Origin of the sequence: Rhodococcus sp. 05-2255-3B1, from assembly GCF_002258545.1 — a bacterium.
In the GTDB taxonomy this organism is placed as follows: domain Bacteria; phylum Actinomycetota; class Actinomycetes; order Mycobacteriales; family Mycobacteriaceae; genus Rhodococcoides.
The window spans coordinates 456,947-513,362 of record NZ_NOZC01000007.1 but is presented as its reverse complement, the minus strand read 5'-3'; the positions used below and the strand labels follow the sequence as shown (position 1 = coordinate 513,362).

Annotated in this window: 59 protein-coding genes and 1 riboswitch (2 of these 60 cut by a window edge); of the genes, 33 read left to right on the top strand and 26 right to left on the bottom strand. The window is 66.0% G+C overall.

Annotated features, from left to right (window positions below):
* The 9 genes from CH249_RS06755 to cobM all read right to left on the bottom strand — a co-directional run.
* Positions 1-101 carry the 5' end (the start) of an alpha/beta hydrolase family protein gene (locus CH249_RS06755; RefSeq protein WP_045197995.1) on the bottom strand. Its footprint begins 913 nt before the window's first position, so only the first 101 of its 1,014 coding nucleotides appear in the window; it begins with the start codon at positions 99-101; its stop codon lies beyond the left edge, outside the window.
* Positions 102-430: 329 nt separating this feature from the next.
* Positions 431-1,441 (bottom strand): alpha/beta hydrolase family protein, encoded by a 1,011-nt coding sequence (locus CH249_RS06750; protein ID WP_176459410.1) that lies wholly within the window; start codon positions 1,439-1,441, stop codon positions 431-433.
* 218 nt (positions 1,442-1,659) lie between these two features.
* Complete coding sequence (zomB, locus tag CH249_RS06745; protein ID WP_094681599.1) at positions 1,660-3,525, bottom strand: flagellar motor control protein ZomB; 1,866 nt, start codon at positions 3,523-3,525, stop codon at positions 1,660-1,662.
* Complete coding sequence (locus tag CH249_RS06740; RefSeq protein WP_045197991.1) at positions 3,503-4,408, bottom strand: decaprenyl-phosphate phosphoribosyltransferase; 906 nt, start codon at positions 4,406-4,408, stop codon at positions 3,503-3,505. Before CH249_RS06740 ends, zomB begins: the two co-directional genes overlap by 23 nt.
* Positions 4,405-4,941 (bottom strand): phosphatase PAP2 family protein, encoded by a 537-nt coding sequence (locus CH249_RS06735; protein WP_052049813.1) that lies wholly within the window; start codon positions 4,939-4,941, stop codon positions 4,405-4,407. Before CH249_RS06735 ends, CH249_RS06740 begins: the two co-directional genes overlap by 4 nt.
* Complete coding sequence (locus CH249_RS06730; RefSeq protein WP_094659102.1) at positions 4,919-6,826, bottom strand: glycosyltransferase; 1,908 nt, start codon at positions 6,824-6,826, stop codon at positions 4,919-4,921. Before CH249_RS06730 ends, CH249_RS06735 begins: the two co-directional genes overlap by 23 nt.
* A complete protein-coding gene (gene glf, locus CH249_RS06725) occupies positions 6,823-8,052 on the bottom strand; it encodes a UDP-galactopyranose mutase (RefSeq protein WP_179273157.1) in 1,230 nt (409 codons plus the stop codon). The genes CH249_RS06730 and glf overlap by 4 nt, the downstream gene beginning before the upstream one ends.
* 67 nt (positions 8,053-8,119) lie before the next feature.
* Positions 8,120-8,872, bottom strand: coding sequence for a precorrin-6A synthase (deacetylating) (cobF, locus tag CH249_RS06720; RefSeq protein ID WP_218828387.1), 753 nt, complete (start codon positions 8,870-8,872; stop codon positions 8,120-8,122).
* The gene (cobM, locus tag CH249_RS06715; RefSeq protein ID WP_094631869.1) at positions 8,866-9,609 is read right to left on the bottom strand and encodes a precorrin-4 C(11)-methyltransferase; all 744 of its coding nucleotides are present in this window, start codon (positions 9,607-9,609) and stop codon (positions 8,866-8,868) included. The genes cobF and cobM overlap by 7 nt, the downstream gene beginning before the upstream one ends.
* A gap of 182 nt (positions 9,610-9,791) precedes the next feature.
* On the opposite strand from cobM, the gene CH249_RS06710 reads away from it, so the two are divergent.
* Positions 9,792-11,963 (top strand): N-acetylmuramoyl-L-alanine amidase, encoded by a 2,172-nt coding sequence (locus CH249_RS06710; RefSeq protein ID WP_094681597.1) that lies wholly within the window; start codon positions 9,792-9,794, stop codon positions 11,961-11,963.
* An 88-nt stretch (positions 11,964-12,051) separates the two neighbouring features.
* On the opposite strand, the gene CH249_RS06705 is transcribed toward CH249_RS06710, so the two are convergent.
* A complete protein-coding gene (locus tag CH249_RS06705; RefSeq protein ID WP_045197985.1) occupies positions 12,052-12,888 on the bottom strand; it encodes a Cof-type HAD-IIB family hydrolase in 837 nt (278 codons plus the stop codon).
* 60 nt (positions 12,889-12,948) lie between these two features.
* Here CH249_RS06705 and CH249_RS06700 point away from each other — a divergent pair, with 60 nt between their 5' ends.
* The 6 genes from CH249_RS06700 to CH249_RS06675 all read left to right on the top strand — a co-directional run bounded on the left by CH249_RS06700 (position 12,949) and on the right by CH249_RS06675 (position 18,926).
* On the top strand, positions 12,949-13,980 hold the full coding sequence (locus CH249_RS06700; protein ID WP_094681596.1) for an NADP-dependent oxidoreductase: 1,032 nt from the start codon (positions 12,949-12,951) through the stop codon (positions 13,978-13,980).
* Between the two features lie 57 nt (positions 13,981-14,037).
* Entirely contained in the window at positions 14,038-14,550 is a 513-nt protein-coding gene (msrA, locus tag CH249_RS06695; protein WP_032396445.1) for a peptide-methionine (S)-S-oxide reductase MsrA, read from the top strand.
* Positions 14,551-14,685: 135 nt separating this feature from the next.
* On the top strand, positions 14,686-15,957 hold the full coding sequence (locus CH249_RS06690; protein WP_094681595.1) for a YhgE/Pip domain-containing protein: 1,272 nt from the start codon (positions 14,686-14,688) through the stop codon (positions 15,955-15,957).
* A gap of 19 nt (positions 15,958-15,976) precedes the next feature.
* Entirely contained in the window at positions 15,977-16,720 is a 744-nt protein-coding gene (locus tag CH249_RS06685; protein WP_094681594.1) for a CPBP family intramembrane glutamic endopeptidase, read from the top strand.
* A gap of 5 nt (positions 16,721-16,725) precedes the next feature.
* Positions 16,726-17,322, top strand: coding sequence for a DinB family protein (locus CH249_RS06680; RefSeq protein ID WP_256988153.1), 597 nt, complete (start codon positions 16,726-16,728; stop codon positions 17,320-17,322).
* A 182-nt stretch (positions 17,323-17,504) separates the two neighbouring features.
* The gene (locus tag CH249_RS06675; RefSeq protein ID WP_094681593.1) at positions 17,505-18,926 is read left to right on the top strand and encodes an HNH endonuclease signature motif containing protein; all 1,422 of its coding nucleotides are present in this window, start codon (positions 17,505-17,507) and stop codon (positions 18,924-18,926) included.
* Positions 18,927-18,999: 73 nt separating this feature from the next.
* On the opposite strand, the gene CH249_RS28615 is transcribed toward CH249_RS06675, so the two are convergent.
* Positions 19,000-19,677: a hypothetical protein gene (locus CH249_RS28615; protein WP_143544366.1), complete on the bottom strand. Its 678-nt coding sequence runs from the start codon at positions 19,675-19,677 to the stop codon at positions 19,000-19,002.
* 128 nt (positions 19,678-19,805) lie between these two features.
* Between CH249_RS28615 and CH249_RS06665 the strand changes: the two genes are divergently transcribed.
* Complete coding sequence (locus CH249_RS06665; RefSeq protein WP_235386961.1) at positions 19,806-20,489, top strand: response regulator transcription factor; 684 nt, start codon at positions 19,806-19,808, stop codon at positions 20,487-20,489.
* Positions 20,486-21,937 (top strand): cell wall metabolism sensor histidine kinase WalK, encoded by a 1,452-nt coding sequence (locus CH249_RS06660; RefSeq protein WP_094681592.1) that lies wholly within the window; start codon positions 20,486-20,488, stop codon positions 21,935-21,937. The genes CH249_RS06665 and CH249_RS06660 overlap by 4 nt, the downstream gene beginning before the upstream one ends.
* On the opposite strand, the gene CH249_RS06655 is transcribed toward CH249_RS06660, so the two are convergent.
* Together CH249_RS06655 and CH249_RS06650 are read right to left on the bottom strand one after the other, a co-directional pair.
* Positions 21,938-22,423, bottom strand: a complete 486-nt coding sequence (locus CH249_RS06655) for a GNAT family N-acetyltransferase (protein WP_094681591.1) — start codon at positions 22,421-22,423, stop codon at positions 21,938-21,940. It lies immediately after the preceding gene.
* A 9-nt stretch (positions 22,424-22,432) separates the two neighbouring features.
* Positions 22,433-23,173, bottom strand: a complete 741-nt coding sequence (locus CH249_RS06650) for a 1-acyl-sn-glycerol-3-phosphate acyltransferase (protein WP_032396453.1) — start codon at positions 23,171-23,173, stop codon at positions 22,433-22,435.
* 86 nt (positions 23,174-23,259) lie between these two features.
* Here CH249_RS06650 and CH249_RS06645 point away from each other — a divergent pair, with 86 nt between their 5' ends.
* Positions 23,260-24,129, top strand: a complete 870-nt coding sequence (locus CH249_RS06645) for a hypothetical protein (RefSeq protein ID WP_256988149.1) — start codon at positions 23,260-23,262, stop codon at positions 24,127-24,129.
* A 112-nt stretch (positions 24,130-24,241) separates the two neighbouring features.
* Here the strand turns inward: CH249_RS06645 and serS are convergent, their stop codons facing one another.
* Both serS and CH249_RS06635 read right to left on the bottom strand, forming a co-directional pair.
* Positions 24,242-25,495, bottom strand: coding sequence for a serine--tRNA ligase (gene serS, locus CH249_RS06640; RefSeq protein ID WP_032396455.1), 1,254 nt, complete (start codon positions 25,493-25,495; stop codon positions 24,242-24,244).
* A gap of 11 nt (positions 25,496-25,506) precedes the next feature.
* The gene (locus tag CH249_RS06635) at positions 25,507-25,899 is read right to left on the bottom strand and encodes an ankyrin repeat domain-containing protein (RefSeq protein ID WP_094682364.1); all 393 of its coding nucleotides are present in this window, start codon (positions 25,897-25,899) and stop codon (positions 25,507-25,509) included.
* A 34-nt stretch (positions 25,900-25,933) separates the two neighbouring features.
* Between CH249_RS06635 and CH249_RS06630 the strand changes: the two genes are divergently transcribed.
* Both CH249_RS06630 and CH249_RS06625 read left to right on the top strand, forming a co-directional pair.
* Positions 25,934-27,019 carry a septum formation family protein gene (locus CH249_RS06630; protein WP_045197966.1) on the top strand — a complete coding sequence of 362 codons (1,086 nt, stop codon included), beginning with the start codon at positions 25,934-25,936 and terminating at the stop codon, positions 27,017-27,019.
* Positions 27,020-27,032: 13 nt separating this feature from the next.
* Positions 27,033-27,365: a metallopeptidase family protein gene (locus CH249_RS06625; RefSeq protein ID WP_082073870.1), complete on the top strand. Its 333-nt coding sequence runs from the start codon at positions 27,033-27,035 to the stop codon at positions 27,363-27,365.
* A 210-nt stretch (positions 27,366-27,575) separates the two neighbouring features.
* On the opposite strand, the gene CH249_RS06620 is transcribed toward CH249_RS06625, so the two are convergent.
* Positions 27,576-28,385: a CbtA family protein gene (locus tag CH249_RS06620; RefSeq protein ID WP_094682365.1), complete on the bottom strand. Its 810-nt coding sequence runs from the start codon at positions 28,383-28,385 to the stop codon at positions 27,576-27,578.
* Positions 28,376-28,570 (bottom strand): CbtB domain-containing protein, encoded by a 195-nt coding sequence (locus CH249_RS06615; protein ID WP_032396459.1) that lies wholly within the window; start codon positions 28,568-28,570, stop codon positions 28,376-28,378. Before CH249_RS06615 ends, CH249_RS06620 begins: the two co-directional genes overlap by 10 nt.
* Positions 28,571-28,640: 70 nt before the next feature.
* A riboswitch (cobalamin riboswitch) is annotated at positions 28,641-28,716 on the bottom strand.
* Between the two features lie 144 nt (positions 28,717-28,860).
* Here CH249_RS06615 and CH249_RS06610 point away from each other — a divergent pair.
* From CH249_RS06610 to CH249_RS06595, 4 genes are all read left to right on the top strand, one after another.
* Complete coding sequence (locus CH249_RS06610; protein ID WP_094682366.1) at positions 28,861-29,427, top strand: histidine phosphatase family protein; 567 nt, start codon at positions 28,861-28,863, stop codon at positions 29,425-29,427.
* Between the two features lie 88 nt (positions 29,428-29,515).
* Positions 29,516-29,827 carry a PE family protein gene (locus tag CH249_RS06605; RefSeq protein WP_094629298.1) on the top strand — a complete coding sequence of 104 codons (312 nt, stop codon included), beginning with the start codon at positions 29,516-29,518 and terminating at the stop codon, positions 29,825-29,827.
* A gap of 53 nt (positions 29,828-29,880) precedes the next feature.
* Positions 29,881-31,050, top strand: coding sequence for a PPE family protein (locus CH249_RS06600; RefSeq protein WP_256981110.1), 1,170 nt, complete (start codon positions 29,881-29,883; stop codon positions 31,048-31,050).
* A complete protein-coding gene (locus CH249_RS06595) occupies positions 31,047-31,874 on the top strand; it encodes an ESX secretion-associated protein EspG (RefSeq protein ID WP_094646364.1) in 828 nt (275 codons plus the stop codon). The genes CH249_RS06600 and CH249_RS06595 overlap by 4 nt, the downstream gene beginning before the upstream one ends.
* Here CH249_RS06595 and CH249_RS06590 read toward each other — a convergent pair.
* Genes CH249_RS06590 through CH249_RS06580 form a run of 3 tightly spaced genes read right to left on the bottom strand, consistent with a single transcriptional unit; the run spans position 31,867 to position 34,193 of the window.
* Positions 31,867-32,532 carry a histidine phosphatase family protein gene (locus tag CH249_RS06590; RefSeq protein ID WP_094646363.1) on the bottom strand — a complete coding sequence of 222 codons (666 nt, stop codon included), beginning with the start codon at positions 32,530-32,532 and terminating at the stop codon, positions 31,867-31,869. The two genes, CH249_RS06595 and CH249_RS06590, sit on opposite strands and share 8 nt — an antisense overlap.
* Positions 32,529-33,461, bottom strand: coding sequence for a prephenate dehydratase (pheA, locus tag CH249_RS06585; protein ID WP_045197959.1), 933 nt, complete (start codon positions 33,459-33,461; stop codon positions 32,529-32,531). The genes CH249_RS06590 and pheA overlap by 4 nt, the downstream gene beginning before the upstream one ends.
* A gap of 9 nt (positions 33,462-33,470) precedes the next feature.
* On the bottom strand, positions 33,471-34,193 hold the full coding sequence (locus tag CH249_RS06580) for a hypothetical protein (RefSeq protein ID WP_094646362.1): 723 nt from the start codon (positions 34,191-34,193) through the stop codon (positions 33,471-33,473).
* Between the two features lie 199 nt (positions 34,194-34,392).
* Between CH249_RS06580 and CH249_RS06575 the strand changes: the two genes are divergently transcribed.
* The 5 genes from CH249_RS06575 to CH249_RS06555 all read left to right on the top strand — a co-directional run bounded on the left by CH249_RS06575 (position 34,393) and on the right by CH249_RS06555 (position 38,949).
* Entirely contained in the window at positions 34,393-35,160 is a 768-nt protein-coding gene (locus CH249_RS06575) for a DUF2470 domain-containing protein (protein ID WP_032396466.1), read from the top strand.
* 34 nt (positions 35,161-35,194) lie between these two features.
* Positions 35,195-36,004 (top strand): CPBP family intramembrane glutamic endopeptidase, encoded by an 810-nt coding sequence (locus tag CH249_RS06570; RefSeq protein WP_032396467.1) that lies wholly within the window; start codon positions 35,195-35,197, stop codon positions 36,002-36,004.
* A 358-nt stretch (positions 36,005-36,362) separates the two neighbouring features.
* Entirely contained in the window at positions 36,363-37,658 is a 1,296-nt protein-coding gene (locus CH249_RS06565) for an LCP family protein (protein ID WP_373453508.1), read from the top strand.
* Between the two features lie 67 nt (positions 37,659-37,725).
* Positions 37,726-38,283 (top strand): ferritin, encoded by a 558-nt coding sequence (locus tag CH249_RS06560; RefSeq protein WP_094646361.1) that lies wholly within the window; start codon positions 37,726-37,728, stop codon positions 38,281-38,283.
* A gap of 111 nt (positions 38,284-38,394) precedes the next feature.
* A complete protein-coding gene (locus CH249_RS06555; protein ID WP_032396487.1) occupies positions 38,395-38,949 on the top strand; it encodes a ferritin in 555 nt (184 codons plus the stop codon).
* A gap of 130 nt (positions 38,950-39,079) precedes the next feature.
* Here the strand turns inward: CH249_RS06555 and CH249_RS06550 are convergent, their stop codons facing one another.
* From CH249_RS06550 to CH249_RS06535, 4 genes are read right to left on the bottom strand one after another with little or no spacing between them, the layout of a single operon-like run.
* Positions 39,080-39,991, bottom strand: a complete 912-nt coding sequence (locus CH249_RS06550) for a DUF5926 family protein (RefSeq protein ID WP_094646360.1) — start codon at positions 39,989-39,991, stop codon at positions 39,080-39,082.
* A gap of 10 nt (positions 39,992-40,001) precedes the next feature.
* Positions 40,002-40,775 carry a glycerophosphodiester phosphodiesterase gene (locus tag CH249_RS06545; protein WP_032396470.1) on the bottom strand — a complete coding sequence of 258 codons (774 nt, stop codon included), beginning with the start codon at positions 40,773-40,775 and terminating at the stop codon, positions 40,002-40,004.
* Positions 40,772-41,845, bottom strand: coding sequence for a DUF4328 domain-containing protein (locus tag CH249_RS06540; protein ID WP_094646359.1), 1,074 nt, complete (start codon positions 41,843-41,845; stop codon positions 40,772-40,774). The genes CH249_RS06545 and CH249_RS06540 overlap by 4 nt, the downstream gene beginning before the upstream one ends.
* Positions 41,846-42,193, bottom strand: a complete 348-nt coding sequence (locus tag CH249_RS06535) for a rhodanese-like domain-containing protein (RefSeq protein WP_032396471.1) — start codon at positions 42,191-42,193, stop codon at positions 41,846-41,848.
* A 277-nt stretch (positions 42,194-42,470) separates the two neighbouring features.
* On the opposite strand from CH249_RS06535, the gene CH249_RS06530 reads away from it, so the two are divergent.
* Positions 42,471-43,406 carry an LLM class F420-dependent oxidoreductase gene (locus CH249_RS06530; protein WP_032396472.1) on the top strand — a complete coding sequence of 312 codons (936 nt, stop codon included), beginning with the start codon at positions 42,471-42,473 and terminating at the stop codon, positions 43,404-43,406.
* 95 nt (positions 43,407-43,501) lie between these two features.
* Here the strand turns inward: CH249_RS06530 and CH249_RS06525 are convergent, their stop codons facing one another.
* Positions 43,502-44,641, bottom strand: a complete 1,140-nt coding sequence (locus tag CH249_RS06525) for an acyltransferase (RefSeq protein ID WP_254923918.1) — start codon at positions 44,639-44,641, stop codon at positions 43,502-43,504.
* Between the two features lie 260 nt (positions 44,642-44,901).
* Here CH249_RS06525 and CH249_RS06520 point away from each other — a divergent pair, with 260 nt between their 5' ends.
* From CH249_RS06520 to CH249_RS06480, 9 genes are all read left to right on the top strand, one after another.
* Positions 44,902-45,525 carry a superoxide dismutase gene (locus CH249_RS06520; protein WP_045197953.1) on the top strand — a complete coding sequence of 208 codons (624 nt, stop codon included), beginning with the start codon at positions 44,902-44,904 and terminating at the stop codon, positions 45,523-45,525.
* A 283-nt stretch (positions 45,526-45,808) separates the two neighbouring features.
* Positions 45,809-46,336: a peptidase gene (locus tag CH249_RS06515; RefSeq protein ID WP_094646358.1), complete on the top strand. Its 528-nt coding sequence runs from the start codon at positions 45,809-45,811 to the stop codon at positions 46,334-46,336.
* Positions 46,337-46,543: 207 nt separating this feature from the next.
* Positions 46,544-47,248, top strand: coding sequence for a TMEM165/GDT1 family protein (locus tag CH249_RS06510; RefSeq protein ID WP_094682367.1), 705 nt, complete (start codon positions 46,544-46,546; stop codon positions 47,246-47,248).
* A 33-nt stretch (positions 47,249-47,281) separates the two neighbouring features.
* The gene (locus CH249_RS06505) at positions 47,282-48,466 is read left to right on the top strand and encodes an ATP-binding protein (RefSeq protein WP_094682368.1); all 1,185 of its coding nucleotides are present in this window, start codon (positions 47,282-47,284) and stop codon (positions 48,464-48,466) included.
* Positions 48,463-49,479, top strand: a complete 1,017-nt coding sequence (locus CH249_RS06500; RefSeq protein ID WP_094646356.1) for a hypothetical protein — start codon at positions 48,463-48,465, stop codon at positions 49,477-49,479. Before CH249_RS06505 ends, CH249_RS06500 begins: the two co-directional genes overlap by 4 nt.
* Positions 49,480-49,567: 88 nt before the next feature.
* Positions 49,568-50,863 (top strand): ABC transporter substrate-binding protein, encoded by a 1,296-nt coding sequence (locus tag CH249_RS06495; RefSeq protein ID WP_094682369.1) that lies wholly within the window; start codon positions 49,568-49,570, stop codon positions 50,861-50,863.
* On the top strand, positions 50,860-51,801 hold the full coding sequence (locus CH249_RS06490; protein ID WP_094682370.1) for a carbohydrate ABC transporter permease: 942 nt from the start codon (positions 50,860-50,862) through the stop codon (positions 51,799-51,801). The genes CH249_RS06495 and CH249_RS06490 overlap by 4 nt, the downstream gene beginning before the upstream one ends.
* On the top strand, positions 51,798-52,637 hold the full coding sequence (locus CH249_RS06485; RefSeq protein WP_032397117.1) for a carbohydrate ABC transporter permease: 840 nt from the start codon (positions 51,798-51,800) through the stop codon (positions 52,635-52,637). Before CH249_RS06490 ends, CH249_RS06485 begins: the two co-directional genes overlap by 4 nt.
* A 116-nt stretch (positions 52,638-52,753) precedes the next feature.
* Positions 52,754-53,521 (top strand): SDR family NAD(P)-dependent oxidoreductase, encoded by a 768-nt coding sequence (locus CH249_RS06480; protein WP_032397116.1) that lies wholly within the window; start codon positions 52,754-52,756, stop codon positions 53,519-53,521.
* Positions 53,522-53,561: 40 nt separating this feature from the next.
* Here CH249_RS06480 and CH249_RS06475 read toward each other — a convergent pair whose 3' ends face one another.
* Positions 53,562-55,130 carry a TM0106 family RecB-like putative nuclease gene (locus CH249_RS06475; RefSeq protein WP_094646467.1) on the bottom strand — a complete coding sequence of 523 codons (1,569 nt, stop codon included), beginning with the start codon at positions 55,128-55,130 and terminating at the stop codon, positions 53,562-53,564.
* Between the two features lie 162 nt (positions 55,131-55,292).
* Here CH249_RS06475 and CH249_RS06470 point away from each other — a divergent pair, with 162 nt between their 5' ends.
* Together CH249_RS06470 and CH249_RS06465 are read left to right on the top strand one after the other, a co-directional pair.
* Positions 55,293-55,943, top strand: coding sequence for a DUF6474 family protein (locus CH249_RS06470; RefSeq protein WP_094646466.1), 651 nt, complete (start codon positions 55,293-55,295; stop codon positions 55,941-55,943).
* A gap of 15 nt (positions 55,944-55,958) precedes the next feature.
* Positions 55,959-56,416 carry the 5' portion of a hypothetical protein gene (locus CH249_RS06465; RefSeq protein ID WP_094646352.1) on the top strand. Its footprint extends 64 nt past the window's final position, so the window shows 458 of its 522 coding nt (coding positions 1-458); it begins with the start codon at positions 55,959-55,961; its stop codon lies off the right edge, out of view.

The following is a 56,416-nucleotide window of genomic DNA, read 5'->3' as shown; positions in this document are numbered from 1 at the left end:
GCTGCGAGGGGAAGGACGAGCGCTGCAGCACCGACGCCGAGCAGGCGCTGACGCCAGCGTGAAGACGCCTTCGGTGTTCTGCTGAGGCCGGCAAATCGCATGAATCGTGCTCTCTCTCATCTACGCGGTCTCCGCGACGTGCGGCCCCCGGCAATCGAACAGGGCTTTCCTGGTGGCCCCTCCGGGCCGAAGGACGACGTGGTCCTGAAAAATCGGAGGTTCTGCTGTGAAACAGGCGAACCGCTCGATGGAGGTTATTCCATCGAGCGGTTCCAAGGCAAAACTGTGATCAGCGTCCCAGTTTCACCTCGACGTTTCCCCGAAACAGGAGACTATCCTGCTCGGTCCCCGCTGAACAGCCCTGAAAAGTCGTGAAGTTTCACGAAGGGCCGAGAAGCGGGCGAAACGACCGAAATGATCCGTGAGCGGCTCAGTTACCGATGTTGGCGCTCAGGTCCGGTGCCATGATGCGGATCTGCTCGCCCCAGTAACCCCACTGGTGGGTACCGACGGCCGGGAACGCGTAGGTGACGTTGTTGGCACCGATGCTGGCCATCCGGATCTGGAACGCCCGACTGTTCGCCAGTGCGATGGCCTCGAGGCCCATGCCGTTGGCGGTGTTGTAGTAGTCGATGAAGCTCCGCGGGCGATCGAGTCCGCCGGGCAGGCCGCTACCTGCGAACACCCACACGCGGGTTCCGTTGTCGCGCAGACGAGGGGCGAAGACGAACGGGTCGTTGCGCAGCCACGCCGGATCCCACGGCGGTCCCCACATCGCGTCGATGTTGTAGCGACCGGAGTCGAGCAATGCCAGACGCATGGCTTCGCGCATGCCGGGAGCGGAGATGTTCAGGTAGCCGGACAGCGAGCCCGCGTAGCTGAACTGGTCCGGGTGGTAGGCCGCGAGAGTCAGAGCAGCCGAGCCACCCATCGAGATACCGATGACGCCGTTGCGGTTGGGGTTGAAGCCCCAGTTCGCGCGCAGGTTCTCACGCAGGTTCTGCGTCAGGAAGGTCTCCCACTTGTACGTGGTCTGCTGGCCGTTGAAGTTCGACGGTGCGTACCAGTCGGAGTAGAAGCTCGACTGTCCACCCACCGGCTCGACGACGTTGATGTTCCAGGAGGCCAACACGGCACCGGCGTCCGTCTCGTGCTCCCAACCGGAGATGTCGTTGGTGGCCCGAAGACCGTCGAGGAGGTAGACGACGCGATTGGTGTTGCCGTCCGCGGCGCGCCAGACGCGGCTCTTGATCGGACCCATGCTCGAGTCCGTCCAGACGTCGATGGCATTGCCGTCGAAGGCTGCGTTGGCAGTTGCGCCACCGCCGGCTACAGCCAATCCCAGTGGGAGGACCACCGCCATCAGCATGGACGTGGCGGCGCGGCGGCCCCAGGACCCACCCCGCTTGTCCTCGGACCGGCTCTTCCTTCTACCCAGCATGCACTCGACCTCTCAGCTGCTTCATCGTCACATCGGTTACGCAATCAACGCTTGATCTCGCAAGTTCACCATGTCTGCCGTCCGACCCTCGGGTCGGTCGCACACACATCCTCAGCGCTTATCGCACCAAGGGCGGCCACCGTTACAGGATCGAGATAGCTCATCTTGGCGTCGAGACCACTTCGGCGCAACCCGGTGACCTTTTCGTGTTCGGACAACTAATTGTCCGCCTTCAATATCGGGGCCGGAAGATCACATCGTTGTATTTCGTATTTCGGCACCCGATCGAAGCGATATCCGGCATAGAAGAGCGAACGCTTGAAATTGCGAACGAACAGATCCTTCGTCAGCGGGGCCCGATACGAGGTGAGCAGCTCCTGGGTGTCGGGGCAGGTCAACGCCACCTGAGCCTCGGTGACCCAGTCCTCGTCCATGTACCAGGGCAGGTACGGATGGACGGCGACGAGTCCGAGATCGGCCACCACCCAGTCCGGATACAGGTTCTTGTCGTGCCCGATCCGGCCGTTCTCGAGCCGCTCGGTGTGCGACGCCAACGGGTATGCCAGCCCCATCTGGTCGATGACCCGCACGTCGAGGCCGACGTTCATGCTGGTCATTCCGAGGTTGAGGAAGAAGACGGTGTGACCGAATCCACCCTCGGGGATCGGCAGCGGCGGTGGAACGACATCCCAGTACGTGAACTGGGCCGAGGGCAACAGCAATCCGCCGTCGGGAGTGTCCTCGATCGCCTCGACCATTCCTCGCATCCGCGGGTAGTCGAGGTAGTCCGAGGCCAGAATCGGATGAGCGTGCCCGGTGTTGAGCGAGTAGAACGCCCGCTCGTCGACGATGCCACTGCGGCCGACGATCGAGCCCTGCGGCATTCCAGTCGTGTTGGCCGCCACGACGGCCCAGATCACGATGCCGGCCCAGACGAACAGATCGGCGACGAAAACCGCTGTGGCGCGGTCTGCAGCCCAGCGTTTCGGGAGAGCGACCGGCAGCACGGAAATCGGCATCAAAAGCGTGAACAATGCCGGCAACAATGTCCGACCGTGCATGAAATCGCCGCCGACGCGAATCGAATACAAAGCCAACAGAAGGCCACTGATCAACACGAAGACGACCACGGCGGTCGGCGTCCGCAGCGCGGCGAGCCAGCCGCCGACGGTACGGGGCAGGGACAACCGCACTCGCGAGGCCGACAGCACGGCACCGACGACGAGCAGTATCAGTGGCAACCACAGCAGATACGGGCCGACGAGGTTGGACAGGTACTCGAACCCCTGCGACCACTTGGCTCCGCCTGCATCCTTCGACACCGCGGTGTTGGGGTACGGCAGGCCGTAGTAGCCCATGCGCCAGATCTGATAGAGCACCGGCACCGCACCGGCGAAAGCGAACACTCGCAGCCTGGACAACCAACTCTGCGGAGCCAGGAAGATCATCGCCAACGCCAGCACCGCGACGATGGACAGTTCCGGACGCACCAGCGGGCCGAGCCCGGCGAAGAAGGCCAGCAGCAGCAGCTCGACGCCACCCGACCGTCGTTGACCCCACCGGACCATCAGCAGCCACAGCATCGCCAACCAGAAGATGACCAGGCAGGTCTCGAGGCCGGACGTCGCGAAGTCGCGGGCGGGCGGAACCGCGATGTAGACCAGGACTCCGGCAGGCAGGAACAGAGTCTGCGACGCGGTGCGACCACGCAACGCGAACGTGCCCATCATCGCCAGAACGACGGCCGCCGTGGACAGGATCAGTGCGATCGTCAGGACGACGTACTCGAGTCGACCCTCGCTGAGCCAACTGCCCGCGTACACGAGGTAGGTCCAGATGGTGCTGGTGTTGGTTTCCACGCGCTCGCCCGCGTTGAACACCGGTCCGTTGCCTGCCAGCAGGTTGCGGACGGTACGCAGAACGATCAGGCCGTCGTCGGCGATCCAGCGGCGCTCCCACGCACCCCAGAGGAACAACGCCCCGGTGACCACGGTCCCGATCCAGAAGACCGGCCTGGTGATCGATGCCCGAGCGGAGTTCTCTTCTCGCGCGTCTCGCTGGTCAGGCGAGGTAGACAGCGACACCAACCACTCCGATCCACGCTATGGCGAGTAGCTGCAGAACCCTGTCTCCCAACGCGATCTCTTCGGGTTCGCCTGCCTCGCCGCCATCGACATCCACTGCGTATCGCAGGATTGCGATAGTAAACGGAATCATCGAGATGGCGAACCAGTTGGCACCCGTGCCCGCGTCTTCCTGGAACGCCCACAGGCCGTAACAGATGACGACGGCGGTCGCGGACAGTGTCCAGACGAATCGCAGGTACGTGGTGGTGTAGTTCTCGAGCGATTTGCGGATCTTCGCGCCGGTGCGTTCGGCCAACTGCAGCTCCGCGTAGCGCTTGCCTGCCGCCATGAACAGCGAGCCGAACGCCATGATCAGCAGGAACCACTGCGACAGCGGGATCGAGGCGGCGACGCCACCGGCGATCGCACGGAGCAGGAAGCCCGAGGAGACGATGCAGATGTCGAGCACGGCCTGGTGCTTGAGACCGAAGCAGTACGCGAGCTGAATCGCGATGTAGACGCCGATGACCAGCGCCAGTTTCCAGTTCGCGATGAACGAGAGGCCGATGGCGAGACCGAGCGAGACAACGGCCATCGCGTAGGCGATGTTGACCGGCAGTACGCCCGCGGCGATCGGCCGGAATCGCTTGGTGGGGTGGGCGCGGTCGGCTTCGACGTCCATGGCGTCGTTGACCAGGTAGACCCCGGACGCGGCGAAGCAGAACACGACGAACGCGAGCGCGACGGACAGCAGAACGTCGGGGTCGGTGACCGAGCCCGCCGCCAGCGGTGCGGCCAGCACCAGTACGTTCTTGACCCACTGACGCGGACGAAGCGCCTTGACGATGCCGTCCGCCAGGTTCTTCGGCGGTGCGCCTACGGGTGCGGCATCCTCGCTCATTTGTCTCCTTCGAACTTCACGACGGCCGCAGCCGTCAACGCGCCGAGTGCCGATCCTGCCAGCACGTCGGTGGGGTAATGGACTCCGAGCACCAAGCGCGAGAGCAGCATGGGTGGGACGAGGACCGCCGGTAACGGTAGCCCGGTCACCCGGCCGAGGAGAACCGCGGCGGCTGTGGTCGATGTCGCATGCGAGGACGGAAAGCTCAGCTTGCTGGGGGTCGAGACGTTGATGCGGACGGCCGGGTCGTGTGGACGTGGCCGGCGCACGATGCGTTTGATGACGATCGACGCGGCGTGGGAACCCACTGCCCCTACCGCCACCGAGGCCCACTGACGCCGACGCGGCCGGTCCAGTGCAGCTCCGATACCGGCGATCGCGACCCAGCCGAGTGCGTGTTCGCCGAAGTGCGACATGCCGCGGGCGACGGTGATCGCGCCGGGGGCACTGCCGACGGTGCTTTGCACCTTCTCGAGGATCCTGACTTCCGTCGGAGCCTCGGTCTGTCCCTTACGCCTGGTAACGAAAGACACGTTCCCACGTTTCCTTACTGGTCAGGTGCGGCACGGCATCGCGGTACCGGGCCTTGAGGGCGGGGAATTCGGCTGCCAACTGCTTGCGTAGCGACAGGGCTTCCTTGAGCAGCGCCGCAGCCTGCTGACGATCCCGCTTGCGGTACACGACGCCACGGCCGTCGGCGGTGGTGACGGTGACGCCGTCGACCTGGGACAGCAGGAACCAGCGCGCGTCGAGAGTCGGGACGTTGAGCTGCGGGCGGTCGTGATGCTGGGTGTGCGCAGGCTTTGCGTTGTGCAGCAGCCCTTTTGCCAATCGGCCGATCTTGGCCAGTGGGTTGGTCGGCAGCCCGACGGCTCCCACCTCCTCACCGGACGCGAGCGGCAGTTCGGTGGAGCTGCCGACGACGACCGCGTCGGGGAACTCCTTGCGCAGTGCGTGCACGGTCGGCAGCGCGGTGGGCAGGATCTCGAGGATGTGCTCGGGGCCGGCGAGGAAGTCGCGGATCGCCAGGTTCTGAATCGCGACGGTCGAGTACTCGAGGCACAGCAGATGCTTGACCGTGGCCTTGATCGTGTCGAGCACCAGCCCCTTGCCGTCGCCCGGCATGTGCAGCGATGCGACCACCAGGCGGTTGCGCAGATGGAAGTACGCCTGCCAGTCGATGGCGTCGTCCTTGTCGCTCCACGCCATGTGCCAGATCGCCGCGCCCGGCAGCGTCACCGTCGGATAGCCGGCTTCGCGTGCGCGCAAGCCGTATTCGGCGTCGTCCCACTTGATGAACAGCGGGAGCGGCTGCCCGAGTTCCTCGGCGACGACCCGCGGAATCATGCACATCCACCAGCCGTTGTAGTCGACGTCGATGCGGCGGTGCAGCAGTTTGCTGGTGCGCAGTGGATCCTCGGAGAAGTCGTGGTCGTACTCCACGTTCTGTGCGCCGGTCCACATGAAGTTGCTGCGATCGATCACTTCGCCCATGACGTGCAGGTGACTGCGCGCCTGCAGGTTGAGCATCTGGCCGCCGACGAGTGTGGGGACCTTGGCGAACCGAGACATGGCCAGCGCCCGCAGAATCGAGTCGGGCTCGATCTCGATGTCGTCGTCCATGAACAGGATGTGTTGGCAGGCAGTGTTGTTCAGCGCCTCGTACATGATGCGGCTGTATCCGCCGGACCCGCCGAGGTTGGCCTGATCGTGGATGGCGAGCCTGCCGCCCAGGGCCGCGGCGGCCTCGTCGAATCCGGGCTCGTCCTTCGCCTTGCGGGTGCCCTGATCGGGCATGATCACGGCCTGGATCACGTCCAGCACCAGGGGGTCCGACCCAAGTGCGACAAGGGCTTTGACGGCGTCGGTCGGGCGATTGAAGGTGGGGATGCCGACGGCGACGGTCGCTTCCCCCGGAGCCTCGATCGGGGCGTACCAGCCCGCACTCTCGAGCACCACCTCGGAGTCGGAGGTGATGTCGAACCAGATCCAACCGCCGTCCTCGAACGGACCGAGATCGATCAGAAATTCCTGCGCCGCATCTCCGTCGACCGCCTCGCGGCCCTCGACGTGGATGCGCGACGCGTCGGCCTTGGACCGGTAGACGTCGATTCGGCAGTGGCCGGAGACCTCGACGCGGAGCACCACCGACTTCAGGACGCTGTAGCGCCGCCAGTAGCTCGCCGGGAATGCGTTGAAGTAGGTGCAGAACGACACCTCGGACTCGGAACCGATGGTGACCGAGGTTCGCGAGAGCGAGTGTGCCCGTTTGGCATTGGTGAGCGCTTCTTCGAGGTACAGCGTGCGCACGTCGAGCGGTTCACCGGAACGCGGCAGCAGTACGCGCTGCAACAACGACTTACCCAGAACCGGCGCGGCGTCGGTGATGCCGTCCTCGAGCAGGTGCTTGGCGGTCACTTGTCGCCTGCCAGAGGAGCACCGGTCTCGAAGTACGGAACCAGGGTGTTCTCGTACATGTTCAGTGCGCTCGCGATGGCCATGTGCATGTCCAGGTACTGGTACGTGCCGAGGCGTCCACCGAACAGCACTTTGCTGGACGCTGCTTCGGCCTTGGCGCGATCGCGGTAGGCCTCGAGCTTCTGCCGGTCGTCGGGGGTGTTGATCGGGTAGTACGGCTCGTCGCCGCTCTTGGCGAAGCGGGAGAACTCACGCATGATGACCGTCTTGTCGGTCGGGTACTGGCGCTCGGGGTGGAAGTGCCGGAACTCGTGGATCCGAATGAACGGCACGTCGCCGTCGTTGTAGTTCATCACCGGGGTGCCCTGGAAGTCACCCGTCGGGAGTACTTCGGTCTCGAAATCGATTGTGCGCCAGCCGAGTTCGCCCTCGGCGTAGTCGAAGTAGCGGTCCAGTGGGCCGGTGTAGACGATGGGAGCGTCGGGGCTCTCGGCCACGAGCTCGGCTTTGACGTCGAACCAGTCCGTGTTCAACCGGACCTCGATCTTCTCGTCGGCGGCCATCTTCTCGAGCCACGCTGTGTAGCCGTCGACCGGCAGGCCCTCGTAGGTGTCGTTGAAGTAGCGATTGTCGAACGTGTACCGCACCGGCAATCGGGTGATGTTGCCCGCGGGAAGATTCTTCGGATCGGTCTGCCACTGCTTGGCGGTGTAGTCCTTGATGAAAGCCTCGTAGAGCGGGCGTCCGATCAGCGAGATCGCCTTCTCCTCGAAGTTCTGCGCGTCCTTGGAGTCGAACTCGCTGGACTGCTCTTCGATGAGGGCGCGCGCCTCGGCGGGCGAGAAGTACTTGCCGAAGAACTGCGAGATCAGGCCGAGGCCCATCGGGAACTGATACGACTGGCCCTTGTGCAGAGCGAAGACACGGTGCTGGTAGCCGGTGAAGTCGGTGAACTTGTTGACGTACTCCCAGACCCGCTTGTTCGAAGTGTGGAACAGATGGGCACCGTACTTGTGAATCTCGATGCCCGTCTCGGGCTCGGCCTCGGAGTACGCGTTGCCGCCCAGGTGATGCCGCCGATCCAGCACGAGGACACGCTTACCCAACTGGGATGCCGCCCGCTCCGCCACGGTCAGTCCGAAGAACCCGGATCCGACGACGATGAGGTCGTATCGGCCGGTCACGGAGGCGTCGGAAGAGGTGGTCTCGGGGCTTACAGCAGTCACGGGCAACCAGGGTATCCGACGATCGTGACCGCTCTGCCCCGCCAGGTGCCCATCGGCGGGCCCGGTGTCATCGAACGGAACGTCGGAGCAGGTAGGTGTCCATGACCCAGCCGTGCTGGGACTTGACCTGCTCGCGGGCGCTGCGGATCTCACCGAGCACGTCGTCGAGCGGACCTGCCACCAGCTTCTCGTCCACCGTTCCCAGATTGGCACCCCAGTGGATGCCCCATCCTGCGCCGGTCAGCGCGCTGCAGGCCAGGTTGCCGTCGAGCATGACCACGAGGTTGTCGAGGCCGGCGGCGACGTCGCCCGCCAAGTTTCTGCCGGTGGTGATGACGATCGGTCCGCCGATGCGGTTGAGAACGAGGCGATGACTCGCCGCCAGCATCGACACGCTGGAGACACCGGGTGTGACATCGAACTCGATGTCGCCGCGCAACGCGGCCAGCCGCTCGACGACGCGGATGGTGCTGTCGTAGAGCGCGGGGTCGCCCCAGACGAGAAACCCCACGACGGTGCCTCGGTCGAGGCCGTCGAGCACATCGGCGTAGGCGCGGGCGCGGGCGTCGTGCCAATCGAGGACCGCGGTCTCGTATCGCCGGGGTGATCGGTCCCGCGGCGGATCGGGTACCTCGATCACCCGGTAGCTGCCGCCGTGGTGACGCTCGAGTATTTCCTGCCTGGCCGCCCCGAGATCGCCGACCGATGCGCCCTTGTCGGCCACGACGAACACATCCACCGCCCGCAGCTTCTGGATCGCCTGGACGGTGATCTGATCGGGGTGGCCACCGCCGATGCCGATCAGGTGAATCCTCACGATCGGTCCCGGCACGCGTCGTAGAGGTGAGATTCGGTGACGACGCGTCGAGCCAGGGCAGGCCCCACCAGAATCACCGCTGCCTGCCGCAGGTCGGCGGCCTCGACCTGGTCGGCGATATCGGCCAGAGTGCCGCGCAGGATCAGCTCGTCCGGCTTGCTGGCGTGGAAAACGACGGTGGCCGGGCACTCCGGACCGTAGAACTCCGTCAGTTCCTCGGTCAGGATGCGCGTGCGGGTGATCGCGAGGTGCAGCGCCAGGGTCGCGCGGGTGGCGGCGAAGTTCTTCAGCGCCTCGGTATCGGGCATCGCCGTCGAGCGGGCCTGCGCGCGAGTGAGCACCACCGACTGCGTCACTTCGGGAACCGTCAGCTCGACGCCCAGTGCGGCGGCTGCGGCCGCGTAGGCCGGAACGCCGGGGGTGACGTCCCAGGGCACGCCTGCCGCGTCGAGTCGAGCGGACTGTTCGGCCAGGGCGGAATAGAGGGACGGATCCCCCGAGCACAGGCGAGCGACGTCCTCGCCGCGTTCGTGGGCGGCGACCAGCTCACCGGTGATGGCGTCGAGATCGAGCTTCGCGGTGTCGACCAGGCGGGTGCCTGCCGAGCAGTGGTCGAGGATCGCGTCGTCGATGTAGGTACCGGCGTAGACGCAGACCGGGCTCGATCGCAGGAACTCGACGGCCCGCAGCGTGAGCAGGTCGGCAGCGCCCGGTCCGGCTCCGATGAAGTGCACAGTCACAGCTCGAAAGCGTAGGTGACGCGCCCGACGCGCCGCGCCACCGGAACTTCCCGGGGATGGCTAACTGTCAAGCTAAGGTTTAGCCTTGTGTCTGATGGGACTCATGTTGCTGATGTGATTCATGTTGTTCAGCAATCAGAGATCCTACGACGCGTACCTACCAACAACCAGGGAGTACCGCCTTGCCGAACCGTCGAACGAAGCCGTCGATCGTTCTCGGTGCTGTCGCACTACTGGCCGTCGCGACCCCCTTCGCGGTCGCAGGCCTCACCGACAGCACGACAACCGGAGTTCGACCGGCCAACGAGACAACCCCCGTCACTGTGCCGACCAAGATCGTCGAGACCGCGCTGAGCGCTGCACCGGACATCGTGATTCCGCTGCAGGAGCTCACCGGACTGCCGTTGCCCGATCTGCGGCTCTCCGATCTGAAGTACCTGCCGCTGCCGGATTCCATCGTGATCCCGCCGATCGAGATCCCCGACATCCCGGGTCTCACCACCCCGGCCCCGGGCAACGCGACCGCACAGGCCCCGATTCCTCGGGTGGACGCCTCTGCACCGGTGAACCCCGAAGCCGCCGATCCGACCGGTCCGCCACTCGGTGCCGCGGTCAAGGAGATCACGCAGGACACCCCGTTCAGCATGGTGGCCCTGACCTCCGAGCAGCTCGACGGTGCTTCCGCTCAGATCCGCCGGCAACTGGAGGACGGCTCCTGGGGCCCGTGGCTGCAAACCGCGCCGGTCGATACCACTGCGAGCGACGCCGTTCCCGCTGCGGAAAAGCAGGGCACCGAACCGATCTTCGTCGGACTGACCAAGGCCGTGCAGGTATTGCTGACGCCGATGACGAGCAGTGCAGCTCCCGAAAGCTTCGCAACTGCACCGGTTCCCGAGGTTCCGGTCGTCGAACTGCCTGCTCCCGGCGCTCCGGCCGAGGTTCCCGCTACCGCGGAACAGCCCTTGGGCTACACCCCGGCGTCATCGAGCAAGCCACTGCGCCAACAGGATCCGGCTCCGGCCGATCCCGCGGCCCCGGCACCCGAGTCCGACAGCTCGGCCGAACAGCTGGCCGCGGCCGTGAACGACATCAACGCGGTACTCATCACCCCCGGCACGTCGCCCGCCGACTCGGCACTGAGCGACCTCGCCACGCCCGTCGCCGGTGACGCAGGCCCGAACGTGATCACCCGCGCTCAGTGGGGTGCCGACGAGTCGATCCGTTGCGCCACACCGACGATCGACGACTTCATCGGTGGTGCCACCGTGCACCACACCGCAGGCAGCAACGACTACTCCAAGTCCGAATCGGCCGAAATCGTCCGAGCCATCTACGCGTACCACGCGCAGACGCTCGGCTGGTGCGACATCGGGTACAACGCCATCGTCGACAAGTACGGTCAGATCTTCGAGGGCCGCGCGGGCGGTCTGGACAAGCCGGTTCAGGGTGCCCATGCGGGCGGGTTCAACGAGAACACCGTCGGTGTGGCCATGATGGGCGACTACTCCAACGAGGATCCCTCGCAGGAGACCATCGATTCGGTCGGCAAGTTCCTCGGATGGCGGCTGGGCAAGGCCGGTCTCGACCCCAAGGGCACCACCACGATGACCTCGGAGGGAACGAATTTCACGTTCGTCGGCAAGGGCAAGAGCATCGACCTGCCGGTGATCTTCGGTCACCGCGACGTCGGCAACACCGAATGCCCGGGTGACGCCGGATACGCGCGGCTCGGAGAGATCCGCGACATCGCTGCGGCGAACCTCGGCGGCGGCGGAGATGCCACTCCGGTCTCGCCCGACGTGACCGACACAGCTCCCGATACCGCAGTGACCGACGCGGCACCGTCCCGTCCGGGCACCGACGTCAGTTCCACTCTGGGCGAGAACATCCCGGCCCTGGTCGCCGAGTTGCAGCGTCTGGCGTCGACCAGTCCCGTCGCTCAGAAGTGGTTGTCCTCGGGTGGCGAAACCGGTGCGCTGGGCGTACCGGTGAGCGGTCTGGTGCAGGTCAGCGGTGGCCGCGAGAAGGCGCAGTTCGCCAACGGTGAGATCATCACCAACATGGCAGGCCAGGCCGTGGCCGTCATCGGCAAGATCTTCCAGCAGTACGTGCAGCAGGGTGGCGTCGACGGCGTGCTCGGTCTGCCGCTCACCGACGAGTTCCGGGTGCCGGAGGGGCTCCGGACCGACTTCGAGAACGGCTCGTTGATCTTCAACGAGCTCACCGGAATCGTGACCACGGTGATCAAGACGTACAACGACACCTACAACGCGGAGATGCAGAACCCCGTTGCAGCACCGGTGGAACCGGCTCCTGTGCCCGCTCCCGCACCGGAGCCCGCACCCGCAGGCTGAGATTCACCAGCGAAAGGGCCGAGTCACCGTGGTGACTCGGCCCTTTCGCGTTCCGGTACTACACCTTCGTGCCCAGCGTGGCGACGCGTCACCACCAACGTTCGAGGACGTGCGCCACTCCGTCTTCTGCGTTGGTGACGGTCACCTCGTTCGCCGCCGCGACGGCAGCCGGATGCGCGTTACCCATCGCGACACCCAGTCCCACCATCGTCAACATCGGGACGTCGTTGGGCATGTCGCCGAAGGCCACGATGTCCTTCACGTCCACCGACAGGGTCTCGGCGACCTTGGCCAGACCCGACGCCTTGGTGATTCCCGGTGCCGAGAGCTCGATCAGTCCGTTGTCGGTGGAGAACGTCAGGTCGGCGCGACCGGAGATCAGCGGGGACAGGATGTCTGCCATGTGTCCGCTGGTGGAGCCGGAAAGACGAATCAGCAGCTTGACGGCCGGAACGTCGACCACATCGTCCTCGGTCATCTCGACGTTGTCCGGGTTCAGCCAGGCGTGCTCGTAGCCCGGGGAGCTGACGAACTGCGGGGTGGCCGAGTCGTGTGCCGTCCGGCCCACCCGCTCCGCGGCCAGCCCGCAGCCCGGCAGTGCGCGATAGGCGACGTCGGCCAACCACTGCAGTGTCTGCACCGAGAGCGTCTCGGCGCTGAGCACGCGATCGTTGGCGGCGTCGTAGATGACCGCTCCGTTGGCGCACACCGACATCGGCGCGTATCCCAACTGATCGACGACAGGGTGGATCCACCGCGGCGGGCGGCCGGTGGACAGCACGAACGGCACGCCGTCGGCGACGACGGCCGACACAGCACGCCTGGTGCGTTCGGTGACACGCTCGTGCTGGTCGAGCAGAGTGCCGTCGACGTCGCTGGCGACGAGACGGGGGGCGAGGCGGGTGGTGTTCGGCGCGTTGGTCATCGTGACGTCATTCTGCCCTAGTGTCGAGGTGACCTGTCTTCGACGTGGAAGGAACGGTAGATGACATCTGTGAACCGTCAGATCCGATTGGCTCAGCGCCCGGTGGGACGTCCCGACGAGTCGACGTGGAACCTCACCGAAGAACCGATTCCCACGCCGGGCGACGGCGAGTTCGTCGTCACCGTCGACTACGTCTCTCTCGACCCGGCGATGCGGGGATGGCTCAACGATGCGCGCTCGTACGTACCGCCCGTCGGGATCGGCGAGGTGATGCGGGCGCACGCCGTGGGACGGGTGCTGGAATCCCACCACCCCGATTATGCTGTCGGAGAGATCGTTTCGGGCTCGTTCGGCGTCACCGAGCACGCACTGTCGGACGGCACGGGGGTGCAGAAGGTCGACGAATCCATCGCACCGGCACCCACGTGGCTCGGAGCGCTCGGCTTCCCAGGACTGACGGCGCACTTCGGCCTGATGGACGTCGGCAAGCTCACCGAGGGCGACACCGTGGTGATCTCCGGAGCCGCGGGCGCCGTGGGCAGCATCGCGGGCCAGATCGCAAAAGCCAAGGGAGCCACTGTGATCGGCATTGCGGGTGGTCCCGAGAAGTGCGCGTGGCTCACCGAGGAACTGGGTTTCGACGCAGCGATCGACTACAAGAACGAATCGGTGTACAAGGGCCTGAAGGCAGCTGCACCCGAGGGCATCGACGTGTATTTCGACAACGTCGGCGGTGAGATCCTCGACGCGGCCCTCTCACGGCTGCGCAAGGGAGCGCGAGTGGTGTTGTGCGGAGCCATCTCCGGCTACAACGCCACCGATCCGCAACCCGGCCCGGCGCACTACCTGTCCCTGTTGATCAATCGGGCGTCGATGACGGGCTTCATCATCTTCGACTACCTCGATCGCTACCAGGAGGGCATCGACGCACTGTCCGAACTGCTCACCAGCGGCAAGATGACGGCGCGGGAGCAGATCGAGATCGGCGGCGTCCCCGCCTTCGGATCGACACTGAACCTGCTGTTCGACGGAGCCAACACCGGCAAACTGGTCCTCGAGGTCGGAGAACGCACCCACGATTCGGAATTATGAGGACGCCTCGTTCGTTGAACCCCACGTATCGATCGATAAAGAGCTAGGAGAGCAACGATGTCTGCAGCCACCGAAACCGCCATTCTCGCCGGAGGATGCTTCTGGGGAGCCGAAGAGCTCGTCCGCAAGCTCCCGGGCGTGATCTCCACCCGCGTCGGCTACACCGGCGGCGAGGTCCCCAACGCGACCTACCGCAACCACGGCAACCACGCCGAGGGACTGGAGGTCGTCTACGACCCCACCCAGACGACGTATCGCGATCTGCTCGAGTTCTTCTTCCAGATCCACGACCCCACCACCAAGAACCGTCAGGGCAACGACATCGGTGCCAGCTACCGCTCGGCCATCTTCTACCTCACCGACGAGCAGAAGCGCGTCGCCGAGGACACCATTGCCGACGTCGACGCGTCGGGACTGTGGCCGGGCAAGGTCGTCACCGAGGTGACCGCGGCCGGAGATTTCTGGGAAGCAGAGCCCGAGCACCAGGACTACCTGCAGAAGTACCCCGAGGGTTACACCTGCCACTGGGTGCGCCCGGAGTGGAAGCTGCCGCGTCGGGCCGACGCCTGACGGTCCAGCGGCTGGGGGGCCTGCGGTCGTTCCGCAGGCTCCGTCCCGGTCTCGTAGCAAGAGTCGAACTACCGCGCACACGGGAGCCGAACTTGCGACACTGATGCGGTGACCTCCGACAGAACCCCTCGGTCGATGGCCGACGTCCTTCGTTCGCCGCGTTTCTGGCTCGCGCCCATCCTGGTGGTCTCGGCCCTGATGTCGTTTCTCGCCGCGCTGTATCTGGGCGGCGTGCTCGACCCCAGGGGCAATCTGCACGACCTACCCATCGCAATCGTCAACCAGGACGAGGGCGACACCCTCGCGGGCGAGCAACGCAACATAGGCAACGACATCGTCGGGGGTCTGCTACAGAACGTCGATCCGGACAAGGTCGATTTCATGGAAGTCGGCCCGGCGCAGGCACAATCGCTGCTGTCGACGGCCGAGGCCTACGGTTCCATCGTCATTCCCAGCGATTTCACCAAGCGAATGGGAATCCTCGCTCAGGCGAGCGTGATTCCCGGGGACGTCGAGAAGCCGATCATTACGGTCTACACCAATCCACGCGCGGGCAGTTTCGGAATGTCACTCGTGACCGGTGTCGCAACACCTGCGTTCGAGTCGGTCAATGAAACTGTGGGACAGCAGATCACCGAACAGGTACGCCAACAGCTCGGCGAGACTCAGCTCGCCGGTGCAAGTGCTCTCACCCTCGCGCAGCCGATCGATGTGATCGTTGCCCAGTACGATCCTCTGCCCGACGGCACCGGCGGTGGCCTGTCCGCCTTCTACTACGCGCTCTTGCTCGTCCTGGCGGGGTTCACGGGTGCGACCATCGTCAGCGCACTCGTCGACGGCCTGCTCGGATTCACGCCGACGGAGATCGGCCCCAAGTACATCCATCGCGGACCGACCCAGATCAACCGCTTCCGGACGTTGCTCGTGAAATGGCTCGTGATGGTCGTCCTGGCCCTGCTCGTCTCTGCCCTCTACCTGCTGATCAGCCATCTGCTCGGTATGCCGATCACCCACGCCTGGACCCTGTGGATGTACGGCGCGTTCGCGATCACCGCGGTCGGCATCACGGCATTGGCGGTGATGTCCGCATTCGGCACGGCAGGACTGCTGATCAATCTGATCGTGTTCATCATCCTGGCGTTGCCGTCCTCGGGTGGCACCATTCCCCTCGAAGCCAGCCCGCGGCTCTTCACCTGGCTCGCGCAGTTCGAGCCGATGCATCAGATCTTCCTCGGCACCCGCTCGATCCTGTACTTCAACGCTTCACTCGACGCAGGCCTGCTGCACTCGGTGGGGATGACGTCGCTCGGACTGCTCATCGGGCTCGTGTTCGGCGTGGTGTTCACCCGCATCTACGACCGCAAAGGCCTCGACCGGAGCCTCGATTCACCGGGCGCTCTCAGCTGACGCCAGTACACTCGCTCCAATGCTTGCTGTGAACACGGCCGGGAGCGTGGCACCACGACGCGCCTTCCACGCTTACCTCGACGTCGCCGTCGTCGTCCTCGTACTCGTGGGCACCAACCTCATCGCGCACTTCACCACGGTGTGGGCCAGTATCGCGACGGTTCCGATCGCCGCTGTTCTGCTGGTCGTCCTGGCGAACCGTCGCGGTCTGGGGTGGGCCGAACTGGGACTGTCTCCCAAGCAGTGGAAGACCGGATCTCTGTACGCACTCGGAGCCGTCGGGATCGTCCTCACCGTCGTCGCGGTCGGTGCGTTGCTGCCGCTGACTCGGCCGTTCTTCATGGCCGACCGATACGCAACCGTATCCGCCGCCATCGTCGCGTCGATGATCGTCATTCCGCTGCAGACCGTCATCCCGGAGGAACTCGCATTCCGCGGGGTGCTGCACGGCACGCTCGGGCGCATCTACGGAGCTCGCGGCGTGTTCGCTGCAGGATCTCTACTGTTCGGTCTGTGGCACATCGCGTCGTCGCTCGGGCTGACGGCGGGCAACGTGGGACTGAGCGGGTTTCTCGGCGGCGGGCTGTTCGGGCAGATAGTCGGTATAGCGCTGGCCGTGGTCGCCACTGCGGCGGCGGGTGTGGTGTTCACGTGGCTGCGCAGCCGTAGCGGGAGTTTGATCGCCCCTATCGCCCTGCACTGGTCGTTGAACGGACTCGGCGCGCTGGCTGCCGCTCTGGTCTGGCACGCGTCGGTGAGCTGACGAGCATGGGCGAGCCGACCAGCATGAAAGACGAGCTGCACCAGTACCTGCGGATCGCCCGCGAGAACATGCTGTGGAAGCTCGACGGCCTCACCGAGTACCAGAAACGACGGCCGATGACGCCGACTGGGACGAATCTCCTGGGGCTGATCAAGCACCTGGCGATCGTCGAATACGGCTACTTCGGCCTCACCTTCGGCCGAGAATTCCCGGCCCGATTCACCGAACTGGAAAAATCAGCTGTCGCGCAAGCGAACTCCGATATGTGGGCCGCCGCCGATGAACCCTCAGAGCTCATCGTCGACCTGTACCGCGAGGCCTGGCTTCACGCCGACAAGACCATCGAATCGAACGACCTCGATACCGTCGGACGCGTACTGCACTGGCCCGTCGAGAAGCAGGAAGTCACGTTGCACCGCGTACTGGTGCATGTGTGCATCGAAACGAATCGACATGCCGGACACGCAGACATCGTGCGCGAGCTCATCGACGATTCCGTCGGGCTGCGACTGGGGAACGAAAACATGACCGACGGCGACGCAGCATGGTGGGCGGCCTATCGAGATGAACTGGAACGTGTTGCGCGAGAAGCTGATCAGTAATTCGCTTTGAGCATCGCCCCCCCCCCCGGACTGCTCGGCCACCGAGATTCGGTGCATCTGCGTTCATCGATCCCCTACCATGGGGTACCGACAAGTTCGGATCCGCGAATAGTTAAGCAGGACAACAGTTTTCGATTCAACCATGATTGCCAGTCGAACGCACGTTCGATACACTTCATGGCATGACCACAGCGATCTGGCAACTGAGCGAGGCAGAACTCCTCGCCGAGTCTGCTGTGGTCTCCCACCAGATCCAGCTGCTCGAAGCCCGGCGGATCGCTCTCGTCGCCGAGATCGACACCCGCGTGAGCCGGGAGAAGCTCGGCTTCCCCGGCCCCGCAGGCTGGCTCACCTCCACCACCCTGCTCTCACCGTCCAAGGCCACCAAGATCGTTGCCCTCGCCCGCGGACTGAAGAACTTCCCCGACATCGCCGACGCCGTGAACGCAGGAGTCATGTCCGTCGATCACGCCGCGTTGATCCTCACCTTCGCCGAAACCCCACCGAAGAACCTCCCGCAGAAAGGCCAGGACATAGCGCGGAAAGCGATGATCGCCGCCGCGACCGGGCCCGACGCACGCACCGGCCGGATCCGCGAAGCCATCACCAACCTCAACGACAGATTCGGCGGCAAAAAGCCACCTCCCGAGGACACCGACCGCAACGAATTCTTCGCCTCCAAGACCCTCAACGGCCGGCTGGTACTCAAGGGAGACTTCGATGCGATCACCGGAGAAAAGCTGCTCACCGCACTCTCACCGCTGACCGAACCCCGCCCCGCTGCCGACGGCGACGAGACACCCAAAACCGGAGACGACCGCAGCCCCGCCAAGCGACGAGCCGACGCCTTCGGACACATCCTCGACCAGTACCTCGCCTCCAGTGATCGACCCATCGAAGGCGGTGAACGCCCGCACCTGAACCTGCACATCAGCCTGCGCGATCTCGCCGACCTTCGCGACAGTGCCGACGCAGACGACATCGCCGACGACGAAACCACGCGCGCTGCAGCCGAATCCGACACAGAAGCAGGCGATCCGGTCGACATCAACACCGGTAGCCCCATCATCGACGACGCACCAACCGAGCCGGACAACGGCAGTGGCAGTGGCAGTGACCGCCGTGCAACGGATCGCGGCGCATACAGGGACCTGTTCGGCGACGGCACCACCGTCGGGTGGCTGCCCTGGATGGGACCACTCTCCCGCAACACCTCCCGGCAACTCGCCTGCGACTGTGTCCTGACCGCCATCGTCATGGACGAGCACGGATCCCCGATCAACCTCGCCCGCACCGCACGCACCGTCACCGCCAAACAACGCAAAGCCCTCATCGCCCGCGATCACGGTTGCGCGTTCCCCGGCTGCGGAAAACCCGCCGCCTGGACCGAAGGACACCACATTCGGCACTGGGGCGACGGCGGACCCACCGACATGAACAACCTCGTCCTCCTGTGCGGATTCCACCACCGACTCCTCCACCACAGTGACTGGGAAGTATTCATCGGCGTCGACAACCACCCGTGGTTCGTGCCACCGGCCACCGTCGACCCGTACCGACAACCCCGACCATCCCACGCCCGAGCAGGCCCCCACATCGCCTGAGCCTGCCCACACGAACCGCAGAAACAATCCAGCCCCGCACCGAGAACACGGTGCGGGGCTGGAAGAGGTTGGTTCAGGAACCCGAGGGAGCTGCCGGCGGAGCGGGAGGAGTCGCGCCATCTGCCGGAGCAGGCGGCGTCACACCGTCACCCTCAGCACCCGGTGTGGGCGGAGCAGGCGGCGTCGCACCGTCAGCCGGGGCAGGCGGCGTCGCACCGTCAGCCGGGGCGCACAGAGGAGCAGGTCCACCCTTGCCCGGGCCACCCTCAGCTGGTCCACCCGGCCCACCCTTGCCCGGACCCCCGGCGGGCGGTGCAGGCGGAGTTGCCCCGTCCCCCGGTGCCGGAGGAGTGGCACCGTCCGCCGGTACCGGAGGAGTTGCCCCGTCCGCCGGTGCCGGAGGAGTTGCGCCGTCCGCAGATCCTGGCGGTGTCGGAACGGCGGGCACCGTCGATCCGTCACCGGAGTCCGGGGTTGCCGGCACCGCAGGTACATCCGACCCGCCACCGCCGTCGGTCCGCTGTCCGAGGGTCGACGACGACGCCACCGTGGAGACTCCGGGTGAGACGTCCGGACCGGTGGCAGCGAAGACTGCCGACGCCACCAGCGCTCCTACTGCGAGCCCCGCTGCGGCCGTCGCCACCATCGGCACCCGTCCCTTCCACCGCTTCGGTTGGGTCTCTCGAACCGCGTTCCCGGGGACTGGCTCCGGGTTCGATGCGGCGGGGATCGGTTGAGTCTGATCGTTCACGTTCACTCCTTGTTCGAGTCTTTGTCGTTCGTTTCGGTCTGTCATCGACCCTGCCGCCGCTAGCTGAAGTCACCCTGAAGCCGGCCGCATCTTCAGGATCACTTCAGCTGGTGGGCGACAATCGAGGCATGACATACAGTTCCGCTCCCCGGGTGATGGTGGTGGAGGACTCGCTACCCATCCGAGAGGCGCTGGTCGCCGCGTTCGAGGACGCGGGATTCACCGCTGCGTCCTTGCCCGACGGTGACGACTTCGACACCACGATGGCAGGCTTTCGCCCCGATGTCGTGATTCTCGACGTCATGCTGCCCGGCGCGCGGGACGGGTTCGCGTTGATCGACGTCGTCCGCCAGAGCAGCGATGCAGGAATCATCATGGTCACCGCGAAGGATCAGTTGGAGGACCGCCTGCGCGGATTGAGCGACGGCGCAGACGACTACGTGGTCAAGCCGTTTCAGCTCGACGAGGTGGTCGCGCGAGCGAGATCGGTGCTGCGTAGACGCGGCAGATCCTCGGACGCAATCCAAGTGGGCGATCTATTGGTGGACGAATCCGCGGGGGTCGTCACGCGCGCCGGTCACGTCCTCGATCTGACGGCGACAGAACTTCGCTTGGCCACGTTTTTGGTCGCGCAGCGCGGACGCACGGTGTCCAAAACGTCCATCCTCGAATCGGTCTGGGGCTACGGCGCGTACGACGGCAACCTGGTGGAAGTTCACATCAGTGCGTTGCGTCGCAAGATGGAAGCCCATGGGCCACGGTTGATCCACACTGTCCGCGGCCTCGGTTACGCTCTGCGGGCCCCGCAGTGAACCGCACACCCACGCCCTCGTTGCGTACCCGCGTGGTCGCCACCGTCGTCGTGCTGTTCGCAATATTGCTGGTGATCGTCGGGTCGTCGGTGGATGTCGTTCTCGGTCAACAGCTTCGGCGTGATCTGGAGGCCCGGTTGACCGACAGGGCATCCCGTGCGGTCGAGCTGGTGGACAGCGGCGTCGGGCCCGGTGATCTGGTGCAGGCGTTGCAGGGCGACGCCATCCGGGTTCGCGTCACCGCCGCGGACGGCACGGTGTACGGCGTACCCGGCAGCGGACCGCCCGGCCCGGATATCAGGCCCGCGACCCCGGCTCCGCCCGCCGGCCAGTCGAAGGCTCCCAGCCCTCCCGGTCCACCCGATCCTCCTGCCCCGCCGTCGGATTCGTTGGAAATCACCGAGCCCTTGCCCGATGGATCGACGCTGTCACTGCTCGGCGACACCACCGCGATCGCAGATGTGCGCCGACAATTGCGCATTCTCATGGTGGGTGCCGGTGCAGTCACTCTGCTACTGGCCGCCGCCGCATTGATCTACGCGGTCAGGCGCGCCTTGTCCCCCCTGGACTCGATGACGTCGGTCGCACGCCGAATCACCAACGGCGACAGAGGGCGACGGCTACTGCCGTCCAAGCCGAAGACCGACCTGGGCCGCACCGCATCGGCCGTCGACGAGATGCTCGACGCCCTCGAGGATGCCGAGCGCAAGGAAGCTGCGGCCGCCCAGTCGGCGCGTCGGGCAGAGGAGGACATGCGCCGATTCCTGGCCGACGCGGCACACGAACTGCGCACACCGGTGGCCGGGATCTCGGCGCTGGCCCAGTCGTTGCAGCGCGACGCGGAGCACCGCCCCGATCGGGTCGGCAGGTGGGGCGAGTTGCTGGTCGGCGAGTCCGCCAGGGCCTCGCGTCTGGTGGGCGACATGCTCGATTCCGTTCGTGCAGAGAACACTTCGGAGCTGGAGTTGTCCGACGCGGATCTCGCCGACGTGGTCCGACGCACCGTCGAGCGTGCTGCACTGCTGTCCCCGCAGGTCCGGTTCGAGGTCGACGCCTCGCAACCGGTGCCGGTCAGGGTGGACGTCGGCCGCATCGAGCAAATTCTGTCGAACGTACTCGACAATGCCGCTCGCTTCACGCCGCCGGGCGGTAGCGTCCGAGTGACGACTGGAACCGAGTCACAAGCGTTCGTCACCGTCGACGACGACGGTCCCGGTGTCGCCGAAGCCGATCGTGAGCGCATCTTCGAGCGGCTCGTTCGGTTGAATGCTGCGCGTGACCGTTCCTCCGGCGGCGTCGGACTCGGGTTGTCCATAGCGCGCACGCTGGCGCGCGCTCACGGCGGTGAACTCGTCTGTGCCGCAGGGCCTACCGGTGCGCGGTTCCGACTGACACTTCCTGGCCCTACGGGTCGTTCCGCGGGCTCCACTCCGGCGAACCACCGATAGCTACTCGACGATCAAGTCCATCAACAGGCTGTCGTGCCAGCCGCTCGGGCCCTTCTCGTATCGACGCATGATCCCGACCGGCTCGAATCCGACTGCGCTGTAACAGGCTATCGCTGCCGCGTTGTCGGCAGCGGGGTCGATCACCACACGATGATGCCCCAGTTCGGCGGTCAGGTACCGCACCAGCGTGCCCACGGCATCCTTTCCGACGCCGCGGCCGTGTACTGCCGGGTCGAGGAAGATATCGATCGACGCGTGCCGGTACATCGGATCGGTCTCTTCGCCGTACTGGATCAATCCCACTGGTGCGCCGGTTAATTCGACGACCAGACGGTTCTCGTCGGGGTTGTCGAACGGCCAGTTCTCGTCGGCGTCCTCGTCGCCCCATCGCGCGTACACCTCGGGGGTGTGCAGTATTCGGCGTAGCTCCGGCACATCCTCGGTGGTGACGGGCCGCAACACGACCCGTTCACCACGGAGGTTCATCGCGTGGCTCTACTCGGCCCGCTTGGCCGCACGCGCGGCGAGGTCCTGGGCATCGAGCTTGTCTGCCTCTTCGAGGGTCGGTGCGCTGCCGCCCAATCGCGCAGGCACCCAGTAGGCCCCTGGCTCGTGGTGGTAGTTCTCCTGAAGTTCGAGGAGCATCTTCTGCATCACCGTGCGCAGCTTCTCGGTCAGTTCGTTCGGTGGACCGACGGGCGGTAGCGGTTCACCGACGGCGATCGAGATAGGAGTGTTGGTGCGGCCCAACCGTTTCGGGTATCCCTTGGTCCACACGCGCTGTGCGCCCCAGATGACCGTCGGGATGATCGGCACGCCTGCCTCGATGGCCATGCGCGCCGCGCCGGACTTGAATTCCTTGATCTCGAAGCTGCGGCTGATGGTCGCCTCCGGGTACACGCCCACGAGTTCACCGTTGCGCAGGCTCTGGACCGCCGACTTGTACGACTCCGCACCGGCCCCTCGATCGACGGGGATGTGCCGCAGTGCACGCATGATCGGGCCGGAGATCTTGTTGTCGAAGACTTCCTTCTTCGCCATGAATCGGATGTAGCGCTTCACCCGTCGTGGCGGTAGCCCGGCGTAGGTGAAGTCCATGTATCCGGTGTGGTTGACGGCGATGACGGCTCCGCCGGTGGCAGGGATGTGTTCCTCGCCCTCGACGTCGAATTTCAGGCCCTCGAACGCGAACACTGCACGAGCGATGCCGATGACTGATCGATAGACGGGTTCCACAGTCCGTTAGCGTAGTCGGTGGACGATGTCGGAGAAAAGGTCCGGGAGATGACAGGTCCGGTCGAAAGCAACGGGGGAGAGACGACGTGAAGAACAGTGCGGCACCACCACGGCGGACCATGGTCGTCCGGACCGCGCTGCCGCTGATCGCAACGCTCGCGCTGGTGGGAGCCTGTGATTCCGCAGTCGGACTGCCGTCCGAACAGTCCGGAGCCTCGAGCACCACCACCGAGACAGCGGCGTCGACGACAACTCCGACCACAGCCTCCGCGACCACCGCGACGCCCCCACCGATCCCGCCCGGCCCACCCGTCGGCGAGGTTCCCGGAAACCCCGACGCCGCGATGGCGCTGCGTCCGTTCGTGGGCGACCTCACCGGCGGCGGAATCGGCGTCGTCACGGTGCGGTGCTGGACGGTTCCGCCCACCGACATTCCGACGATGTACGTCGACCCCGCAGCGATCCTCGCTGCCGTTGCCGCCCCCGGCGTCGACGGCCAGTACGCGGTCACCTGGACCGGGCCCACCGCAACGGTCAGCGTGAAGCGCAGTGAGATCGCGTCCGGCTACGCGTGCCCCACCGTCTACCCCACCGGCACCGCCCCCGTGTTCGACGCGGCAGACGCGGTCCACACCGTCGATCGCTACCTGGGACGTCTCGCCGGGACTCCGGTCAACCTCGGCGATGTGGAAGAGACGTACCCGATCGTGTGCGACGGCCGTCGGACCTGGGATGCGCTCGGGACCGGCGTTCCCACTGCCCCGCCACTGGTGGACAATCCCGACATCCTGCCCGGCATCACCTCGTTCGACCCCGACAGCGTGTTCGTCACCGGGCAGAACGGCATCTACACCCAGGTCAACGCAGACATCATCGACGCGTCCGGGGTGTACCAGAACCGCACGTTCGTACTGGCCATCGGCGGCGAGGGCTACTGCATCGGCGATATCGCCTGAGCCGACCCGACTAGCGCAGGAGTGGAGCCTGCGGAACGACCCAACTAGCGCAGGAGTGGAGCCTGCGGAACGACCCAACTAGCGCAGGAGTGGAGCCTGCGGAACGACCCAACTAGCGCAGAACATCCGTTCCGACGAAGGGCACCAGAGCCTCGGGGACGCGGACGGTGCCGTCGGCCTGCTGGTGGTTTTCGAGGATCGCGACGATCCAGCGGGTGGTGGCGAGGGTGCCGTTGAGCGTCGCTGCGGTCTGGGGCTTGCCGTTCTCGTCGCGGTAGCGCACGCCGAGACGTCGGGCCTGGAACGTCGTGCAGTTCGAGGTCGAGGTCAGCTCGCGGTAGGCCTGCTGGGTGGGAATCCAGGCCTCGCAGTCGAACTTACGAGCTGCCGAGGAGCCGAGGTCTCCGCCTGCGGTGTCGATGACGCGGTAGGGCACCTCGACGGCGGCGAGCATTTCCTTCTCGTATTCCAGCAGCTTCTGGTGTTCGGCGGCTGCGTCCTCGGGCTTGATGTAGGAGAACATCTCGATCTTGTCGAACTGGTGCACTCGGATGATGCCGCGGGTGTCCTTGCCGTAGCTGCCCGCTTCGCGGCGGAAGCACGACGACCATCCGGCGTACCGCTTCGGGCCGTCGGCGAGGTCGATGATCTCGCCCGAGTGGTAGCCCGCGAGGGCTACTTCGGAGGTGCCGACGAGGTAGAGGTCGTCGGCTTCGAGGCGGTAGATCTCGTCTGCGTGTGCGCCGAGGAATCCGGTTCCCGACATGATCTCCGGCCGCACCAGCACCGGCGGGATCATCATGGTGAAGCCGTTCTTGACCGCTTTCTGCGCGGCGAGCTGCAGCAATCCCTGCTGCAGCAGCGCGCCGTAGCCGGTCATGAAATAGAAGCGCGAACCCGAGACCTTGGCTCCGCGTTCCATGTCGATGAGGTTCAGCGACTCGCCGAGCTCGAGGTGATCCTTGGGCTCGAAATCGAACTCCGGGATCTGCCCGACGGTCTCGAGCAGCACGAAGTCGTCCTCGCCGCCTGCGGGCGTGCCGTCCTGGACGATGTTCGAGATCGCGCGATGGGCCGTGTCGAGGGCTGCGTCGGCCTCGGTTTCGGCGACCTGGGCCGCCTTCACTCTGGCAGCGAGCTCCGACGCTCCGGCGAGCAGCGCGGGACGGTCCTCGGCGGAGGCCTTGCCTACCTGCTTTCCCAACGCTTTCTGCTCGGCGCGCAGCTGATCGCCCGCCAGCACCGCAGCGCGGCGGGAGGCGTCGGCATCGAGAAGTGCGTCGACGAGAGCGGGGTCCTCGCCTCGGGTGCGCTGCGAGGCGCGCACTGCATCGGGATTCTCGCGAAGGAATTTCAGGTCGATCACGAGAACGAACCTTACTTGCCGAGCAACCCCAGGTAGTCCTCGCGTCCGAACATCGTGGCGGCATCGATTGCCGACGGGTGACCGCCGTGTGGATCGGCTCCGCCGTCGACGAGCACGTGCACTACGTCGTCCTCACCTTTGAAGACCGCGCCCGCGAGTGGGGTCTGCCCTTTGTCGTTGGGCTTGTTCACATCGGCACCGCGCTCGACCAGCGCACGCACCGCATCGGTGTGTCCGTGGTACGCGGCGAGCATGACCAGCGTGTCACCTGATTCGTTGTGCAGATTCACCGGAACGCCTGCGTCGACGTAACTCGCCAGAGCGGCCGCGTCACCGGTGCGGGCCATCGTGAACAGTCGGCCGGCGAGCTCGCTGAGGTCGTCGTCACCTGTTGGGTCGCTCATGAGGACCGAACATACTCGGGCATGATGGAGGGTGATGTCCGGATACGAAACAGACTCTCCGCCGAGCGAGAAGTCTCGGCGAACACTGTCTGCAACCACAGCTCGACGCGGGCTGGCCATGGTTGCGGTCGGTGCGGTGCTGGCCGCGGGCGCGACGGTTTTTCTCTCCGACGGGTTCTCGACGCCCGAGAAGATCACCACCCATGCGACGGCCGGTGGGCCTGCGACCGATGGCCCCGTTTCGGCGTCGTCCTTCGGTGCCGCCGATCCGGGCGCATGCCTGCAGTGGACGCCCACCGACGATCCGGAGACGGACCGACAGGATCTCGCAGAAGTTCCCTGCGCCGATCCCCATCGCTTCGAGGTGGCTCGCGACATCGACATGAGCGTCTACCCCGGCGTCGAGTTCGGTCCGGGGTCGCCGTATCCCGGTTCCATCCGGTTCAGCGAACTGCGCGACGAACACTGCGAGGCCGCCGTCGACGACTACGTCGGAGCCAAGTTCGATCCCAACGGACGCTTCGGCGTCGGGCTGATGTTCCCCAGCCAGGCCGGATGGGCCAAGGGTGAGCGGACATTGCGCTGCGGAGTGCAGATGCCGTCGAACACCGGTGCGCTGATGGAGATGACCGGCTCGATTCTCGACCAGGACCAATCGAAGGTCTGGCCGACCGGCACCTGCGTCGGCATCAACCAGAACGTGCCTGCCGATCCGGTGGACTGCTCGGCACCGCACGCGTACGAGGTGGCGTCGGTGATCAACCTGACGCAGCAGTTCCCCGGCGGACACCCGTCCGAGGCCGACCAGGACGCATACCTGGAAGCCACGTGCACCGACGCCGTCAACGGCTACCTCGGCTCGGACACCGCACTGCGAGACAAGACGCTCACCCTGTTCTGGGACACCATCGACGTCGCAAGTTGGCTCGCCGGTAGCAGGCAGGTGACGTGCTCGGTGGGCAAGGAACTCGATTCCGGCGGCTTCGCGACCATCGTCGGTACAGCCAAGGGCGACATCCTCATCAACGGTGCAGCTCCCGTCCCGCCGCCCTCCGCTCCCGACGGCCGCGCACTGCCGACACCACTGCCCGGTGCCGCCCCGATCACCACCGGAGGGTGACATTCCCACCCACATGACGCGCGTCGACTTCGAGGAAGCCGTGTCCGACGCACTCGACACCCTGCCGCGCGAACTCACCGACTTCATGAACAACGTGGTGGTTCTCGTCGAGGAGGAACACCCCACCGAGGACATCCTCGGACTGTACGAGGGCATCGCACTGACCGAACGCTACGAGTACAGCGGCCACCTACCGGACGTCATCACCATCTACCGCAAACCGATCCTCGAGATGGTCGACGACGAAAACGAGGCCCGACGGGAAATTGCAATCACCGTCGCCCACGAAATCGGACATCACTTCGGCATCGACGACGAGCGACTGCATCAACTCGGATTCGGCTGAGCTCACTCACTCCCCTCCCCCTCACCCGGATCGCTCACCCTCGACCGGTTCACCCTCGCACCGCTCACCCCCGGACGCGTGAATGGACCATTGCACACGTCTGAGCGGTGCAATGGTCCATTCACCCCGGCCGACCGGGCCGGCCACACTGCGTCAATGGCACTTTGCATACGTCTGAGCGGTGCAATGGTCCATTGACGCAGAACCGGGCTACGCCGTGACTGCCTCGCGGCGGATCGGGCGTACTGCGCGGTCGGTGAGGAACGCGAATGCCAGTCCCAGAGTCAGCCACAGGGTCGCCTGGGTGGCCAGGGACGACAGACGGAATTCCCAGAGCAGGGTGGCGGGGAAGTCCGAGCCGACCTCGTTCACACCGGGCAACAGTGCGTACCCGATGCCGACGATCACCAGGAACGCGAGCAGCGGCGCGCCGACGCGGATCGCCACCGAATGCTGCGACGCGACCACCTTGGCGACGTAGATCCCGATCGCGACGGCCAGCAGACCGAGAATCACGGTCGCCAGCCACAGCCAGGTGCGCTGGGTGATGGTCTCCGGATCGCCGACCGCGGGCGGGTTGGCCGGGTACTTGAAGAACGGCACCGCTTCGATGGCCACCCATCCGGCACCGGCCCCGACCAGGGCCAGTACCGATCCCGGCAGGGAGCTGAAGCGTCGCCCGTAGTGCAGTGCCGAGGCGAAGATCGCGCCCAGGGCCAGGCCTGCGAGTCCGGTGGCGAGGAACAGCCCGACGCGTTGTCCGTCGCGACTGACGAGCGGGTCCTCGTCCCCGTGTGAATGTGCGGCAGGGGCGGCCTCGGTGGGATCGGCTCCGGTGTGATGGTCGTCGGCACCGGCTGCTTCTTCGATGGCGATGGCCGAGTCGATGTGCGGTTCACCGACGACGTAGGCGACTGCTCCGGCGAGCAGGCCTGCGAGGAGTCCGGCGAGCAGACCTCGGACCAGTAGTTGGACGAAGGTGCCCTGCAGCGTCGGGCCGTGTGTGTCGGTCAGTGGCATGGCAGGCCCAGCAGGTGGCGGCCGTCGTGCATCAGTTCGTGCATGTACATGCCACTGCGGGAGATCGCGCCCTGATCGAAACCGACGAGGTAGAGCACGACGAAAGCGAGCAGAATCGTTGCGGCGACGATGACGGCAAGGGCAGCCGACTCCGTCGTATTACTGGGTGCGTGAATGATTGCCATGGTGTGTCCTTCTGGGATATGCGTCCCGTAGTCCCCGCTCGAAAACGGGGACGGCCATGCGATGAACGAGTTTTCTGACTCTCGAATTCGGACATATGCCCGACGTCGATCACAGTGGCGCAACCGCTCCGGATTTTCACCGGATTACCTGCGTACATCGCGTCTAACCTGCGAACTGTGGCACCGAACGCGATGCTGTGTCAATCGCTGTCCCGATCCACCGCAGCTCGATGCCCCAATGGCACGGTGCCTGAGCCACAACCACACGGTGCCTGCGCCACAATGACCCAGTGAGTGCGCCCGTGACCCGACTGATCCTGGTGAGCCACGCCAGAACCGACGCGATGCGCACCGGCCGGTTTCCCGGCGACGAACCACTCGACGACGCGGGTCTGCGGGACCTTGCCGCGGTGACCGACATTCCCCGAGCCGACCGCGTCCTGTCCGGCCCGGAAACCCGCTCGGTCTCCACGGCGCGCATCTTCGGCTCGGACATCTCGGTCGAACCCGCGTTGGCCGACATCGATTACGGCCGGTGGTCCGGTCTCGAGATGACCGATCTGCCCGACGCCGACGCGATGGCCTGGTTGGGCGATCCGGCGTTCGTTCCGCCCGGTGGTGAGTCCCTCGTCGCGCTGTTCTCTCGCGTCGAGATGTGGCTGAGTGGTGTCGGATCGACGCCTGGCCGCACGCTGGCGGTGACCTCTCCTGCCGTCGTTCGAGCCGTGGTGGTGCTGGTGTTGGCGGCCCCGGTGTCCTCGTTCTGGCGCATCGACGTCTCCCCGCTCACGCGCACGGCGGTCAGCCGTCGCGGCGGCGCATGGACTGTGGGCTCGGTGGCCCGGAAGTTCGTCTGAATTTTTCTCGCGTCGAGGGAACCGAACCGAACACGGCGGCGTCCTACCTACCGACAGCGCAAAGTTCTTCGATCAAGGAGCGTGGCTCATGACCGTCATCAAGGTGGATCCGGTGGCACTGCAGCTCGCCGCCTCTGAACTCGATGCCGTCGCCGCTCGCTTGCAGGCAGCTGTCACTGCGACGGCAATCCCCGTGCGGCCGCTACCACCGGGCACCGACGAGGTTTCGTTGCTGACCGAACGATTCTTCGGCACCGCGGCCGATACCTTCGGACCCGCTGCAGCACAAGGTATTTCGGAGTTGCTCCGGGCAGCCGAGGAACTGCGGAAACAGGCCGCGGACTACGTGGCCACCGACGACGACACCGCCGGGGGCCTGCCCGGCCTACCCGGTATCTGACGCACCGAACTCGACCGCAGCAGACAACGCTCGAACATCATGGGGGCCATCAGATGACGCTCGGAGTGACAGGTGTGGTGTGGCTGCCACGCACGGCGACGGGAAACTCGACGCGATTGCTCGGTCCTGGACCGGTGCCGTTGCATGTCGCCGGCGGTGCGTGGGGTTCGGTCGCTGCGGCGTTCACCGAGGCATCGGCGAGTATCGCCGCCGTCACCGCGGCACTGACCGCAGGCTGGGAAGGCGAGTCGGCACTGCTCGCTCAGGCTGCGCTCGGCCGCTTCGCGACCTGGACTGCCGCCACGGCAGTCAAGGCCGCGGCGCTCTCGGTCGAGGCCCCGGCGGCAGGCACCTCGTACGGTGTCGCGTTGGCGACCATGCCCTCGCTCGTCGAAATCGGAGCCGTGCAGGCCGCCAAGGTCACCGCCGCCTCGACGGGTGGCGTGATGAACGGCAGCTACGAGGCGGCCGAGGTGGCCGATCGACTGCTCGACATCCGCGCCGCGATGGTGATGGAGGGCTTCGAGCTGGTCTCCTCGCACCGCATCGTCCAGACCACGTTCGACCGGCCGCCGGCCATCGTCTCCGATTCCGGCACCGGCCTCGGCAGATTCGCCGACGGCGCGCTGATGACATCGCCGGTTCAGGCCGCGATCGGCGGTTTGATGGCCGCAACCCAGAATCCCGGTGTTGCCGCGGCGGCAGGTCAGATCGGTAGTGCTGCTACCTCCATCGCCAGTACCGGCGTCTCGACCGTGGCCACCGCCGCGTCCAACATCGGGTCGAGTGCACTGTCCGGCGGCGTCGGGTCCGGTGGTGGATTCGCGCCCGGCGTTTCGGCATCTCCTGCCGTCGGTCCGGCGTCCACGCGTCCGGTGTCGTACGGCGGCGGCGCAGGCGGAGCAGGTGGGCTCGGCGGTGGCGGCGGACTCCCTGGTTCGACGTTGGGGCCAGGAGGTGGTGGTTCGATGCCGGCCGGTCCAGGTCAGAGCGGCCCGACGGCGTTCGGCGCACCATCCCCGGCCGATAGCGGCCTCGCTCAGCGCGGAACGGGCGCGGCCGGCGCCCCGGCATCCGGCACGCGCGGGCAGGCCGAGGACGACGAACACCAGACCCCGGACTACCTCAAGCAGTTCGAGCACTTCGCGGACGGCCGCACCGTCGCCCCGTCCGTCATCGGCGCGGATCCGACCGTGCCGGACATCAACGGGAACGGCCGTTGATCGACTTGGGAACCGTGCCGGTGGGCCACACATTGCCGATCGCCTCACTCGGTGCGGACGAGATGGACTTCTTGGTCGACGAACTGTCGATCGTCGAGCTACCCGTCGTCCTGAACGTGTTCCCACGTTTCGACGACGCAGCTGCGTGGGATTCCGCATTGGAGCGTGGCCGCTGCTCCCTCGACTCGGCCGGACTGTCGGCCGGCGGCCGCGTCCACGAGGATCTTCGGCAGTGGATGCGAGTTCTCGAACAACCTCGCTGGTATGTCTCGGTCCGTGTGTTCGACGTCGAGAGTGCCGAGCCCGTTCCGGCCACTCGGATCTGCGTTGCATCCGACGGTCGGATGACGGTGTCGGCGGTGCGGCGAGACGACGTGGTCACCATCCGCGCCGTCGACGGTGATCCGGCCCGAGACCTCGCGTCGTCGATCGGCTCGGCTGCGTCGTTCGACCCGGGCAGCATCAACGCGCCCACCGATCTGCTGGCCGAGGCACTCGATGCGGCACCGAGCGACGTCGGAGCAACCGCGTCTCGGCTACGCGGAATCGGGATAGCGCCCGACCGCGCCGCGGCTCTGGCGTCGGCGATGGCCACGTGCGCAGGCAGAACCGAGATCACGGCCGTGGCCCGCAGCAACGGCACCCGCCATGTGGCCGGCAGACCGGTCGCCCTGTTCGACACCCGAGCCGGACGCATCCTCGCCACCTCCACCCTCGCCGCCGACGGCACGTCGTGGAGTTCACTGACCGGCGCAACGGATCGCCGAGTTACCGCTGCCCTGGCCGAGCTGATCTCATCGGCGCAGGGCCTTCTCGCTAACTGATCGGGTTGTCGGCCTCGTCGCTGCCCTTGCCCTCGAACGGTGGCAGGAACGTGCCCCACCGGACGCAGGACCACTCGCCGTCCGGCAGCGGGAGCAGCTCGACGGTGTGAGTGTTGTCGAGATGGTTGTCGGCCGCGAACGTGCCCTCGACGCCGGCCAGCACCGCCGCGACCAGTCGGATTGCGGCACCGTGGCTGACGACGACGACGTCGCCTGCGGTGTCGTCACCCAGGTACTGCGCGCGGAGGCCGTCGAGCACCGGGACGTAGCGCTCCAGAACCGAATGTCCGCTGTCGCCTCCGGGCACGGTCGCCGCCAGATCTCCGGCGTGCCAGCGACTGAAGATCTCGGTGAACTCCCGGTGCGCATCCGGGTCGTCGCGGTCCTCGAGATCTCCGGCAAAGGTCTCCTGGATTCCCTCGGTCACCAGCAGGGGAACCCCGGTAGCTCGCTCGATGTAGCCGGCAGTCTGCTTGGCGCGCAACGCAACCGAGGACACCAGCACCGCGGGTGGGCGTCCGATCCAGGTCTGCGCGTAGGCCTCGGCCTGCTGGTGCCCCAGCTCGGTGAGTTCGGCTCCCGGCGGTGAGGTGTCCAGTACCTTCGCGACGTTGGCCGTCGTCTGACCGTGCCGGACCAGAATCAGTTTGCCCATCACAGATCACCGCGTCCGGCACGAACGTCTGCTACCCACTGCACGTGTTCGTCGATCGGCGGCGGTACCGATCCACCCGTTCCCGTTGTGGTGGGCCAGGATCCGAGGAAGCGCAGGGGCATCTTGCGGTGAAATGCGGCCAGCATCTCCGCGACGAGCGGGTCGTCGATGTGACCCGCGCAGTCGACGAAGAACCTGTACGTTCCGAATCGTGAACGCGTGGGCCGCGATTCGATGAACGTGAGGTCGATGTTGCGAATTCCGAACTCGGCCAACGCTGCCGGCAGTGTACCCGGATCGTTCGGCGGCTCGAGCACCACCGAGGTGCGGTCGGCACCGGTGCGCGCAGGCACCGATTGCGGCGCGGTCACCAGCACGAAGCGAGTCCTTGCGCCCTCCACGTCGATGATCCCGTCGGCCAACTGCGGCAACTTCAGACGCTCACCGGCGAGCCGCGTCGACACCGCGGCATCGACCATTCCGGCCGCAACGTCTTCCGCTGCACCGGCATTGGACGACGCGGACTGCACCACGGCGTCGGGCATGGCAGCCTGCAGCCACTGGCGCACCTGATTGAGTGCGATCGGGTAGGCGCTGACCGTGCGGGCCGAATCGAGGGTGACACCGGGACCGCCGAGAATGGTGAAGGCCACCTCGATCTCGGTCTCGGCGACGATCTGCAACCGGCGGCCCTCCGACAACGCGTCGAGCGTCGGTGGAACCGCTCCCTCGATGGAGCTTTCGATGGGGACCACGGCCGCGTCGGCCGCACCCGATCGCACGGCCTCGAGCGCTGACGGCGGGTTCGACGCCGATATCCGCTCGACCGCCCCGTCCAGGCCGACTGCGCCGAACGTTCCGAGCCTCTCGAACTGAGCAAGCGCCATCTCCGTGAACGTTCCCGATGGGCCGAAGTAAGCGATGCGAGGCACGCCTCGAGGTTACTTTGTCGACGTCCGTGAAGCGATCAAACCGACGTCGACGAGCCGGGCGCGGGCGGCAGCAGCGTCGGCGATCTCGATTCCGAGCAGCACCTCGCGCACCGCCTCGGCCGCCTCGGGGATGAGTGCCCGCAGTGCGGCGACGTTCGGAGCGGCGAGGGCCGAGGCGATGTCGTCCCCGCGCAGCGACGCCACCGTCGCAGCAAGGATCGCGAGCACATCGTCGCCGGAGTCGGCGCGGGCGACGAGGCCCACATCGGCGTGCGAGACCACCGCGAGGACGTCGGCGATGCGCCGTGGGGTGTCGCCGACGTCGATGCCAGGAGTCCGGTGGGCGAGGACGACGGCCTCCGCGGTCTCGGCCACGTCGATCGCGTCGAACATCGGGAAGACGACCAACGGCGAGGGCAACCGCAGCGTGAGCGCATCGGCGAGGTGCTCGACCGGGGCGTCGACGTGGAACCGTACGGCCTCGTAGCCGCCGGTCCTACCGGCCCGGAGCTCGTCGGGGTCGATGTCGAGGTGCACCGCGATGCGCCCGAGGTCGTCCGATTCGGACAGTTCGAGCAGGGTCGAAGCCCGCACGACGGGCGGGCCGTACTCGGATCCACGCGGGGCAGCGGCGAGCGAGTGGGCGTCGGCACAGATCGGCTGCAGCAGTCCGTGGACGAGCGCGTTCGGGTCGGGTCGGTGTGGCACACCGAGGGTCAGCGGAATCGGCACGCCTCAACGGTAGACCCGGCCCTGGGTCGTTCCACAGACTCCACTCCCGTGGCCTGGGTCGTTCCGCAGGCTCCACTCCCGGGGCCTGGGTCGTTCCGCAGGCTCCACTCCCGTGGCCTGGGTCTTGCGATCCTCGCCACACCGCGATAACTTAGGTTTGCCTCACCTATTCGCCTGACCGATCGCATCGGAGGAGCCCATGCTCGGCGCAACCACCACCGGACCGACCACCGCCGAACGCGTGCGCAGTGCCTGCATGCGCGCCGAGGGCGCAGCCCTGGCCATCGACGGCAGCGGCCCGGTGATCACGACCCTGCACCACCTTCGTCCCAACGGGGAGATGATCCTCGCCGTCCCCACCGACTCCCTCGACAGTGCGGTCACCGGGCAGTCCTCCCGTGCCGGAACGCCCGCCGTCCTCGAACTGACCGATCACGCGCCGCTCGCCCTGCGTGAGCCGGTGCGGTCGTTGGTGTGGCTTCGGGGCGATCTACGTCCGGTTCCGGAATCGCTGATGCGACCCATGGCCGGAGCGGTGGCCGCCGAGCATCCGCATCCGGCCCTGCTCGACGTCGGCCACACCACCTCGCTGATGCGTCTGATCGTCACCTCCGCCGTGGTCGCCGACAGCACCGGAGCGGAGCCGGTCGACGTCGACACACTGCTGGCCGCCGAACCCGATCCCTTCTGGGAGATGGAGACCAGCTGGCTCGAGCACCTCGATGCCGACCACCCGGACCTGCTGGCCCAATTGGCCCGACGCCTCCCGCCGTCGCTGCGGCAGGGTCGAATCCGGCCGCTGGGCATCGATCGCTACGGCATTCGACTGCGGATCGAGGGCGAATGCGGCGACAACGACGTCCGGCTGGGATTCACCGAGCCCGTCCAGGACGTCCTCTCCCTCAGTCGAGCGCTTCGCGTTCTCGCCGGTTGCCCGTTCCTGAACGGACTGCGCGCCCGCGGCTGACACCTCACCGCACGAAACAGGGCAGACTCGTGCGGTGATCGACTTCAAGAGCTGGTTGACGCCACCGCCGCCCGCGAGCACGGCTCCCCCGCCCGATGCCCGCGAACGCACCACCATCAAGGTCGAGATCGCGATCGTCCTGCTGGTGACGTTCGGCCTGAGCGGCATGAGCAGCATCCTCTCGCTCGTCGAGGACGCGCTGCAGACCGCTGCCCTGTCCGATCAGACCGTGGCGCTGAACTCGTCGCGGTCGAGTTTCAGCCTGATCGATCTGCTGTTCCAGCTGCTGAGCATCCTGCGTCTGTGCGCCTGGGGTGCCCTGGGGTTGTACCTGCTGTGGCGAGCCGATCTCGCACCACGAGCGATCGGGCTGGCCCGTCCGCGGCTGAAGATCGACCTCGGTCACGGCGTCGGACTGGCCGCACTGATCGGGCTGCCCGGCCTGGCGCTGTATCTGGTGGGCAACGCCCTCGGGTTCAACCTGAATGTCGTTCCCAGCGCCCTCGACGACCACTGGTGGCGCGTGCCCGCACTGATTCTGTACGCGCTGGCCAACTCCGGTGCCGAGGAGATCATCGTCGTGGCGTACCTGATCTCTCGCCTGCGCAGACTCGGTCTGAGCGAGAACGCGTCCCTGCTGTGCTCGTCGCTGCTGCGCGGCAGCTATCACTTCTATCAAGGTGTGGGCGGTGGTGTCGGGAACTTCCTCATGGGCCTGGTGTTCGGCCGCTACTGGCAGCGCACCGGCAGACTGTGGCCCCTGCTGATCGCGCACGCTCTGATCGACATCGTCGCCTTCGTCGGCTACGCCCTCCTGCGCGAACATCTGTCGTGGCTCCCGTGAATCGAACCTCGAGTAAGACCGCTGTTCCCGCGACGACGGTTACAGTCGATTCGTGAACGACGACGATCGCTACGGACGGCACGGCGCGCCGGACCGGCGCACGCCGCCTCCCGGTCGAACGCCGCCACCGAACCGCACGCCGCCGGCGGACAGATCCACGCCCGGCCGGCACGGTCGTCCCGATCCCGCGCCCCGGCAAGGTCCACCCCCGCAGCAGCCTCCGGGTCCACCGCGACCCCGTCAGCAGCCACCCGGGCAACAGCCGCCCCAGCCACGGCCCAACCGCCCGCCGCCCGGCCGACAGCCGCCCCCACGTGGGTATCGACCGGGCCAGCCGCCGCCGGAGGGTACCGAGTTCATCCGACGCGACGGCCGCCCCATTCCCGGGCCGGACGGGCCACCTCGGCCGACACCGGTTCCACGCGACAGCCCTCAGCAGGCCTGGTCGCAGGCACCCGAACCTCGTTCGGCACAGTCGTATCCAGCACAGTCGAATCCGGCTCGAGCGGATGCGGCGAATTCGACGCGTCAGTACTCACATTCGCAGGACGATCCACCGGGTCGCACCGGATACGCGCCGCGTCAGCAGCCGGAGCCGTTCACCGAGGAGCGCAGGCAACCGCCTACGCAGCGGGCGCTACGTCGCCCCGAACCTGTTCGGCCGCAACGTGATTCTCGGCCACCGAAAGCGGCGAAGCCGCGCAGGCGCCGACGCTGGGGACGACGCTTCCTGATCGTGTTGCTGGTTCTCGTGCTGGGTATCGGAGGTGTCGTCTACTACGTCGACAGCTCGTTGACGCGCGTGGACGCCCTCACCTCGTATCCCGGGCGCATCGGCGACACCCCCGGCACCAACTGGCTTCTCGTCGGGTCGGATTCGCGGGCCGGCCTGACGCCGGAGCAGGAAGCCGCGCTCGCGACCGGCGGCGAGGTGGGCCCGAGCCGCACCGACACGATCATTCTGATTCACATCCCCGAGGGCAGCGGCGCGCCGACGATGGTCAGCCTGCCGCGCGATTCGTACGTGTCGATTCCGGGCAACGGCCAGGACAAGCTCAACGCGGCCTTCGCATTCGGTGGGCCGCCACTGCTGGTACAGACGGTCGAGGGTGCAACCGGTGTGCACATCGATCATTACGCCGAGATCGGATTCGGTGGCTTCGCCGGGATCGTCGACGCGGTCGGTGGAGTGAACGTGTGCGTGCAGAATGCAATCGACGATCCGTTGGCGGGCATCAACATTGCCGCCGGTTGTCAGGATCTCACCGGAGCCGAGGCGCTCGGATTCGTGCGCTCGCGCGCGACGGCACTGGCCGACATCGACCGCATGAACAATCAACGCGCGTTCATGTCGGCCCTTCTGGAAAAGGCAACGAGCGCTTCGACTTTCCTCAACCCACTGCGGTTGTGGCCGCTGGTGTCCGACACCGTATCGTCGTTGAGCGTCGACGAGGGAGATCACATCTGGAACCTCGCCGCGCTGGCCTGGGCGATGCGCAGCGGCCCGGTGACCACGACGGTGCCGGTCGGCGGATTCCAGGACTCCGACGTCGGAAACGTTCTGCTGTGGGACGACACTCGCGCTCCGGCATTCTTCGACGCCATCGCACAGGATCGCGAGATCCCGCCGGAACTGCTGACCGGCGGCCCCTGATCGGCAGGCGTGAGCGGTGGGCGGGAGCGAAGCCTGCGGAACGACCCTGGGTTGTAGGTTGAGGACCATGACATCGCCGTCTGCCCAGCCCGCCGCCCCCGGTACGTCGTTCCACGACCTTCTGCGCGCCCAGGTCCGGCACGAGTTCACCGCTTCGCAGCAGTACGTCGCCATTGCGGTGTGGTTCGACCGCAACGATCTACCGCAGCTGGCCACGCGTTTCTACGCTCAATCCGCCGAGGAGCGTCGGCACGCGATGATGATGATCCGTTTCCTCATCGACAATCGGCTCGAGGTCGACGCGTCGGGCATCGACGACGTGGTGACGGCATTCCGGTCGGTCGTCGAACCGGTGGAACTGGCACTGGCTCAGGAGTCGACGGTGACCGAGCAGATCACCGCGCTCGCGCGCGCTGCCCGGGCCGACGGCGACTACATCGGCGAGCAGTTCATCCACTGGTTCCTCACCGAGCAGGTCGAGGAGGTGGCGGCGATGCAGAGTCTGCTCAACATCGTTCGCCGGGCCGGAACCAACCTGTTCGACATCGAGCAGTACGTCGCACGCGAGATCGGCTCGACGGTGATCCGCGCCACCAATGCCCCGAAAGAAGCCGGAAGAGCGTAGTTTGCGCCCTGCTCAGAGCGGACATTTAGGATTCACTGTATTAGGCTACGTTCGCCTCAATAAGGTTCGACTTGGATGACAACGCCTCTGACCAGGCATATCGTCCTCGTCATGAGCGTAGACATCAAAGAAACCAGCCACACCAAGTTCCATGCACTTCTCCGCGACCAGATTCGCAACGAGTTCAACGCCTCGCAGCAGTACATCGCCACCGCTGTGTACTTCGCGAATGTCGATCTGCCGCAGCTGGCCAAGCACTTCTACGCGCAGTCGGTCGAAGAGCGCAACCACGCGATGATGATCGTGCAGTACTTCCTCGATCGCGACATCACGGTCGAGCTGACCGGCGTCGACGCGTCGAAGTCCGTCTTCACCGATCCCCGTGAGGCCATCGCCCTGGCGCTTGCGCAGGAGGAGACCGTCACCGAGCAGATCATCGCTCTGGCAAGCACCGCACGCGAAGAGGGCGACTACCTCGGCGAGCAGTTCATGCAGTGGTTCCTCAAGGAGCAGGTCGAGGAAGTTGCCAGCATGAAGACGCTGCTCAACATCGCCGATCGCGCGGGCCACAACCTGTTCGATCTCGAGCAGTTCGTCGCCCGTGAGATGAACACCAGCGTGACGGCCGACTCGGGCGCACCCACCGTCGCCGGCGGATCGCTGTAGATCCCGCCGCACGTCTGGGCAAGTAGCGCGCTCATACGGGTGGCCGCCCGAACAAGGATTCTTGTTCGGGCGGCCACCCGATGTGCTTTCTCGAGCAATTCTTCTCGGCCGTACATCCGGCCGGGAGCCGTCAGCGCAACGTGACCTGACGACCGCGCAAGCCGTCACGTGAGCGAAGCTGCGCTGCCGTGAGCGGAGCGTCGACAGCGAGAGCTTCGCCCAGCTTGTCTCCGAATTCCTTTGTGGGCGCTGCCCATTCGGTGGGGTGCATCTCGGGATCGAGGTCGAACACCGGCACCAGCAGTCCATGTGTGCGGAACGAACCGGCGTAGCGCGAGCCCTCACCCAAGTTGAGATCACCCGCAGCGTGCAGCCGCGCGAGAGCGAGCATCACGTCGTCCTCACTCTCCGGACGAACCCACCGGATGTGCGCCTTGTCGCCGGCATCCACCCACCACGCCGCGACGACGCCGTCGGCTTCGATCCGCGCCGAGGGCATGATCGCCTGGTTCGCGCGCTCCACGGTGGCAGCCACATCGGCTGCGGGAGTGGCACTTTCGGGGATCCACCAGTTGAAGTCCTGATGGACGGTGATCTCGAGCAGCGCGGACGCGTCGAGCACCTCGGTCAATGCGGGGGTGGCGTCGGTGATCTTCGCGGCTTCGAGCGACTCACCCGCGGACGCGGTGGACACCCAGCCCAATGCGCTACTGATATCTGCTGCAACGTCTTTCGACTGCGTCTGCACCTGTAGGCCGACGAATCCCTCGACGGTGCCCCCGTCTTCGCGCACCAGTGCCGCGACGGCTCCGGGCAGTACCGTTGCCATCGTGATGGTGCGACCGTCCACGGTGATCGGCGCGGTTGCCGTCGCCGACGGGACGAACTCACGCAGCGCTACGAGGTCGCATTCGGCAGCGAGGCCTTCGAACGGGCGCGTCGACGCCGATTCGATGCTCGCCCGTTCCGCTTCCCGCTGCGCCAGCTTCGCTGCGCGGTTGCTGTCCTGCTTCGGTCCACTGTTTCTTTTGCTCTTACCCACGCCCGAAAACCTACACGTTCTTCGATTCGAGCCAGGCTCGCGTTCGACCGGGATGGTTGGTGGCAATCCAGCCGACACCGAGCTCGCGGCACAGCTCCACGTCCTCTTTCTCGTCGACGGTCCACACGTAACTGGCCCGGCCGGACGCTGCTGCGCGGTCGATGATGGCCGGGTGCTCACGTAGCGCACCTATCGACGGACCGACTGCGGTGGCCCCGACGGTCGTCGCCGCTCCCCCACCGAGGTAGTGCGAGCTGTCGCCGAGGAGCACCGTCGGAAGCATCGGAGCCGACCGCCGTACGCGCCAGACGGCCGATGGCGCGAACGACATGATGACCGCGCGCGAGTGGTCGGCCGACGCGGGTGCCCCGATCCCGAACGTGTGCAGCTCGGCGAGAACCTTGCTCTCGATCAGCGAGCCGTACCGCACGGGGTGCTTGGTTTCGATGAAGAGTTTGACCGGCTTGCTGGTCCAGTCCAGGACGAGCGAGATGAGGTCGTGCAAGGTCAGAAGTTCGGCGGGTTCGTCGGCGTCGCCGTAGTTGAGTCGGGCGAGTTCGGCGAAATCCATCTCGCTGACGATGCCGGTGCCGTTCGAGGTTCGATCGACCCGGCGATCGTGCACGCACACGATGTGCCCGTCCTTGGTGAGCCGCACGTCGCATTCGACGCCGTCCGCTCCCTCGCGCAGCGCGAGGTCGTAGGCGGCGAGAGTGTGTTCCTTCTTGGCCGCGGACGCACCTCGATGCGCGACGACCAGTGGCCCACGACGATCGGGACTCACGACGCCGTCACCGCCTCGGATTCGTACTCGGGTTCCTTGTCTTCGGGCTGTTTTTCTTCGGGCTGCTTCTGTTCGGGCTGCTGCTGTTCGGGCTGCTTCGGCTTCTGCTCGGTGCCGCTGGCGATCACCCAGCGGGTCGGTCGTGACACGGCGGAGCCGCGCAGCGTGCGGCCTTCCAGTCGGCGCATCACGGCCAGGGTCGATACGGCCGAGACCGCGGCCACCAGTGCCACGAACGCCGACAACAGAACTCCGTCGGCGCGGGCCTGAAGGGAATCACGCAGGTTCCACAACAGCTGGACGATCACCAGCGCATTGCTCGCTGCCCAGAGCGCCCACCAGATGCGAACCAGTGTCAGTTCGCGGTGCACGTCGGCATCGGCAGCGCCTCTGAGGCGGACCACCTCGGTGAGGTAGACCCCTGGCATCACGATGCGGACGAACGGCAGCATCGACATCAGCAACATCGTGCGCACCGAGCGCGGATCGGTGGAGCCGGCAGCAGCGAAGGTACGTCTGCGCCGGTCGATCAGCCAGCAGGACGAGGTGATCAGCGCCGCCAGACCGATGAGGAGTGCACCGACCTGAGCGAAGTACACCAAGGCGTCGGACACGGCCAGGGTGATCGGCGAAATCAGTCGCACTCGGTTGTGCAGCAGGATCCCGTACCTGAACACTTCGGCGAACGCGGCGAGCGCCAGCAACATCGCGGTGACGAGGACCAGGTTCTGAGCGTTGGCTGCGTATCGCTCGACGCGACCGATGCTGCGATCGGCCTCGGGGTCGCGGGGTACGTCGCGCAAGCCCCAGGTAGGTGTCGAGGTGTAGTGCGGCGTCGGGGTCGGCGATACGGATCGGCTGCGGGGCTCGGCTCTACTCGACGAGATCGCCGGTCGGGCTACCCATCGGAAGTTTCGGGCACCGTGCGCGGGTGCCCTGGTGGACACCGGCGAGAGCAGTACTCCGTGGCAGCGGGGGCACCACGTACCCGGCCGTGCGCCGACAGCCCAACGAGTGCTGCAGCGGGCACAGACCTGGAACGCCTGAGCGCGTCCCTGCGGTGCCGACATCTAGATGATTCTCGCTTCGTGGTCGTCGTCGCGCTGGATCGGTCGACCAGCGGCCTGCCAGGCGAGCATCCCACCGTCTACGTTGATCGCGTCGTATCCCACGCGGTTGAGGTATTCGACGACGCGCGCCGAGCGACCACCGGCTTTGCAGACGACGTACACCTCGGACTGGTTGTCGATCTCACCGGCGCGCGATGGGATGTCGCCCATCGGGATGTGAACGGCGTCGGGTGCGTGTCCGGCTTGCCACTCGTCGTCCTCGCGCACGTCGAGCAGGATGGCCGCCGTCGGGAACGGCACCGGAAGACGATCGACGGTGACGGCGGGAGACTGCTCGGGATGCGACACACCTCGATCTTGTCACGCGTCCGCGCGGGCCTGCCACCCGTGTCCTTTCGACCGAAGCGCCGTCTCGCTATGACCTGCGTCACTCGAGTCACATGAGTTATCCACAGTATCCACAGATCGATCCACAGAATCGGGGCCTGTGCCGGTTTCTATCCACAGGTCAAAGCTCCGAGTCGGTCTCGCGGTGTACCGAATACCAACTCCGCCTGTGGATCGATGGTGATTTGACACAGCCGTCGTCTGCGCTTCCGATAATCCGCTGTTTAGGCTGGCGAACATGACTTCCACAGAGCTGCGCGTCTTCACCGAACCGCAACAAGGCGCCACGTACGACGAACTGCTCCGCGTCGCGAAAGCTGCCGAGGAGTTCGGCTACGGCGCATTCTTCCGGTCCGACCACTACCTCGCGATGAGCGGCGACGGCGGCCCCGGCCCCACCGATGCCTGGATCACCCTGGCCGGGCTCGCCCGCGAGACCTCGACCATTCGGCTCGGCACCCTCGTCACCTCCGCGACCTTCCGCTACCCGGGGCCCCTGGCCATCAGCGTCGCCCAGGTCGACGCGATGAGCGGTGGTCGCGTCGACCTCGGGCTCGGTGCGGGCTGGTTCGAGGACGAACACAAGGCCTACGGCATTCCGTTCCCGCCGCTCGGCGAACGCTTCGACCGACTCGAAGAGCAACTTGCCGTCGTCACCGGACTCTGGAACACACCCGTCGGCGAGACCTTCTCGCACGCCGGCACGCACTATCCCGTCACCGACTCCCCCGCGCTGCCCAAGCCGGTGCAGACACCGCACCCGCCCATCGTCATCGGCGGCGGAGGCAAGAAGCGCACCCCGGCACTCGCCGCGAAATACGCCGACGAATTCAACATCCCCTTCGCCTCGCTGGCCGACACCGAGACCCAGTTCGGTCGCGTCCGCGCAGCCTGCACAGCCGCCGACCGCGACCCCGACTCCCTCGTCTACTCCAACGCCCTCGTCCTCTGCTGCGGCCGCACCGAAGAAGAAATCGCACGACGCGCCGCCGCCATCGGCCGCGAGGTGTCCGAACTACGCGAGAACGGTGCCGCAGGAAGCCCAGCCGAACTCGTCGACAAAATCGGCAGCTTCGGAGCCATCGGCGCGACCCGCGTATACCTGCAGACCATGGACCTCACCGATCTCGATCACCTCGAACTCGTCGCATCCGAGGTTCTTCCGCAGCTCTGACCGACCAGAAACCGACCCGCCCGAGTCCACTCAACGTGACATCGACTGCCCAAAAGTCCACTGAATGTCACATTGAGTGCCCATGGGGGGCTCGGTCAGGCGGCGGATCGGGTGCGTAGGCGTGAGTAGTGCGCGCTGATGTGTCGTGCGGCTGGCAGTTCGATCCAGCGGTAGATGATTTCGGCGAGTGCGGCGGTGCCGGCCAGGAATGCCAGGACGGCGGCGGTGGGGCCCAGGTGCGGTTCGACGGTTGCGTAGATGCGGTAGAGCACGAGGGTGTGGATCAGGTAGATCGCGTAGCTGCGGGTGCCGATCCACTTGACGACGGGCCAGCGGGTGATGGGTCCGTCGTATCGGGCGAGGACGAGGACGGTGCCGGTGACGACCAGCAGGGTCCAGAGGTAGGTGCCGCCCATCCAGAAGGTGTGGACTTCGATGGCCAGTCGGATCACTTCGATCTGGACGATGACGCCGAGGACGACCCATCGCCAGGTGATCAGTCGTGCCCATCCGAGGTAGATGATCTGGCCGAGGAACAGGGTCGGGAGTACGCCCGCGACCTTGGTCAGGAACGGGATCGTGTAGGGCTGCGGGAGGTAGAGGTTGTAGACGATCACCAGCGCGCACAGTGCTGCGCCGACCAGTGGCACCACGATGGGCCTGGTGCGCAGCGTTCCGCGCATGGAGATGCAGTAGAGGTAGAACACGATCTGCACGACGAGGGTCCAGGTGACACCGAGGACGGCGACCTCGGGTCGGAGGAAGAAGCCACCGAGGAAGAAGCTGAGAAATGCCTCCCCGTTGGTGATGCCGGGTTGGCCGCTGAACATTCCGTTGAGTCCGAGCTTGACGAGGATGACGGCCATCGCGATGGCGAACCAGAGGGCCGGGACGAGGCGGGCGAGACGAGCGACCATGAAGTCCCGACGCGATTGCCGCATGGCGGATCGGGTGATCAGCAGGCCGGTGAGCAGCATGAAGATGCTGACGCCGACGAAGGACAGGTGCATGTTGAGGCCGGCGTCCTGGATCAGGACGGTGTCGACGACGTCGATCATCCACCAGCCGCCGCCGACGTCGTCGAGCAGATAGAACGAGATGTGCGAGTAGAGCACCGCGAGGACGGCGATGACGCGAAGGAGGTCGGCACCGTCCATCTGCACTCGGGGCGCGATCACCGGCTGTACGGCGACGGACTCGTCGACCGTGTTCCGGCTCGGTCGGTCCCCATCCACACCCTGGAGTTTAGGTTCCGTTCATGTATTGGACCAATCCGCAGCCGATGCGCAACTGTTTCGTGATATTCGGAGCGGATTCACAGCCGAACAATTCGACTGTCTCGTTCACGCGAAATTATTCCGAGAAAAGCATCTCGGTTACAACTGTTGCACTGGGGGTAGGAATGAGATTGGGTTGAACCCTACGAATGATCCGCAGTAGGACGAACGTGCCCGCATCACACGATGGGTACGGCGTCGTTAGAGAAGGGAACCACGTGTCCGAGTACACCTTGCCCGACCTTGATTTCGATTACTCCGCCCTCGAGCCGCACATCTCGGGCGAGATCAACGAGCTTCACCATTCCAAGCACCACGCCACCTATGTCGCAGGCGCCAACACCGCGGTCGAAAAGCTCGCCGCAGCGCGTGACAACGACGATCATGCAGCCATTTTCCTGCTGGAGAAGAACCTCGCGTTCCACCTCGGTGGCCACGTCAACCACTCCATCTGGTGGAAGAACCTCTCGCCCAACGGTGGCGACAAGCCCGAGGGTGAGCTCGCTGCCGCGATCGACGACCAGTTCGGTTCGTTCGACAAGTTCCGCGCACAGTTCACCGCTGCCGCCAACGGCCTGCAGGGCTCCGGCTGGGCAGTTCTGGGCTACGACTCGCTCGGCAAGAAGCTGCTCACCTTCCAGCTCTACGATCAGCAGGCCAACGTGCCGCTCGGCATCATCCCGCTGCTCCAGGTCGACATGTGGGAGCACGCCTTCTACCTGCAGTACAAGAACGTCAAGGCCGATTACGTGAAGGCGTTCTGGAACGTCGTCAACTGGGCCGACGTCCAGGCTCGTTTCGAGGCCGCGACGTCGAAGACCCCGGGTCTGATCTTCCCGTAACCGAGGAGATCGCCGACAGTCGAACAACTGCGAGACAGGGCCACCGCATCCATTGCGGTGGCCCTGTCTCGTCGAACGAGTCATGTCTTCGCTGCCGCAGGGATCGCCCGAATAGAGGCGATACCGTGGTCGAGCATCGCGAATGCCCGGCAGAGCAGGGGGCGGCTACGTCTCGGCTGGCACTCTCCCCATCTTGTGTGCCAGCCGTTTTCACGTCATTCTCTTCCTACCCAACGTCGTGTACCCGGCTTCGAGCCCTGTACCTGTCTGGGAGGAATGCGCAATGGACGATCGAGATCTCATCGGTGTCTCGCCTTTTCACGCCGCCGGTCTGCTGCGCGGATTCGTGATCTCCGGCCGCTGGCCGGACACCACCAAGGAATGGGCACAATTTCTGGCCCTCGCCGTGCGGGTGGCCTCGATGCCGGGCCTGTTGGCGACGTCGACGGTGTTCGGGGTGCGGGAGGAGTTGCCCGACGACCCCGCGCCGGGGACGGTCGGCTTGGTCGTCGCCGAGGGTCCGGTGATCGGAGATTTCGCGTTGGCTCCCGGACGGTTCGCCGCGCAGCAACCCGCCGCATTGCTGATGCTGCATCCACCGTCGGAGACGACACCGACACTCCCGGAGTGTGCGGGCGCGGCGTCCGGCTGCGTTCTGCTCCCCGGTCTTCCGCATCTCGGCCTCGATCACCGGGCGGCGTGGGTGGAGGCCGAATCCGACGGCACCGTGACCTCGATGGTCAGCCGGGTCGGCCTCGATCCGATCACCGATCCCGACACCGCAGTTTTGGCAATGCTCCTCGCCTCCTGACCGCTCCCCGCACACGATTTTTCGGGTGCCCAAACTTATTGGCGCATTGGACAATTCGCGAAACGGCACTTAAAGTCGTCTGCAGCGAAGGGGAGTAGCCCCCAATCAACGTGTCGACATACTGGTCGTAAAACTGCGACCCGGCACCTGAACCGGTTCTTCCGGTGGGCGAGACCTTCGGTCCGTTCGACGACCGAGGAGTCTTCTGTGCTGTCCGCATTACTGTTGAGTTTCGCTGTCATTTTCGTCGCCGAGCTGGGTGACAAATCCCAGCTCATGGCCATGACATTCGCCCTGCGCTACAAGTGGTACGTCGTCATCGGCGGCATCACCGTCGCCACCACCGTCGCGCACCTGGTCTCGGTCGCGGTCGGCCACTTCCTCGGGGTGTCGATTCCCACCGAGCTGATCTCCATCGTCGGCGGCGTCGCGTTCGTCATCTTCGGACTCTGGACGCTGCGCGGCGATTCCCTGTCCGACGACGAGGGCGCGAAAGCCTCCCGGGTCACCAAATCCGCGTTCCTCGCGATCGCCTCGGCGTTCTTCCTCGCCGAGCTGGGCGACAAGACGATGCTGGCCACCGTCACTCTCGCGGCCGACAACGACTGGGTCGGCGTGTGGATCGGCTCGACGGTCGGCATGGTCGCGGCAGATGCACTCGCCATCGTGGTCGGCGCAGTGCTCGGAAAGCACTTGCCGGAACGCATCATTCAGTACGGCGCGGCCATCCTGTTCTTCGTCTTCGGTGCCGTCCTGTTCTTCGAGGGCCTGATGCCGGGCACCGCAGCCCCGTACATCGCTGCCGCAGCGGTTGTCGTGATGTCCGCCGTCGTCGTCGCCGTGTTCGTTCGACGCTCCCGCACCCGGGCCGCACGTGAATCGGAGAAGCAGACCACCATCGAACGCGCCTGACCTTGGTTTACACTCCTCTCCCGGGAGGGGTGCATGGACGACGACCAGCAGGTGAGCACGACCGATGCGGCGCACCACTCGACCGATCGGCTGATCCGAATCACCGGCCGATTCGTCGGTGTCGGTTACGGGGCGTACCTGCTGCTGTTGATTCCCGATATCGCACGCACCGGAAACGTCGTTCCCGGGTGGTGGACCCCGACGACAGTGGCCGTCGTGTTCGGCACCGGTTTCGCCTTCGCGGCCTCCACATTTCACCCCAGCATCGGAGTGATTCGTACGGCCGGATCCATCGCCGCGCTGGCGTTCCCGGTCATGGCCGCGCTGTGGTGGACTGCCTGGGACGGCGTGACGTTCGATCAGGGGGGAACGTTTCTCGCGGCATTTCCCGGCGTGGCGGCACTTGCTGCTGCGACGGTGTGGCACCCCGTCCCGGCGTTCGTTCACATGACCGTCAGCGTCGCTCTCGTACAGCTCTCCAATCAAGCTGTGCGAGAACCGTTCCCCCGCAGCAACATCATCGCGGAGATCTGCTTCGCAATGATGTTCTGCACGGTGTTCGTCGCCGCAACACTGGCCGCGGTACGTACCGGACGCATTCTCGACGCCACGATCTCGACGACACACGACGACGCAGCCCGGGCGGCTGCGGCCACCGCGCGCGAGGTCGAGCGCGAACGGTTGGACGCGCTGATCCACGACGAGGTCATGTCCTCACTGCTCGCCGTGACTCGCCACGGCCGCACGCCCAGCCTGGCGCGTCAGGCCCGCTCGGCTCTGATACATCTGGATGACCTGACCACGGGCATCGTCCTCGAAACATTCTCGGCCGATGAGGTTTTGGCTCAGCTCCGTTCTGCCGCAACGACGGTCGACGAGTCGATCGAATTCACCGTGAAAGACGACTTGCTGGAGCGGACGGAGCAGTACCCGGTCGAGACAGTACGAGCCATCGCTGCCGCACTGGCCGAAGCGTTGCGCAACAGTCTGATTCACGCACAGGCATCGAAACGGTCGGTCACAGCCCGGCTGGCTCCGTCGACGGTGGAGATCACCGTGATGGACGACGGCATCGGCTTCGATCGACGCTCGGTGCCGCCCCACCGACTCGGCGTCGCCGTCAGCATCGAGGGCCGGATGCGTCAGCTCGACGGCGGATCTGCCGACATCGTGTCCTCCGCCGCAGGCACCATCGTGCGATTGGGCTGGAAGCGATGAACGGCGAGGACGTTCGCGATCTGCTGTCGATGAAGTCGGCAGCTGCATATGCGGTTGCCGGATTCTTCATCCTCGCGTGCCTGGTGTGTGCATCGACGACCCTGACCGGGGTGTCCGCGGTGTGGCCCGAATACGCGGCGGTGCTGGCGCTCTCGGCCGCGGTCATCCTGTTGCTCAGCGCGCCGGGTGACCCACCGAGCCTGCGGTCGACCGTACTGATGACCCTATCGGGCCCGGTGGCAGCCGCCCTGGTCTTCGCAGTGGTGCCGGTACCGCTGAACGGGAGCCTGCAGACGTGGCCGCTGGGCATGCCACTGGTGATCTACACCTTCATGTGCGTCCGCGGTCGGACGCTGGCCGCGTGGGTCGGGTTGACACTGACCATGTCCGTGGCCATCGGTTGGGCGGTGGTGACGGGTCAGGGATTTCTGTACGGACTTTCGTTCAGCGCCATCAACATCGCGCCGCTGTTGATGGCGACGTTCTTCGCGTTCACCATCCGTCCGCTGGCCGCGGCAATTTTCGAGCTGCGCAGGCAGTCGACGGTGCGCATCGCGTCCCAGGCTGCCGCGGCGGCAGTTCTCGAGGAACGCGACGCTCGGCTGGCCAGTCTCGACGCGTTGGCCCGTCCGCTGCTGCAGCGCATCGCCGACGGTCCCGATCCCACCGACGAGGAGATCCTCGCGTGTCGGCTGCTCGAAGCCGAACTTCGCGACACCCTGCGCGCCCGGGGTCTGGTTCGACCCGACCTCGCTCGCGCGGCCAGGTCTGCGCGGGCCCGCGGGGTTGAGGTGATGCTGCTCGACGACCGATCTCCGAACGCTCTCGACGACGACGCCCGAGAACGCATCGTGGCCGCCGCGTCGAGCGCACTCGATGCCGCCGAAGCAGGCGCGGTGACGGTCCGGCTCCTACCTCCTGGCCGCCCCGTGGCGGCGACGATTCTGCTCGACGACCTGGGCGACGGTGCACACCGAGTCGAGTACGACCACACCGGGCGCAACCGAAGCTGACGGCCGGGTTTGGGCGCAGACCGTCGTGGTTACCCTGCGGCGGACCAGTTGGTCTGCCGCACCGGCAGCCGATGAACGGAGCCCAGCAATGCCTCTCGATCGTCGATCCTTCCTGATCGGATCCGGTGCCGCCGCAGTGCCGTTGCTGCTGGCGGGGTGCGGTTTCGTCAAGTCCAGCCCGTCGCAACAGGCCGAGGGCACGCTGACGTTCACCACGTGGGGAACCGACGCCGAGTTGGCCGGCTTCCGAGCCTCGATCGACGCGTTCGACGCGGCCAATCCCGGGTCGACGATCACCCTCAACGCGGTGCCGTACGAGCAGATGTTCACCAACATCGACGCCCAGCTCCAGGCGGGCAATCCGCCCGACATCTTCCGCGTGCCGTACTACACGTTCGGCGCGTATGCAGGCCGCGGCCAACTGCTGGATCTGTCGCCGCTGTTGGCGTCGGACACACGTGATCAGTTCACGCCGACGGCGTGGGCTGCGGTGCAGAACGGCGGAATTCCCTACGGCCTGCCGCACCACACCGATACCTCGGCAATTCTGGTGAACCGAAACCTGTTGTCGCAGGCCGGTATCGACTCGGTTCCGACCACTCTGGACGACGCCTGGACATGGGACGAATTGGCGTCGATCGGTGACCGACTGCGTTCCTCGCTGCCGGCGGACCAGTACCCATGGGCCTACAACTGGCAGGGCAACGGTGTCACCCGCTGGCTCAGCCTGCTGTTCCAGGCCGGCGGATCCTTCCTGGCCGAGGACCAGAAGACGCCACTGATCGACTCCGACGAGGCTCGACGGGCCGTCGAATTCTCGTCGTCCTTCTTCTCGAAGGGCTACGTGCCGGCCAACAACACCATCGCGTCGTCGAGTTACGCCAGCGAGGCCTGGTTCTCGCAGTCGGTGGCCATGGTCTGGTCGGGTGCGTTCCAATTGCCCGACGCCGATGCCACGGCCAGTTTCGATTGGACGGCCACCTATGCGCCGCGAGATCGCCGGGGCGGCGGCGACTTCGGCGGCAACGCACTGGTGGCGACGTCGCAGACCTCTCAGCCGGAGCTGGCGGCGTCGTTCCTCGAGTTCGTCACCCAGCAGGAGCAGATGCGCAACTTCTGCAGGGCCGCCTCACTGCTGCCGACGCGCACCGACCTGCTCAACTCCGACCTCGAGTTCGACATCCGGTCGGAGCTGGCCCCGATCTTCGCGGCACAGGCGACCACCGTGCAGCCGCAGGATGCAGCGCAGGTGGCATCGCCGTCGATGTCCGCGATCATTCCGGTTCTGAAGGAGCAGCTCGATCTCGCCTTCGCGGGGTCGCAGGACGCCGCCGCCACCGTCTCCGCGCTGCAGAGCGGAATAGCCGAGGTCACCGGGGCATGACGGCCACACCGATCACCGAGGCCGGGCACGAAACCAAGACCGGGCCGAAAACCAAGACCAAGCGCGCCGGGGCCAGGAAAGAAGCGTTCGCGGCCGCCGGGTTTCTCGCCCCCAGCTACGCCTTGTTGGCCGTGTTCGTGCTCGTTCCCCTCGTCGCCGCGTTCGTCGTCAGCCTGCAGCAAACGGACGGATTCGGTGCAGGCGAGTTCGTCGGGGCGGCCAATTACACACGCCTGGTCGAGGATCCGCTGTTCTGGCGGGCGCTGATCAATACGCTGCTGTTCACCGCGCTGGTCACTCCGCTGTCGATGCTGTTCGGTCTGATCGCGGCCGTACTGCTCAATTCCGCGCTGCCCGCCCGGCCGCTGTGGCGCTCGCTGGTGATCCTGCCGATGGCCGTCTCCGGCGTGGCGACCGGCCTGATCGGCATTCTGGTGTTCGACCAGAACTCGGGTGTGCTCAACAACCTGATCGGATTCCTCGGTCTGCCCGCCATCGACTGGCAGTCCTCTCCGGGGCCGGCTTTCGCGTCGATCGTCATCGCCACCGTGTGGTGGCGCACCGGGCTGAACATGCTGATCTACCTGGCCGGCCTTCAAGGTCTGGGGCCGGATCTGTACGAGGCGGCCCGGTTGGACGGTGCCAACGCATTTCAACGCTTCCGGAACGTGACGGTTCCGCTGCTGGGTCCGACGTCGTTCTTCCTGCTGGTGCTCAACGTCATCTACTCGTTCCAGGTGTTCGATCTGGTCTTCGTTCTCACCGGCGGCGGACCGGGCGGGGCGACATCGGTGTTGGTCACCTACGCCTACGAGACGGGTTTCGTCACCCGCGATCAGGGCTACGCCGCGTCGATCGGCATGGTGCTGTTCCTGTTCGCCCTCGTCTTCGCCGCCGCGCAGTGGCGCGCGAGTCGAACGAAGGATCTGGTCGAATGAGCGGGCCGAGGAACGCGTCCGCTCGCCGGGCACTGGTACTGCGCACGGTGGTCATCGCCGTCATCGGCCTGATCACCGTCGCTCCGCTGTATTGGATGCTCGCCGTGGCGTTCTCGACTCGCGGCGAGTTGCTGGGCGGCGGCGAACTGCGCCTGTGGCCTCGCCAGGTGACGTGGGAGAACGTCACTCGCGTGTTCGACTCGTTCCCGGTCGCGACGTGGCTCGGCAACTCGATCGCCATCGCCGTCGTGGTCACGATCATCACCGTGGTCACAAGCCTGCTTGCAGGATATGCGTTCGCGCACTTGAGGTTTCGATTCTCGACGCCATTGTTCTTCATCGCGCTGGCCACGTTGGTGCTGCCCGTGCAGGTGATCATGGTGGCACTGTTCCGCATCGTCGTCGGCCTCGGCCTGTACGGCACGTACTGGGCGGTGATCCTGCCGAGTTCGGCGTCGGCGTTCGGGCTGTTCCTCGCACGCCAGTTCATGCTCGGCATTCCGCGTGAGCTGCTGGAGGCGGCGCGTCTCGACGGTGCCGGGCATTGGCAGATCTTCCGGCGCGTCGTGCTGCCCCTGTCGGGACCGCTGATCGCTGTCCTCACCTTCATGAGCCTGCTGCAATCGTGGAACGATTTCGCGTGGCCACTGATCGCGCTGCGGGAGAACGAGTTGTTCACCTTGCCCATCGGCCTGCTGTACCTGCAGGGCCAGGCCAACAGCGACTACGGTGCCACGATGGCGTTCGCACTGATCAACGTCGTGCCGATGGCACTGCTGTTCCTGTTCTTCCAGAAGTACTTCATCGCCGGATTCGCTCGCAGCGGGATCAAGTAGGTCCCATCCAGGGTGCCTGAAGGTGGGTGAGGTGTCCCGCCGGTTATGGTGCAAGCGACTACGAGGTCGCTGCCTGTGCCGCGGCCCGCCACCGTGAGCGAAGGGGATCGTACGACGTGGAGATTTCAGGAACAGCAGCACTTGTTACCGGTGGAGCGTCGGGCCTCGGTGCCGCAACGGCCGCTCGTCTGGCCGCCGCAGGCGTCACCGTGTTCGGGCTCGATCTGCCGCAGTCCATCGAGCGCGCCGGAGACAGCGTCCCGGCCGGGGTGACTCTGCTGCCCGCCGACGTCACCAGCGAGGCCGAGGTCGAGGCCGCCCTGGACACGATCGTCGCATCCGGTGTGCCGCTGCGCATCGTCGTCAACTGCGCAGGCGTCGGCTGGGCAGGCCGCATCCTGTCCAAGAAGGGACCGCACGATCTCGAGCTGTTCCGCACGGTCATCACCATCAACCTGCTCGGCACGTTCAACGTGATGCGGCTGGCCGCGAACCGGATGCAGTCGCAGTCGACAGTCGACGATGCGGGCCAGCGCGGCGTCGTCATCAACACCGCATCGGTCGCCGCCTTCGAGGGCCAGATCGGCCAGATCGCCTACACCGCCTCCAAAGGCGGCGTGCACGCGATGACCATCACCGCTGCCCGCGACCTCGCGCAGGTCGGCATCCGCGTCAACACCATCGCGCCCGGCATCGTCGACACCCCGATGCTGGCAGGCGTCACCGAGGAATACCGTCAGGGCCTCGAGGCGTCGGTACCGTTCCCGTCGCGCCTGGCTCAGCCCACCGAGTACGCGCAGCTGGTCCAGATGATCGCCGAGCACGACTACCTCAACGGTGAGACCATCCGCATGGACGGTGCGATCCGTATGGCTCCGCGCTGACCACTGCCCACTCCGCGTGGCCCCGCCGATCGACGCGGGGTCACGCGCGAGCGCGCAGGTCCGCCACCGTCGGGATCTCCTTCTCCGCACGGTCGGACATCCACTCGCGCAACACTTTCGTGGCCAGAACGTCGTCCTCGTTGTAGACGAGCAGTCGCTCGCGCTGCGTGTGGTCGGGCTCGTCGTCGTATCCGACGGCTTCCCGATACCAGCCCATCGACGCCTCGCCGCCGGCCTCGTCGTCACGCCACGCGAATCCTGCGACCGGCGCAATCTTCTTCAGTCCCTTGCCGTTCGGGCAGATGAACTGATCGCTCACGGCCTGGTAGATATCGACCCACTGCTCACTGTCGATGAACTCGTGGATCTGCGCCTCGGTGGGCACCCCGGGAACGTCGGCGAAGCGGCGGGCCGAATCGAGCAACCACTTGTCCTCCGCCTGCCGTGAATAGCAGTACGCGGCAAAGGTTTTGCCGCGCGCGGCCGCGTCGGCTCTGGTGTCCATCAGCCACGTCCAGAACACCGCGAACGAGCGGCCCTCGTCCACGGTCGGCAGCGGATCCCAGGTGACGAAGCCGCGATAGGTCGGCGGCGGGCCACCCGCTTCGGTGAGCAGCGTGCCCCACAGGTACGCGCCGTGTTCCTGATAGCTCTCCATGTCCACGTCCACCTCGACGTCGGCGCGGTGCACCGTCACGGTCTCCGAGCGCCGCAGCAACGGCACGTCGGCTCGCCAGGCCAGTGCCGCGGACACGGCGTCGTCGAAGTTTCCGAAAGGCCACTCCTCCGGTGCCGGGCCGGTCCACTGCGCCAACTCGTCGATGGTGCGCACGCCCGCGCTGCGCAGCACATCTGCGCGGGAACCGGAGGCCACCAGCGAAACGTCACGAACGGCCTCGAGTTGCGGCTTGCAGTCGAACCACCACGAACAGGATCGGCACTCACTGACCTGGGAGGGAACAGTGAACGCGGTGCCCTGTGCCACCGAGAGCCGGTCTGCGAAGCGGGTGTCGTATTCGTCGAGGACCGAGGTGAGATCGTGCACCAGCATGCATTCGCCCTTGTAGCCCACCGCGCCGCCGACGGGCGTGGCCGTGGCCAGGCCCTCGTGCGCCAGCATGCGATACAGGTGAGCGAGCCGGAGCTGGTCGCGGAGTTGGCTGCGCACCTTGCGGGTCTCGTCGATCGCCGGAGACCATCGATCGAGCGGGGTGGTGCGCGCGCCGCGGCCGGGGTCGGTGACCTTGTGGTTGACCACGATCACCGGGATGTAGCCGCCGGACGCGTCGCGGACGAGCAGTTCGCTGCGCCCGCGTCTACCGGTGTCGCGTTCGAGGGGCAGTATCGCGTTCCAGATGCGTTCCACTCCGTCCCGACAGGCGGCGACGGTGGCGTCGGCAGCGTCTCGGGCGGTGGGCTCGTCGATCTCGGTCCACAGCATCGGATCGTCCACGGCCAGCTGCGCGCGGATGTTCTCCCGGTGGGCCTGAGCTGCTTCTCGACGCTGCCGCACCCCTGGGTTCTCGGGTTCACCGCGCAGCAACGATCCGTACGCGGTGTCGAGATAGAGCCGGTGCCTGCACCGCGTCAACGATCCGGCATCGAGCAGCACGGGTGCAGGAGCTCGTCGACCGTTCACACTTCAAGACATTAGGTCAGCCCTCCGACAGCCGGTGCAGATCACCGCCCGTCAGCCTGCGAACACCACCGCCCGATAAGGTGTGTGGAACGCACTTTTCCCGCCCAGCAGCACATGTCAGGAGCCTTGTCGATGGGTTTGTTTCGCAAGCGTAAGGGTCGTGCCACTCGCAAGGCAGAGGCCAAAGCTCTCAAGCACAAGGCAACACTCGAAGCGAAGCTGGGCGCGAAGAACGAGCGCAAGCAGTTGAAGGCGATCGCGAAGGCACAGCGCAAGCTCAGCGCGGTGGAGGCCAAGTCGCAGAAGAACGTCGAGAAGGCGCAGGTCTCTACCCTCAAGGCTCAGCAGAAAGCTGCGATGCAGGGAACACTGAGCGTGGCTCAGATCCGCAAGTATCTCGGTATTGCCCGGCTGCTGATCCCGGTGTTGGCCCCCATCCTCTACCGCGGTGCGACCGTCGTTCGTGCGCAGCTCGACAGCCGCAAGGCGCAGCAGCTCGGTGTTGCACCCGATCAGCTCAGCGAGTACACCGGCCACGGCGGCAAGCTCAGCGCACGGATCGCCGGTGCCGAGAAGTCGCTCGGCACCATCGGTGCGCGCCACTCCGATCCCGAGACCAAGAGCTTCGGTGCCGCGATCAGCGAGCGTCTCGACGATCTGACCACCGCTGTCCGCGCATCCGAGCAGATGCCGCCCGCTCGCCGCAAGACCGCACACGCCGCTATCTCCGCAGAGCTCGACGGCATCGAGGCCGATCTGCTCGCCCGTCTCGGCGTGCGCTGACCCCTGAACGAACCGATGACCGACAGCTCAGCCGCCCCGCTTCGCGGCGGAGCTGTCGGTATCGTCACCGCGGCGCTCGCGGTGGCCGCACACGGCATGGCCGGCGGCGACTGGCCCGACGGTTCTGCCCTGGCCCTGCTGATCGTCGTCGGCATCGGTATCGGTGCCATGACAGCCCTGCCCAGGCGTTCGACCGTTCTGCTGCTCCCGGCTCTGCTGACCGGCCAACTCGTCGCCCACATGGCGCTGAGCCTCGGCAGCGCAGCTCAGATGCACGCACACTCCCTGCTTCCCAGCACAGCCATGATCGCCTTCCACGCGGTCGCCTCGGTCGTCGCCGGATTCACGATCGCCGCGGCCGAGCGCCTCTACGGCCCGATCACCTCCATCGTCCGAGCGGTTCTCGCCCTCCTCACTCCCCTGCCCGACGGTTCCGCCGTCGGTCGCGTCTCCATGTCCGTTGCGGTTCCGTC

What these genes read in the sequence shown, in the direction of transcription:
- CH249_RS06740 (WP_045197991.1), bottom strand. Translation starts at nt 4,408, where the DNA reads ATGAGCGAGGATGCCGCACCCGTAGGCGCACCGCCGAAGAACCTGGCG.
- CH249_RS06655 (WP_094681591.1), bottom strand. Translation starts at nt 22,423, where the DNA reads ATGAACCTCCGTGGTGAACGGGTCGTGTTGCGGCCCGTCACCACCGAG.
- CH249_RS06575 (WP_032396466.1), top strand. Translation starts at nt 34,393, where the DNA reads ATGCTCGGCGCAACCACCACCGGACCGACCACCGCCGAACGCGTGCGC.
- CH249_RS06750 (WP_176459410.1), bottom strand. Translation starts at nt 1,441, where the DNA reads ATGCTGGGTAGAAGGAAGAGCCGGTCCGAGGACAAGCGGGGTGGGTCC.
- CH249_RS06665 (WP_235386961.1), top strand. Translation starts at nt 19,806, where the DNA reads ATGACATACAGTTCCGCTCCCCGGGTGATGGTGGTGGAGGACTCGCTA.
- CH249_RS06690 (WP_094681595.1), top strand. Translation starts at nt 14,686, where the DNA reads ATGGCCGACGTCCTTCGTTCGCCGCGTTTCTGGCTCGCGCCCATCCTG.
- CH249_RS06625 (WP_082073870.1), top strand. Translation starts at nt 27,033, where the DNA reads ATGACGCGCGTCGACTTCGAGGAAGCCGTGTCCGACGCACTCGACACC.
- CH249_RS06600 (WP_256981110.1), top strand. Translation starts at nt 29,881, where the DNA reads ATGACGCTCGGAGTGACAGGTGTGGTGTGGCTGCCACGCACGGCGACG.
- CH249_RS06485 (WP_032397117.1), top strand. Translation starts at nt 51,798, where the DNA reads ATGAGCGGGCCGAGGAACGCGTCCGCTCGCCGGGCACTGGTACTGCGC.
- CH249_RS06685 (WP_094681594.1), top strand. Translation starts at nt 15,977, where the DNA reads ATGCTTGCTGTGAACACGGCCGGGAGCGTGGCACCACGACGCGCCTTC.
- CH249_RS06705 (WP_045197985.1), bottom strand. Translation starts at nt 12,888, where the DNA reads ATGACCAACGCGCCGAACACCACCCGCCTCGCCCCCCGTCTCGTCGCC.
- CH249_RS06555 (WP_032396487.1), top strand. Translation starts at nt 38,395, where the DNA reads ATGAGCGTAGACATCAAAGAAACCAGCCACACCAAGTTCCATGCACTT.
- CH249_RS06540 (WP_094646359.1), bottom strand. Translation starts at nt 41,845, where the DNA reads ATGTCGGCACCGCAGGGACGCGCTCAGGCGTTCCAGGTCTGTGCCCGC.
- CH249_RS06500 (WP_094646356.1), top strand. Translation starts at nt 48,463, where the DNA reads ATGAACGGCGAGGACGTTCGCGATCTGCTGTCGATGAAGTCGGCAGCT.
- CH249_RS06530 (WP_032396472.1), top strand. Translation starts at nt 42,471, where the DNA reads ATGACTTCCACAGAGCTGCGCGTCTTCACCGAACCGCAACAAGGCGCC.
- CH249_RS06700 (WP_094681596.1), top strand. Translation starts at nt 12,949, where the DNA reads ATGACATCTGTGAACCGTCAGATCCGATTGGCTCAGCGCCCGGTGGGA.
- CH249_RS06495 (WP_094682369.1), top strand. Translation starts at nt 49,568, where the DNA reads ATGCCTCTCGATCGTCGATCCTTCCTGATCGGATCCGGTGCCGCCGCA.
- CH249_RS06560 (WP_094646361.1), top strand. Translation starts at nt 37,726, where the DNA reads ATGACATCGCCGTCTGCCCAGCCCGCCGCCCCCGGTACGTCGTTCCAC.
- CH249_RS06470 (WP_094646466.1), top strand. Translation starts at nt 55,293, where the DNA reads ATGGGTTTGTTTCGCAAGCGTAAGGGTCGTGCCACTCGCAAGGCAGAG.
- CH249_RS06490 (WP_094682370.1), top strand. Translation starts at nt 50,860, where the DNA reads ATGACGGCCACACCGATCACCGAGGCCGGGCACGAAACCAAGACCGGG.
- CH249_RS06505 (WP_094682368.1), top strand. Translation starts at nt 47,282, where the DNA reads ATGGACGACGACCAGCAGGTGAGCACGACCGATGCGGCGCACCACTCG.
- CH249_RS06515 (WP_094646358.1), top strand. Translation starts at nt 45,809, where the DNA reads ATGGACGATCGAGATCTCATCGGTGTCTCGCCTTTTCACGCCGCCGGT.
- CH249_RS06605 (WP_094629298.1), top strand. Translation starts at nt 29,516, where the DNA reads ATGACCGTCATCAAGGTGGATCCGGTGGCACTGCAGCTCGCCGCCTCT.
- msrA (WP_032396445.1), top strand. Translation starts at nt 14,038, where the DNA reads ATGTCTGCAGCCACCGAAACCGCCATTCTCGCCGGAGGATGCTTCTGG.
- CH249_RS06680 (WP_256988153.1), top strand. Translation starts at nt 16,726, where the DNA reads ATGGGCGAGCCGACCAGCATGAAAGACGAGCTGCACCAGTACCTGCGG.
- CH249_RS06615 (WP_032396459.1), bottom strand. Translation starts at nt 28,570, where the DNA reads ATGGCAATCATTCACGCACCCAGTAATACGACGGAGTCGGCTGCCCTT.
- CH249_RS06675 (WP_094681593.1), top strand. Translation starts at nt 17,505, where the DNA reads ATGACCACAGCGATCTGGCAACTGAGCGAGGCAGAACTCCTCGCCGAG.
- CH249_RS06630 (WP_045197966.1), top strand. Translation starts at nt 25,934, where the DNA reads ATGTCCGGATACGAAACAGACTCTCCGCCGAGCGAGAAGTCTCGGCGA.
- CH249_RS06635 (WP_094682364.1), bottom strand. Translation starts at nt 25,899, where the DNA reads ATGAGCGACCCAACAGGTGACGACGACCTCAGCGAGCTCGCCGGCCGA.
- CH249_RS06620 (WP_094682365.1), bottom strand. Translation starts at nt 28,385, where the DNA reads ATGCCACTGACCGACACACACGGCCCGACGCTGCAGGGCACCTTCGTC.